Origin of the sequence: Thermocrispum municipale DSM 44069 (assembly GCF_000427825.1) — a bacterium.
Taxonomy (GTDB): domain Bacteria; phylum Actinomycetota; class Actinomycetes; order Mycobacteriales; family Pseudonocardiaceae; genus Thermocrispum; species Thermocrispum municipale.
In genome coordinates this window covers 57,672-115,342 of record NZ_ATYT01000007.1, presented here as the reverse complement: position 1 = coordinate 115,342, position 57,671 = coordinate 57,672, and the positions used below count along the sequence as shown (strand labels likewise).

Below are 57,671 nucleotides of genomic sequence, written 5' to 3'. Positions count from 1 at the left end.
GCAGGCGAGCATCTTGTCGCCCACCTCGGCGGGGGGCACATGCAGCTTCACGTGGTACGAGCGGGTCTCGCTGCCCCACGCGCCCGTCGGGTACTCGACGCTGCGCGCGTCGGTCGGCGTGCCCATCGCGGTCAGGTCGGCCAGGGTCGGTTCGACCTGCTTGACGAAGTCGATCCGGGCGCCTTGCGGTGTCCACAGCCGCAGGCCGACGTCGGCCACCGCCTTGCCCATCGCGGCCTCGGTCATCGCGGCGAAGTCCGCGGCCAGATCGGCGGGCTCGGCGACGATGTCCACGCTGCCGAGCAGGGCGTGTGCGATCTGCCGCAGCTCGGCGACCTCCCAGTCGGTGCCGACACCTCGGCAGTCGCACACGAAGTTGCCCGCGACGCTCTCCAGCGTGGCGGTCAGTTCCTTGGGCGCCTGGCTGTCGTTGCGCCCGTCGGTGAGCAGGATGGCGTGCCGGATCTCCGCGGTGCTGGTGGCGAACAGCTGATCGGCCAGCCACAACCAGCGTCCCATCGCGGTGCCACCGCTGGGTACCAGCCGGGCCACCGCGTCCCTGGCCGCCGCCTTCGTCTCCTCGTCGGCCCTCGCCAGGGTCAGCCCCTCGTGTTTGGGCGGGTAGACCACCTTGGCCGACTCGTTGCCGGCGATCACCGCGAACTCCACCCCGTCGCGGATGCCGTCGATCGCGGCGATGGTGGCCTGCTTGGCCGCGTTCAGCTTGCTCGGGCGGTACATCGACGCCGAGCAGTCCACGATGACGATCTCCGCAGCCGACGTGGTGAACTGGCCTTCCTCCGGCGCGTCCGCCGTGACGGTCAGGACGGCGTTGACCTCTGTGGCCCCCGGCGCCAGGTATTGGTTCTGCGCGACCTCGAGCTGAAACTCCGGGTAGCTGGTCATGGGCTGTCACTCCTCGCCATTCCCGGTTCTTGCCCCGCACACACCGGAAACGGAATCGCGGCCACGGTGATGTTGTCCCTGCCGCCGCGTTCGTTGGCGGCCTCGGTGAGGTCCATCGCGGTGCCGAGCGGGTCGCGGCCGCCGACGGGCAGGTGGGCGGCCAGCACGCTCGGTCCGCTCAGATAGCCCCACAGGCCGTCGGTGCACAGCAGCACGGTGCCCGGGCCGTTGGGCCGGAAGCGCTGCACCTGCGGGCGGGGGTCGTCCGCGTCCGCACCGAGCCAGCGCGCCAGGGCGTTGGCGTCCTCCGCCGCGCCCGCGGCGACCGCGCTCACGCCGGAGGCCACCAGCTCGTTGGCTCTGGTGTGGTCGACGGTCAGGCACCGCGACCGGGTGCCGTTCGACCCGGTGGCCAGCCAGTACGCCCGGGAGTCACCGATCCAGCCGATGGTCACCTCGGACTCGTTGACGATGGCCGAGACGTAGGTGGTGGCGGGCGGGCCCTCCTCGTGATCGCCTTCGTCGGCAAGTCGGTTGACCGCGGCCGACGCGGCCGCGGCCGCCGCGCGGGTGGCCGCCGTGGGGTCGGCCGTCCCCGACATCGCCGACAACAGGATGTCCACCGCGGCATCAGCGGCGCCCTGGGACGCCTCGCTCGCCCGGGAGGAGAACGCCACGCCGTCGCAGACGACGGCAACCACGCACTTGGGGGAGTCGCGGCGACCGATCCAGCCGAGCGCCAGCGCGTCCTCGTTCCTCTCGCGCCGCCTGCCGCGATCGCTGACCCCCGCGACCACGCCGAGGTCGTAGACCACGCGATCCCGGCCGAGCGGCTGCGACCGGCCACAGCGCAGGCAGAAGCCCTCGGAGTCGATCTCGGCGAAGTCGCACGAGATACAGGTCGCCACCTGCATCGCCGGGTCGGGCCCACCGACCGGCGTGCGGTGCAACAGCAGGTTGCGGCCGCACACCTCGCAGAACCGGTCACGCTTGCCCACCGGGGACGAGCAGTCCGGGCACACGTGCCGTGGCCGCACCGGCTCGGTGTCGGCCAGCGAGAAGTCGGTGCTCGGCGAATTGGTCACAGCCACGTCCTCGGGCGCACTTGGTTCGCGCGGTCGACCAGGGCCACGCGCTCTTCTTCGTCGGAGGCCTGGCGGGCCAACGCGCGGTAGGACGTCTCCAGGCCGCTGCGCAGGTCGTATTCGGTGAGCCGATGGCCGAGCACGCTGCGATCGGCCGCGTTGAGTTCACGGCCACCGGACTTCGTCCAGGCCAGTGCGGCTTCCAGCAGGTCGACCGACATGCGGGCTTCCCGGACCGGGTCGAGCTCGAGCGCTTCCAACTGCCGGCCCGCGCGTTCCAGCTCGTCGGGTGTCAGCGACGCCGGGTCGGCCGCCACGGTGGTCGCCTGGATGGCCAACAACCGGGCCGTGATGTAGTGGCTGGACGTCTCCGGTACCGAGTTGAGCACGTCGGTCGCCTCGTCGTTGGCGCCGGTGGCCAGCAGCGCGCGAGCCAGGCCGAACGCGGCGCTGACGTACGTGCGGTCGGTGCGCCACACCGTGCGGTAGTAGTAGTCGGCCCAGTCCCAGTCCTCCTCGGCCTCGGCGCACGCGGCCAGCGCCAGCTTGGGCGCCAGCTCGCCGGGGACCGTGTCGAGCACCGAGTCGAACGCCGTGCTGGCCTCGGTGTGCCTGCCCGCGGCGAGCAACGCGAGGCCGCGGTGCCACTCGGCACGCCACTGCGTACGCGCCGTGTGCAGGTCCTTGTCGGCCAGCAGCTCGTCGACCGCGTGCAGCGCCTCGTCGATCTGGTCGAGCTCGATGTAGGCCCGGATCATCCGGAACCGGATCTCCTCGGTCGGCTTCTCCGCGCCGAGGATCTCCAGCAGCTCGGCCGGGTCCGACGTGCTGACCGAGGCCAGGAACGCCGCCGCCGGGTCGTTGCTGTCCACCCGGGTGACCGGCAGCGCGTTGGCCACCTGCCGCGGGTCGACCGCCAGCCGCGCCCCCTGTCCGTGGTACGAGTCCAGCTGCGGCCGCACGCCGAAGCTGCGGCGCTCCGGGGTGAACTCGGTCGACGGCCCCGGCCGCGGCTGACCGTCCTTGGCGGCCAGCACTTCACGCAGCACACCGGTCAGCTGTTCGGCCATCTCGGCGGCGGAGGTGAAGCGCCGCTCCGGCTCCAGAGCGGTCGCCCGCCGCAGCAAGCGGTCGAACGAGTCGAACTCGGCGAGCAGTGGCACGTCCTGCTGCGCGGGCAGGTGGTCGCGGTAGCGCTTCTGGAAGTCGAACGGGAAGCTCATCACCGCGAGCGAGCGACCGACCGCGTACAAATCGGACGCCACCGACGGCCCCGCCGACTCCACCTCGGGCGCCTGGTAGCCGATGGTGCCGAACACCGCGGACGTGTCGTCGTCGGCGTGCCGCACCGCGCCCAGGTCGATCAGTTTCAGCTGTTCCTGGGTCTGGATGACGTTGTCCGGTTTGAAGTCGCAGAACAGCAGCCCGATGCTGTGCAGGTAGCCGAGCGGCCGCAGCGTCTCGATGGTGTAGGCGATGGCCTGTTCCAGCGGCAGGCATTCGTTCGGGCCGATCTCCGCCCGCCGCTGCTTGATCATGTCCTTCAGCGACTGGCCGCCGACGTACTCCATCACGATGTAGCCGACGTTGTCGCCGTGCTGGTCGCGGTGCTGGACGAAGTTGTGGATCTTGACGATGTTCGGGTGCTCGACCTTGGCCAGGAAGTGACGCTCGGCGAGCGCGGCGGCCATCGCGTCCGAGTCACCGGTGTCCAGCAGGCCCTTGAGCACCACCCAGCGGTCGGCGACCGCGCGGTCCTTGGCCAGGTAGATCCAGCCGAGGCCGCCGTGTGCCAGGCAGCCGAGCACCTCGTACTGGCCGTGCACCAGCTGGCCGGGGAACAGCTTCGGGGTGAACGAGAACCGCTGACCGCACTGCGGGCAGAACCCTTCGGACCGGCCGGGACGGTCGGCCGTGCTGCGCCCGACCTTGGCGCCGCAGCGGCTGCAGAACCGCCGGTGCTCGGGCACCATCGGGTTCTTCAGCACCACTTCCGTGGGGTCCCGGTACGGCACGTGCGGCATCTCCACCAAGCCCGCGCCGAGCATGCCGCGGTTGGACGCGCGCGACGGGCCGCTGCCCCTGGTGCCGGTGGTGGCCGACATCGACGAGGCGGCCCAGCCACCGCTGGGCGAGGTGACGCCGGAGCCGGTGCGGTGGGACACCGTCCGCACCGAGCCACGCCGCCCGGTGCGTTCGGAATGCTCCTCGCCGTCGCCGCCGTGCTCGCCGTCCGCGTCGGCCGAATCGCCGTCCTTCGCGGTCTTGGCATCCCCGGCAACAGCGTCCGACGGCGCTTCCAAACCACAGACGTCACAGAACCGGTCCTCGTCGAGCGTGCCGTCGCACGACTCACGCGGGCACGGGATGGCGTCGGTCACCTGCTGCGTCGGCGCCTGTTCGGCTCCGCCGTTCTGCGCCGCCGCGTCCGCCTCGAACGCGTCGAAACTGTCCTCGGGGAGTGACCGGTCCTTCACGTCCGTCTGCGTGTCGCCCCCGGCCTCGGGGGCGCGATCCGCCTGCTTCGCGGTCGACTTGTTGGTGCGTCGCCACCTCATCGGTACTCCCTCAATCGCTGCCACACGCCGAACGCCCCTCCGGCGGCGGCCAGCAAAGCCAGGCTGATCACACCGATCAGCACTCCGGTCAACGCGGCGCGTGCCTCGTCGGCGGCGGATTCGAAACGCAGCCGTACATCGTCCACGATGCCGGCCAGCGCGTCGTCAAATGATTCGAACGCCGCTGCCCCTTGCGACGCGACCAGTGCCCGAACCGCCTTCTTCTGGTCGCCGCTCGCTGCGGCCTGCTGCACCGCGGCATGGGTGTTGTTCCATGATCGTGCCGCCGCCAGCGCGTCGTCGACGGCCGCCCGCGCCGAGCCGTCCGTGCTCACCGCCTTGGCTGCGGCGAGACGCCCGTCGTCGCCGGTCAGCTGCTGCATCATGTGCTGGAAGCTGCTCTCGTACTCGGCGAACGAGTGGTCGTCCCGGGTGGCGACCGGGATGAGCGCCTCGTTCGCCCGCGCGGCCAGCCCGGTGTTGCGGGCTTGCGTCACGGTGTTGATCACTTCCGTCCCCTCACTGTGACTGCGCTCTGCCCGGCTGCTGGCGGTGAAGTGGGACAAGGCGATCCAGCCGACCATGCTCACCGCCGCGACCGTGGCCACCAGCAGGCCGATATTGAACACCCGGCGCGAGCGCCGCCACACGTAAACCTGCGCGCCGATCAGCGCCACCAGCAACACACCGCCGAGCGTCAACTCCACCCACGGCGGTTCGGTGGCCGCCCGTTGGTTGTCGGTCAGCCGCTCGATGACCGAGTCGTACAGCTTCTGTCCCGCGGGCAGCAGGTTCGCCGCCATCGCGTCGGCGGCCAGCAGCTGGTACGTGGAGGCCACCGGCTCGTGCAACCGGTTGTACGCGCGCGCCTGCTCGACCAGCACGGTGTACTCGGACAGCCTGCCGGGCAACGTCCCCAGCAGGTCGCGCTGGCGGCTGTCGGTGTCCTCGTCGGAGGCGGCGACCAGCCGGGCCAGCGCCGACTGGGCCTCGCCCGCGGCAGCTTCGTACTCCGTCTCGTAGCGGACGCGATCGGTGGCCATACCGACGTCCCTGGCGAGGAACGCCGCGCTGGCGGCCACGTCGGCGGTCGACAACGACCGGTAGAACTGCTCGGCGGCCGCGTGCAGCTCGCCGTCGGTGGTGGCCAGCTGGTCCAGCCGCTGCTCGCGCTTGAGCACCAACAGAGTGCACACCGCCCCGACAACCAGGCTCAGCGTCACCAGCCCGATCAGCATCGACCGCAGCACCCGGGGGGTGCTGCGCTTGCGTCGATGTGGGGTCCGGGTCGGGGTCTTCTCTTGGCGCTGTGCGTGCGGTCGCTGGTCGACCGCACCGGTTGCTCGCGGTGGGGCGGCCACGGTCATGCGCGCATCTCATTCCTGCTGGGTGTGTCTGTTTCTCCGGTTGGTCACCGTCCGCTGCCGTCACCGTATCCGTGCAGGTCACGAAAGCGAAGTCCCGCTCACTGCCCGCGTCGGAACGGTTACGGGGCGCAGAGTTTTTTCGTGGTGATCTCCGGTCCGGGTTGGTGTTGCTCGGTGAAACCGAACGGACGGACGATCTCGAGCCACTCGCCGCTCTTCTTCAGCGCGGCCAGCTCGGCGTTGAACGCCTTGACGAATTCGGTGTCGTGTTTGCGGAACGCGAACCCGCCGACGCCCGCACTACCCCCAGGTGGCACGAACGGCTTGGTCTTGCTCAGCCCGGCTTCCGGGTGCTGCTTGAGCAGATAGCCGACCGTGGTGTCCAGCGTCGCGGCGCCGTACACCCGGCCGTCGGCGACCGCGCGGAACAGGCTGTCCTGGTCGCCCAACGTGACCAGCTGTTCCTCGGCCGCACCCGCTTCGATGGCCAGTTCCAGTTCGACGCCGCCGGTGAGCACGCCGATGAGGACGTCCTTGCCCTTGATGTCGGCGAACGTCTCGATGCCTTCCGGATTGCCCTTCTGCACCAGGAACGCGTTCTTGACCTCGAAGTCGGGGAGGGAGAACGCGGCGTCGGCACACCGCTCCGGCAGGATCGACATGCCCGCCGCGACCAGCGAGTACTTCTGGGCTTGCAGCCCGGGGATGAGCTGGCGGAAGTCGACCAGCACGCCCTGCAGCTCGGTGATGCCGAGCCGCTTCAACACGGCCCGAGCAACTTCCGGGCCTTCACCGGTGACCCGGCCGTCCTCGTCGATGTAGCCGTACGGTTTCTCGCCCGCCACCCCGATGAGGATCTTCCCGCTCTCCTTGACGTCGGCGAAGCTCGTGCCGCCGGCTGTCGCCGTGCACGCACTCACGGCCGTCGTCGCGGTGGCTGCCGCTGCGCCGACGGCGGCCGCTTGTGCCGCCGTGCGCAGGAATGAGCGCCTGCTGAGCGGCTTGCTGCCAGTGGGCCGTTGGTGTCCGGCCGCAGAACCCATGGCCTTCGTTCCCCTCGCCTCCAGCTCGCTGTGTCTGCTTGCTCGCCGGCTTGTCCAAGCCCGCGGTGATGCGCGCCAACCTAGCGGGATTCGCTTTCGGACAACACCGCAAGATCGGCAAATTCCGACGGAGGTAGCGAAAGTTCTTGTCCTTCGGGTGGGTTAAGCCTCGTCGCGCTCCGTCAGAAGTACGGTGGATCGCTTGGGCGTGATCACCCTGGCGAGGTAGGTGCGGCGCTGCGCACCGTCAACGTCCGTAGAGCGCCGTCGGCAGCCCTCGAAGGCCCGTCCGGACCCTGTGTCGGCGGTCTCAGCGGGCACTCCCGAACCGGCCGTGAGCGCGGTCACGACCGCAGAATTTCCTCGTTCGCGAAGACGGTCCGGGGAGGGAAAGTGCACGGCAAGGTCGTCAAGCTCTTCCAGGCGGTCGCGGTGGCGGAAGCGCTGTCGTGGGCCGGCCTGCTCGCGGGCATGTTCGCCCGCTCCGTGCTGGGGCTGGGCGACGGCGGAGTGCCCGTGTTGGGCCTTGCCCACGGGGTGATGTTCGTCTGCTACGGGATCACCGCGCTGGTGATCGCCCGGTTGTGCCGGTGGAACGCGGCGACGCTGCTGTTGTCCGGCCTGGCCGCGGTGGTGCCGCTGGGCAGCTGGCCGTTCGAGCGGTGGGCGCTGCGCACCGGCAAGCTGGACGACCGCGAGGTCCGGAGCAGAGCGGGCGTCGGGCTGTTCGTCCAGACGGCGTGATCGTCGGCTCGTTCGTGCGGACGGCGTGATCGTCGGCTCGTTCGTGCGGACGGCGTGATCGTCGGCTCGTTCGTGCAGACGGCCTGACCGTCGGCCTGTCGGTCGAGACAGCCTGATCAGGAGCCGACGGGGCCGATCCGCGGGTCGAGCGCTGGGTCAGTCCTCGAAATCGCCGCTGGCCCTGCGCACTCTGGTGAGCAGTTCGATCAGCTGCTGGGTTTGCCGCTCGGTCAGACCCTTCAGCCCGAAGTCGATCGAGGTCACCGCCCCGGTGGCGGCCTGCAGCCGCTGCCTGCCCGGTTCGGTGATCTCCACCAGGGTGGCCCGCCGGTCGCTGGGGTGCGGTACCCGCTTGACCAGCCCGTCGGCCTCCAACCGGTCGACGATGTTGGTCACCGACGTCGGATGCAGCTGCAGCCGTTCGCCCATCACCCGCATCGGCAGCGCCGACCGGCGGGAGAACGACAGCAGCACGAGCGCTTCGAAGCGGGCGAACGTCAGCCCGTGCGGCTTGAGCGCACCGTCCACCGCTGACTGGATGATCTGCTGTACCCGCATCACGCCGGTCACCGCCGCCATGGTGTCCGCAGGGCCGATTCGTTCGGTCCACAGCTGCGCTGCCCGCTCGATCGGGTCGAATGGCAACGGCTTGCGGCGATCCATGGCTGGCAAGGTAGCAGTGCGGTGTCCCGGCACGGCGCACCGCTGCCCCGGCCGAGGGCGTCGCTAGGTAGATTGGGGACCGTGACAGCACCACGTGGGATTTCCGGCGCGGTGGATCTGACCGCGCTCAAGCAACGCGCCGAGGCGCAATCGGCTACTCAGGGCCAGCCCGCCGCGCAGGACGGCTCCGCAAGCGGTGCTGGCGCCTCGGTCATCGATGTCGCCGAGGCCTCGTTCCAGGCAGACGTCGTCGAGCGCTCGATGCAGCAGCTCGTGGTGGTCGACCTGTGGGCCGACTGGTGCGGGCCGTGCAAGCAGCTCAGCCCGGTGCTCGAGCGGCTGGCGGGCGAGTCCAACGGGGCGTGGGTTCTGGCCAAGGTGGACGTGGACGCCAACCCGCGCATCGCGCAGCTGTTCGGGGCGCAGTCGATCCCGACGGTGGTCGCCATCGCGGGCGGTCAGCCGGTCGACGCGTTCACCGGCGCGCTGCCCGAGCCGCAGATCCGGCAGTGGCTGGATCGGCTGCTGACCGCGCTGAAGGACAAGCTGCCCGGCGTGCAGGCCGCCGCCCAGCAGGCCGCCCAGGACGCACCGCCGGACCCGCGGTTCACCGAGGCCGAGCAGGCCGTCGAGCGGGGCGACTTCGAGGCCGCGGCCGCCGCCTACGAGCGGATCCTGGCCGACGAACCGGCGAACGAGCAGGCCAAGGCGGCGCTGACCCAGGTCAAGTTCCTGTCCCGGTCGACGAAGCTGGACCCGACGGCCGTGCAGCGCGCCGACGCCGACCCGAAGGACGTGGCCGCCGCGATCGAGGCCGCGGACTACGAGGTCGCCAACAATCAGGTGGAGGCCGCGTTCGCCCGGCTGATCAACGGCATCCGTAGCAGCGCGGGGGAGGACAGGGACAAGCTGCGGGCGCACCTGGTCGAGCTGTTCGAGCTGTTCGACACCGCAGACCCGCGGGTGGCCAAGGCGCGGCGGGACCTGGCTTCCGCGCTGTACTGACGACTCTTCGCGCCGCACCGCAGCCATCGACGCCGAGCGGTGGCCGGCCGAGCAGGCAGGAGGCCGCCGTGGTGCGCCCCGGCGTGGTCCGATCGGGCCCGCGTGTTCCGCGCGGCTGCGACTGACCGTCCTGCGGAAGGCTGAGCGCCGGAGGACGACCGGTCGGCGCGGGCCGAGATCTGGCTGCTTCGGCGGCTCGGGCGCCACGGCGGACGCCCCAGCCGCCGCGATCAGCAGGCCGTGGCGCCCTCCAGGTAACCCTTCCCGAACGCCTCCACGCGCAGGAAGCCGCTCGGCACCTGGTCGCCGCGCACGTTCGAGCCGATCAGGCTCTCCGGCTGCAGCATCTCCAGGATCGCTTCGTCGACGTCGCCGGGCGAGAGCCGGATGACCGATCCGCTGGTCTGCTCCGGGTTCTGCACGCCGCGCGCCCACGCGCCGGTCAGGCAGGCCGTACGCAGCGCCGCGTCCATGTCGTCGATCGACTTCCCCTCGGCCTTCTGCACCGCCAGCGTGTAGCGCGAGGCCACCGACGCATACGCGGCGAAGTCGCCCTTACCCGTGGAACCCTCGCCGCTCATCTCCAGCTGCCGGTCGATGGGCGAACCGATCTGCGCCAACGCCGCCAGGTCCGCGGTGACCACGTTCTCCTTCGGGCAGTACGACGTCGGCGGCGTGCCGCTGCCGTCCGGGCACGTGCCGCCGGTGGTCTGCAGGTCCGGCTTGCCCTTGCCGTCGAACACCCGGTCCAGGCTTTCCTTGATCAGCCGGACGGAATCCTCGGTGACCGGCATGTCGCCGCGGTCCGGGTCGTTCTGGCTGAACGAGAACTGGGTGGTGCGTTCCTTGATCAACTGCTCGTTGTAGGAGGCACACCGTTTCGGGCCGTCGGTGAAGCCCTCCCGGAACGCCAGCGTGCGGTCGAACGCGGTGCCGTGCGCGCCGACCTCACCGGACAGCTTGCCCGGTGCGTCACGCACCAGGTACATGGTGCTCAGCGCCGCGTTCAGGCCCTCGGCGGTGGACACCTTGAAGTACTTCGACTTGCCTTCCACGATCCACCGGAAGTACGAGCCGGTGAAGCAGTCCGCCTGCGACTCGAGCACGATCGTCTTCGGCTCCGGACCTTCCGCCGGGATGCCCGCCTTGTCGCCCAGCCGGTGCTGCACCGCGTGCCCGTACTCGTGCGCCAGCACCGTGATCGGCGCGACGTCGCCGTACAGCTTGATCAGCCGAGGGAGCAGCACGCCGCGGTCCCACGCCACCGCGTCATCCGGCGGGCAGTAGAACGCGTTCATCTCGCCCTGCACGTTGCGGCCGCACAGCTGCATGCTGTCGCTGTCCGAGTCGTACGACAGCAGCCGCTTGACCTGGTCGAACTCCATGCCGAACTCCTTCGGCATGACTTCCGACCAGTACTCGCTGACGTCCGCGATGGTCGCGATGGCGATCTTGTCCGCCTGGTCGTCGGTGGCGTTCTCCACCGCGATGTCCGGCTGGGGCGCGTCGGGTTTGAGTCCGCTCTCGAAGTGCGTGACCGGCATCCCGCCGACCTTGTTGACGTCCGGCCCCACCGGCGTCCCCGCGGTCGTCGACCCGCACGCGGCGGCCCCCAGTGCCCCGATCAGCAGGCACGCAGCCAGCGCTTTACCCCGGTATGTCATCTCATCTCGCTTTGCAGTCCAGACCACGACGGAACGTCGTAGCGCACCTTATCGAGCGAGATCACCGTGGGTGGGGGGTTTGGGTGATCTGACACGCATGAGGGATCGCCGGTCGCCGTCGACGGGTGGTGGTGCACGCTATGTTCGGTACGCATGAAGGCAGTGCGACGGTTCACCGTCCGGGCGGGCATCCCGGAGCCGTTGGCCGGGCTCACCGAGCTGGCCACCAATCTGCGGTGGACGTGGCACCCGCCGACCAGGGATCTGTTCGCCTCGATCGACCCGGCGCTGGCGGCCGACGTCGGCGGTGATCCGCTGCGCATCCTGGTCGAGGTCGATCCGAGGCGGCTCGACGCACTGGCCACCGATCAGGAGTTCCTCGCGCGCGTCCAGCAGGCGGCCGACGATCTGCGCGAGTATCTGACCAAGCCGCGCTGGTACCAGCGGGAGATCGACGGCAGGCGGCCGCAGGGGATCGCGTACTTCTCCATGGAGTTCGGGGTCACCGAGGCGCTGCCGAACTACTCCGGCGGTCTCGGCGTGCTGGCCGCCGATCACCTCAAGGCGGCCTCCGACCTCGGTGTCCCGATGATCGGTGTCGGGCTGCTCTATCGCGCGGGCTACTTCCGGCAAGCGCTGTCGCTGGACGGGTGGCAGGTCGAGCACTACCCGGTGATCGACCCGAACGGTCTGCCCTTGGAGCTGCTCAGCGACGCCGACGGAGCGCCGATGCTGGTCGACATCGCCCTGCCCGCGGACCGCACGCTGTACGCGCGTATCTGGAAGGCGCAGGTCGGCCGGGTGCCGTTGTTGCTGCTGGACGCGGACGTGCCGGAGAACGACGACGACGCGCGCACGGTGACCGACCGGCTCTACGGCGGCGACACCGACCATCGTTTCCAGCAGGAGGTGCTGGCAGGCATCGGCGGCGTGCGTGCCGTCCGTCGCTACTGCGAGCTGACCGGCCATCCCGAGCCGGAGGTGTTCCACACCAACGAGGGACACGCGGGCTTTCTCGGCCTGGAACGGGTGCGTGAACTGGTCGGCCAGCACGGGTTGTCGTTCGACGAAGCCGTCGCCGCGGTGCGGGCGGGGACGGTGTTCACCACGCACACCCCGGTGCCCGCCGGGATCGACCGGTTCCCGGTGGAGAAGGTGCGGCGCTACTTCGGCGACGGCCGCCTGTTGCCGGGGCTGGACCTCGACCGGATCGTCAGCCTCGGTGCCGAGGACAACCCGGGGCTGTTCAACATGGCGCACATGGGCCTGCGGCTGACGCAGCGCGCCAACGGCGTGTCCCGGCTGCACGGTGAGGTCTCCCGCGCCATGTTCAACCGGCTCTGGCCCGGGTTTCCCGCCGACGAAGTTCCGATCACCTCGGTCACCAACGGCGTGCACGGCCCTACGTGGACCGCCCGGCAGATGACCGAGCTGCGCGAACGGCAACCGGAGTGCACCGACCAGCAGCTCTGGCGGCTGCGCTGCCGGTTGCGCGGCATCCTCGTCGAGGAGGTCCGTCGCCGGCTGCGGAATGCCTGGCTGCAGCGCGGTGCGTCGCCGCTCGAGCTGGGGTGGACCGAGCGCGCGTTCGACCCGGACGTGCTGACCGTGGGCTTCGCGCGGCGCGTCCCGACCTACAAGCGACTCACGCTGATGCTGCGCGATCCGGACCGGCTGCGGGCGCTGCTGTTGGACGAGCGCCGGCCGATCCAGTTCGTCGTCGCGGGCAAGTCACATCCGGCCGACGAGGGCGGCAAGGCCCTCATCCAGCAGATCGTGCGTTTCGTCGACGACCCCGCCGTGCGGCATCGCATCGCGTTCCTCCCGGACTACGACATGGCCATGGCGCGCTACCTGTACTGGGGCTGCGACGTGTGGCTGAACAACCCGACCAGGCCGCTGGAGGCGTGCGGTACGTCCGGCATGAAGTCCGCGCTCAACGGCGGGCTGAACCTGTCCATCAAGGACGGCTGGTGGGACGAGGGCTACGACGGCCGCAACGGCTGGGCGATCCCGACCGCCGACGGCGTCACCGACCCGCTGCGGCGCGACGAGCTGGAAGCGGCCGCGCTGTACGAGCTGCTCGGTCAGCAGGTGGCGCCGCTGTTCTACGAGCGGGACGAGACCGGCGTGCCGACCCGGTGGATCGCGATGGTCCGGCACACGTTGCAGACCCTCGGCCCGTGGGTGCAGGCCTCCCGCATGGTGCGCGAATACGTGCAGCGGTGCTACCTGCCCGCGGCGGAGACCGTGGCGCGGCTGGCCGAGGACTCGTTCGCGGGCGCCAAGGACCTGGCGGCCTACCGTGCGCGGGTGGAGGAGTCGTGGCCCGGCGTGCGGGTGGTCGATTCCGAGCTGGAAGCCGACGGTCGCGACCTGGTGGTCGGCGCCGACGTCAAGGTGCGCGCCACCGTGGAACTCGCCGGTCTGGGCCCGGACGAAGTCGAAGTGCAGGCGGTGCTCGGCAGGCTGGGGGACACCGACCAGATGCACGACATCGTGACCTACACCATGCAGCCCGACGGTGGCCCGCACACCTTCTCCGCGACCGTGCCGCTGCCGCGTGCCGGTGCGATCGGATACACCGTGCGGGTGCTGCCCAAGCACGAGCTGCTGGCGGTACCCGCCGAGCTGGGCAAGGTGGCGGTCCAGTGACCGAAGCGCCTGTAGGGTGATGGCCATGTCCGCGGTTTCGTCCCAGCACCACGTCGTGACCAGCAGGCGGGCGCGCTCGGCAAGCCACGCGTCGCGCCGACGTGCCCAGGCCGGCGTGCTGCCGGCGCCGAAGTGAGACGTATGCGTACCGGATTGTTCGCCAGGAAGTTGCTCCGTCGGTTCGGCATCGAACCGGTCGAACAGGAAGTGGGTCGGCACCACCTGCCGGAGCCGCCACGCCAGAATGAGAACGTGGCCCCACAATCAGCGTCCCCCCAGCCCACCGACAAGTCCGAGGAGCCTCGTGTGGCGCAACAGCCCGTGCTGCCGGAAGACCCCAACGACCTGGTCGTGCACCTGTCCGGGGTCGGGGTGCGGCGCGGCAGGTCGATGCTGCTCGACGACGTGAACTGGGCGGTGGAACTCGACGAGCGCTGGGTGGTGCTCGGCCCGAACGGGGCGGGCAAGACGACCTTGCTGCGCATCGCCGCCGCCGAACTGCACCCGTCGGCCGGTACCGCGCACATCCTGGGCGAGCGGCTCGGCGGCACGGACGTGTTCGAGCTGCGCCCCCGCATCGGGTTCGCCTCGGCCGCGCTGGCCGCCCGCGTTCCCGGGGACGAGAAGGTGCGCGATGTCGTGCTTTCGGCCGGGTACGCGGTGCTGGGCCGCTGGCGGGAGTCCTACGACGAGGTGGACACCGAGCGGGCCGAGGAGCTGATGAAGGCGCTGGGCGTTGCGCACCTGGCCGACCGCGCCTTCGGCACGCTGTCCGAGGGTGAGCGCAAGCGCACACTGATCGCCCGGTCGCTGATGACCGACCCCGAGCTGCTGCTCATGGACGAGCCGGCCGCCGGTCTCGACCTGGGTGGCCGGGAGGATCTGGTCGGCCGCCTGTCGATGCTCGCCAAGGACCCGGATGCGCCGGCGATCGTGCTGGTCACCCACCATGTGGAGGAGATCCCGCCGGGCTTCACCAACGCGTTGCTGCTGCGTGACGGCAAGCCGGTCGCGGCCGGGTTGATCGACGACGTGCTGACCGCGGAGAACCTCTCGCTCACCTTCGGCGAGGATCTGCTGCTGGAAAGGTGGGGCGAGCGCTTCTTCGCCCGCAGGCGGTAGCCTACCGGCGAGTAGACCGCCGTCAGGCCCGAAGGAGCTTCGCGTGGCAGAGTTCGTACGTCTTGAGGTCGAGGCAAACGTCGGCACGATTCGACTGGACCGCCCTCCGGTGAACGCCCTGAACCGTCAGGTGCAGGAGGAGATCAGGCAGGCCGCGCGTGAGGCGACCGAGCGGGACGACGTGCGGGCCGTGGTGATCTACGGCGGCGAGAAGACGTTCGCCGGCGGCGCGGACGTCAAGGAGATGGCCGGCATGTCCTACGCCGAGATGGCCGCCGCGGCACCCCAGTTGACCTCGGCGATCACCGCGGTGGCCGAGATCCCCAAGCCGACCGTCGCCGCGATCACCGGCTATGCCCTGGGCGGCGGGCTGGAGCTGGCGTTGGCCGCCGACCGCAGAGTGGCAGGCGACAACGTCAAGGTCGGCCAGCCGGAGATCCTGCTCGGCATCATCCCCGGCATGGGTGGCACGCAGCGGCTGGCGCGGCTGATCGGACCGAGCAAGGCCAAGGACCTGATCTACACCGGCCGCTTCGTGCCCGCCGACGAGGCGCTGTCGCTGGGCATCGTGGACGAGGTCGTGGCGCCGGACGACGTCTACTCGGCGGCGCACAAGTGGGCGGCGCAGTTCGCCAACGGCCCGATGCGCGCACTGGCGGCGGCGAAGGCGGCCATCGACGGTGGCCTGGACACCGACCTGAACAGCGGCCTGCGGCTGGAGAGCCACGTGTTCTCCGCGCTGTGGGCGACCGACGATCAGCGCGCGGGCATGACGTCCTTCATCGAGAATGGTCCGGGGAAAGCCACCTTCACCGGACGGTGACGCCGGCGGCGTGGGTGAGCCAGCAACCAATGCACGGAAGTGAGAACGGCACGTGACCGACGTCATCGACCCCACGGCGAGCCCGTCCGGAGGATCGCCCGACCCTGCCGACCCGGCTCCGAAGCCGCACCCCTCGGCCGAGGAGGTGCAGGCGGCGTATGCGGACCCGAAGCTGGCCAACGTGCTGTACCACGACTGGGAGGCGGGCACCTACGACGAGAAGTGGTCGATCTCCTACGACGAGCGCTGCATCTCGTACGCGGTCGAGGTCTTCCGTGCGGTGGCGGGGGAGGAGCCGGAGCCGTACGAGACGGCGATGGAGCTGGGCAGCGGCACGGGCTTCTTCCTGCTCAACCTGATGCAGGGCGGGGTGATCAAGAAGGGCTCGGTCACCGACCTGTCGCCGGGCATGGTGCAGGCCGCGCTGCGCAACGCCGCCCATCTCGGCCTGGACGTCGACGGGCGCGTGGCCGACGCGGAGCGGATTCCGTACGACGACGACACGTTCGACCTGGTCGTCGGGCATGCCGTACTGCACCACATCCCGGACGTCCGCAAGGCGTTCGCCGAGGTCCTGCGGGTGCTGAAGCCGGGTGGCCGGTTCGTGTTCTGCGGCGAGCCGACCAAGATCGGCGACTGGTACGCACGCAGGCTGGGCAGGCTCACGTGGTTCGTCACCACGAACGTCACGCGGCTGGGGCCGCTGCGGCAATGGCGTAAGCCTCAGCGTGAGCTGGACGAGTCGTCGCGGGCGGCGGCCCTGGAGGCCGTGGTCGACCTGCACACGTTCGATCCGTCGGAGCTGGAACGCTGGGCGCGGGAGGCCGGGGCGCAGGGCGTGCGCGCGGTGACCGACGAGTTCTCGGCGGCGTTGCTCGGCTGGCCGATCCGTACGTTCGAGGCCGCGGTGCCGCCGGAGAAGCTGACGCCGGGGTGGCGGTGGTTCGCCTACCGGTCCTGGCAGCGGCTGATCGCGCTGGACCGCACGGTGCTGTCGAAGGTGCTGCCGCGATCGGTCTTCTACAACGTGATGATCACCGGGACCAAACCCGTGGGCTAGTGGGCTACGCGTTCACGCTCGACGACGTCGCATTCCTCCGTTCCGCCGACGGTGTTGCCGCGCTGCGCGCCTGTGCGGGCCTCGAGTTGTCCGAGCGCAGCAGGCTGCGAGACGTGGCCACGGCGCGGGAGATCGTGGGCGTTCGCGCGCCCGCGGTGTTGGAGACACTGCTGCTGCGGCGGCGCGCCAGGGACAAGTTGGCCGGCGCGGAGGACTGGCTGCTCACGGATGACGCTCTACAGCAAGCCACGCCGACCGTCGTGGCACGTCATCGCGCCGAGCGGCTCGCCGGTCGCGACGTGCACGACGTGACGTGCTCGATCGGTGCGGATCTCGTCGAGCTTCGCCGCACCGCGAACCGCTGCCTCGGGTCGGACCTCGATCCGGTACGGGTTGCGATGGCGCGGCACAACGTGCCGGACGCCGTGGTCGTGCGGGCCGATGCGCTCCGGCCGGTCAGCCGGCACACCGTGATCGTGGCCGATCCGGCTCGCCGGGACGCCCGGGGCAGGCGCCGGTGGAACCCCGCGGATTTCGTGCCGGCGCTCGACGAGCTGAGGCAGGCCTACGCGCAGCGCGATCTCGTGGTGAAGTGCGCGCCCGGTATCGACCCGGATGCCGTGCCGTGGGCTAACGAGCGCGAGCTGGTGTCGTTGGACGGGCAGGTGCGGGAAGCGTGCCTGTGGCGCGGCTCGGTCGCCACCGCGAAGCGTCGCGCCACCGTCCTGCGCAGCGACGGAACGTCGTGGTCGGTGACCGAGGACGAACCGGACGAGTGCCCGGTCGGTGAGCCGGGCGAGTGGATCATCGACCCGGACGGTGCGGTGGTGCGCGCCGGCCTGGTGCGGCACTACGCCGCCCGCCACGGGTTGTGGCAGCTCGACGAACACATCGCCTACTTGACCGGGGACAGGCCGCCGCCGGGAACCCGCGCGTTCGAGATCCGGGAGTTCGGGCGGTATCGCGAGAAGGACCTGCGGGCCACGCTGCGGCGGCTGGGGATCGGCCGGGTGGAGATCCTGGTGCGTGGGCTCGACATCGACCCGAACACGTTGCGGCCGCGGCTCAAGCTCAGCGGGGACGACGACGCCACGGTGGTACTGACCCGGATCGGCCGGAGTCCGACGGCGTTCGTCTGCCGGGCGCACCGGATCCCGTGATGCGCGGGACTGCGGCCAGCCCGGTTGCCGGCCGTGGTGCGGGTCTGCGGGCCGGCGTGGCGGGTGCCCGGGCGCAGCGGATACGGCGACGCGGGCCTGCGGGCTGGCCCTGCGGGTTCCCGGTGTAGCGGGTTCCGTGATGTGGGTCTGCGGGTGCCCGGGCGCAGCGGATACCGCGACGCGGGACCGCGGGCTAGCCTGGCGAGTTCTTGATCGTCTTGTTGATGGAGTCGATCAACAACCTGCCGTTGTGCGGCACGACAGCCAGCTCGGCGCGCTGGAACGAGGGTCGGCCTTCGTGTTCGACGACGATGCCGATGCTGACCGTGTCGCCGTCGACCTTCGCGGGTTGGACGACGGTCACGGCGTCGATGGAGTTCCAGTACGCGTCGAACTCCGCCCGCCCGGTGGCCCGCGCACGGGGAGTGAGCAGCGTCCATGCGGCGTCCTTGTCGTTCGGCAACGCCTGGTAGAAGCGCATCACCACGGCGGTGCGATCGTCCGGTGCCGGCGTCGCTCTGTTCCGGGACTCCCGTGGGTCGGGGCCGAAACCGACCGTGAAGATCGCCGCGATCGCGACCAGGGCCACTGCGGCGGCGGAGCCGGATATGAGCAGGCGCATCCCCGAGCGGCCGCGGAGGGACCGGCGACGAGGGCGTTCGGCAGGCGGCAGGGTCGGTGCGAATGCTTGGCTCACCGCCTGGGCGACGATCCCCCGCAGTCGGTGGTGGACCTCACGCATGGTGGGTCGTTGCGCCGGGTCCTCGGCCAGCATGGCGCGCAGCAAGGGCGCCAACGGGCCTGCGCGTTCCGGCGGGACGATCTGGTGCGCCGCGGCCGCGTGCAGCACCGCGGTCCGGTTGTCGAGTTCGCCGTAGATCAGGTGCCCTTCTACGGCGCGATACAGCGTGGCGCCGAGGGAGAACACGTCCGCGGCGGGTGTCGGATCTTGGCCGCTGAGGGTTTCCGGCGCCAGGTAGGCGGGAGACCCGATCAACGGTCCGGTGCCGTCGGCGTCCCCCGACGAGTAGGCGATGCCGAAGTCGGTGAGCTTCACCTGCCGGTCCGGGCCGTCGGAGAGCAGGATGTTCGCGGGTTTGACGTCCCGGTGGACGACGCCTTTCGCGTGCGCGGCGGCCAGCGCGGCCGCGACGGCTGCTCCGATCCTGGCCACTTCGGCCACCGGAAGCGTGTGCTGCTCGGCGAGCTTGTGCGCCAACGTGCTGCACGACAGGTACTCCATGATCAGCACGGGTTCGCCGAAGTCGTCCGCGACGTCGAAGATCGTCACCGTGTTGGCGTGACTGATCCGCGCGGCGATCCTGGCTTCGTGCAGCGCGCGCTGCCGTGCCCGTTCCGCCTCGTCGTCGGCGAGTCCGGGCGGCAGCAGGAGTTGTTTGGCGGCGATGGTCCGGTTGAGCACCTCGTCGTGCGCCAGCCAGACGGCGCCCATCGCGCCGCTGGCGAGCTTGCGGGTGAGCCGATAGCGACCGGCGATCACCCGGCCGTTCGGCTGTCCCACCCCCGCCTCCTCCTGACGCCGTGAGCAAACCGGGTCGTCCGGTTTGTCGGCTGTCGTCGGCGATCGTTACCGGGACTGGGCCAAACCGCCTAGCAGCCGTCGTCGCAGGCCGTCGAAACCCGATTCCGACGCGATGTCGAGCGCGACGGCGACCGGTTCGGTGTCGGTCGGCGCGGTCTCGGCGATCAGCTCGCGGCGGCGGCGATCGGTGATCAACGCGCCGCGGGCCGGGCCGAAACCACACTCGATGTCAAGCGGGAAGGCCTCGGTGCGCAGCGTGCCCGGCCAGATGGCCTCGGCGACCGCGATCGCGTCGTGCATGACCACCGCGGGGCGGCCGAGTGTCTTCGTGTAGTGGTCCAGGTAGTCGGTCGTGAGCTCGCGCAGGGCGGCGCCGATCGGGCCGGACGCGGCGAGTTCGTCCAGCCACGGGACGTCGACCGCACACTGGTAGGTGAGGTCCATCGGCACCAGTACGCAACGCACGCCCGGTTCGGTGAGCACGCGGCGGGCAGCCTCCGGATCGCTCCACAGGTTGAACTCCGCACGAGCGGTGACATTGCCGCCGTCCACCGCGCCGCCCATGATCACGATGCGGTCGATCTGCGGCTTGATCTCGGGGTAGGCGGCCAGTAGGAGGGCGATGTTGGTCAGCGGGCCGATCGGGGCGAGCACCACGGGCTCGTCGGCTTGCCGCAGCAGCGAGACCATCAGCTCGACGGCACCGATACCGGCGATGGGGGACAACGGCTCGGGCAGCACGTCCGAGCGCCCGGAGAGGCCGTCGGTGCCGTGGGCGTAGCGCGCTCGGTGCGGGTGTGGGTGCACCAGCGGGCGCTCGGCGCCCTTGGCGACCGGTACGCCGCCGGCGCCGCACAGCGCGAGGATTCGTTGCGCATTGCGGGTGGTGGCCTCGACCGGCACGTTGCCGTACACCGTGGTCACGCCGAGCAGTTCGACGTGGGGGTCCAGAGCGGCGAGCGCGATGGCGAAGGCGTCGTCCACGCCGGGGTCGGTGTCGATGATGAGCGCTGGCATGTGCCCATCAAACCGGATGTGGCCGGGCAAGCAGACGGCGGCGGCGGTCGCGGCAGCGCTGCGGGCACTGACCAGCCAGATCGTGCGGCGGCCGGCTGAGGAGCCGCCCGGCCGTCGAGCTAGCCGCGTGGCGTTGCGGTGTCGACCAGGCGGCCCTTGCCGGGTGCTGCGTCGGACCACGCGCCGCGCCAGGCCACGACGGCGATACCGGTGGTGGACAGCTCGATCCGTTCGCCGGTGAGCAGACCGGCGAGCTGGGACATCCCCGGGTTGTGGCCGACAAGCACGACGTGCTGCTCGCTGTCGGGCAGGTGGTGCACCACGTCGAGCAGCTCACCGGCGGAGGCGGCGTAGACCCGCTCCTCGACGCGCACGGGGATCTCGGGCAGCTCGGCCATGGCGAGCTCGCAGGTCCGCCGGGCCCTGGTGGCGGGGGAGCACACCACCAGCGAAGGTTGCGGCCTGTCGGCCAGCCAGCGACCGGCGGCTGACGCGTCACGCTCGCCACGCTCGGCCAGCGGGCGGTCGATGTCGTCCACCTCGTCCGGCCAGGCGGCCTTCGCGTGCCGGAGAAGCGTGATCCTGCGATCGGCCATACCCGATTCCTACCACGGCGGGTCCGGGGGAGAGGTGTCTCGAGTTGCGTGAGCGCACGGGTGTGCCCATTCGCGTCGGTTTCCGGCGCAGGGCCGCGTGTGCGGCGCCAACCGCGCCGCCCGGCCAGACCCGCCAGTAGGGTGTCGGGCATGACGTCGATGTGGGGTTCGCCGATGCTGGATCGGCTGTCCGCCTGGCGCAAGATGCGCAAGGACCCGCAGCAAGCCCGCTTCCTCACCATGGACTCGCTGCGCTGGATCATCCGCAACCGCGCCTACACCCCGTGGTACCTGGTCCGCTACTTCCGGCTGCTCAAGTTCCGCCTGGCCAACCCGCACGTGGTGCTGCGCGGCATGGTGTTCCTCGGCAAGAACGTCGAGCTGCACTGCAGGCCCGGCTACGGGCGGCTGGAGATCGGCAAGTGGGTGCACATCGGCGACGGCAACGCCATCCGCTGCCACGAGGGTTCGCTGCGCATCGGCGACAAAGCGGTGTTCGGCAGGCAGAACGTGGTCAACTGCTACCTGGACATCGAGATCGGTGACGCCACGCTGGTGGCCGACTGGGTGTACATCTGCGACTTCGACCACGTCACCAGCGACATCACCGTGCCGATCAAGGATCAGGGCATCGTGAAGGCGCCGGTGCGCATCGGTCCTGACACCTGGCTGGGCACCAAGGTGACGATCACCAAGGGCAGCCGGATCGGCCGCGGCTGCGTCATCGGCGCGCACGCGGTGGTGCGCGGCGACATTCCCGAGTACGGCATCGCGGTGGGCATCCCGGCCCGCACGGTCAAGGACCGCCGCGAGCAGTACGAGATCGACCGCCAGCGCCGCGAGGCCGTCGCGGACATGGCGCGTAAGGCCAACGCCGCCCTGCGGAAGATCTTGAAGTAGCCACTTTCCGTGCGCGCGCGGACACGCTGCAGTGATCTTGCGCCATTGGGTGCAACGCATTCGACCTGACCGGCGAACGGTCCTGGCGAGGGGCCTGGTGCTGGGCAGGTAGGAATGCGCGTGCAGGGTTTGTCGGGCAGAAGCGGCGCGGTGGTGTCTGCGCTGGTCGTCACCGGGGTCTTGCTGGCGCCCAGCGCGCTGGCAGCCACGCAGAGCGGGTTCACCGATGAGCTGGTCGTCGGCGGTCTCGTCAGTCCCACTGTCGTCGCTTTTGCGCCGGACGGCCGCATGTTCGTCGCGGAGAAGCGGGGAGTGATCCGCACCTACGACGCCGTCGGGGACACGACGCCGACCACGACGATCGATCTGCGCGCCCGCGTCCACGACTACTGGGATCGTGGCCTGCTCGGCCTGACCGTCCACCCGAACTATCCGCAGAACCCGTCGATCTACGCGCTCTACAGCCACGACAGCAAGCCGTGGGGAGACGACTGTCCGACACCGCCGGGCGCCACCGACGACGGTTGCGTGATCGACGGTGAGCTGGCGCGCATCACCGTCGACCCGGCAACCGGCCAGGCCATCGGCAGCCCGCACGTCCTGCTGACCGGCTGGTGCCAGCAGTTCCCCAGCCATTCGGTGGGCACGGTGACCTTCGGACCGGACGGAGCCCTCTACGTCGGTGGTGGGGACGGCGCGAGCTTCAACTTCGCCGACTGGGGCCAACGCAAGAACCCGTGCGGCGATCCGCCGCAAGCCGCCGGGACGAACCTCGCACCGCCGAGCGCCCGGGGCGGTGCCCTGCGATCACAATCCGTCCGGCGGCCGGCAGGCGAGCCGGTCACGCTCAACGGCACGATCGTCCGCGTCGATCCGAGCACCGGCCAGGCGATGCCCGGCAATCCGTACGCGAGCAGCACGGACCAGGTCAAACGCCGCGTGATCGCCTACGGCATGCGCAACCAGTTCCGCTTCGCCTTCCGGCCCGGCACCCGTGAACTGTGGGTGGGCGACGTCGGCTGGAACCAGTGGGAGGAGATCAACCGCATCCCGGACGCCACCGACGGCACCGTGGAGAACTTCGGCTGGCCGTGCTACGAGGGGGCCCAGCGGCAAGCCGGATACGACGGGGCGGACCTGAACCTGTGCGAGTCGCTGTACTCCACCGGCCAACAGGCGCCCTACTACGCCTACGACCACGACGACCACGTCGTGCCCGGCGACAGCTGCCCGACCGGCAACTCGTCGGTCAGCGGCATCGCGTTCGAATCCGACAGCAACTACCCGTCCGCCTACGCCGGTGCGCTGTTCTTCGCCGACAGCACCCGCGGATGCATCTGGGCCATGCAGCGCGACACCAACGGGTTGCCGAGCCCCAGCAAGATCGTCCCGTTCGTCACCGGAGCGAATGTTCCGGTCCACCTGGCGACCGGACCCGACGGCAACCTCTACTACGTCGCGCTGGGCGCCGGTCAGGTACGCAGAGTGACCTACAGCAGCGGGAACCGTGCCCCGGCCGCGGTCGCCACCGCCAACCCGACGAGCGGACAAGCGCCGCTGACCGTGCAGTTCGACGGCTCGCAGTCGTCCGACCCCGATCCCGGCGACACCCTGACCTACGCGTGGGACCTCGACGGCGACGGTCAGTTCGACGACTCCACGGCGGTGCGACCGCGGAGGACCTACCTGGAGAGCGAGCGGGTCACGGCTCGCCTGCGCGTCACCGACCGGGCGGGCGCCTCCGACGTCGACACCGTGACGCTGACCATCGGTCAACCGCAGTCGCAAGACCCGATCGTGGCGATCGACCAGCCGACGACCGACCTGCGTTGGCGCGTCGGCCAAACCATTCAGTTCTCCGGGCGCGCCAGTGACCCGCAAGACGGCACCTTGCCTGCCGACGCGATGGACTGGAAGCTGACGCTGCAGCACTGCTCGTCCCCGACGAATTGCCACGCGCACGACGTCCGCACCTGGTCGGGAACAGCGAGCGGTTCGTTCGTCGCACCGGATCACGCCTACCCGTCGTATCTGGACTTGCGCTTGACCGCGCGCGACTCCACCGGCAACACCGGCAGCTCGTCCCTGCGCCTCGAGCCCCAGACCGTCGACCTGACCTTCACCTCGGACCCCAGCGGTCTGCGCCTCACCGTGGGCGGCGAGAGTGACACCACGCCGTTCACCCGCACGGTCATCGTCGGCTCGGCCAACGCGGTGTCGGCGCCCAGCCCGCAAGGCGACGACTATCGGTTCGTCTCCTGGTCCAACGGCCGGGCGCGCACCCACGAGTTCGTCGCGCCCTCGACACCGACGACTTACCACGCCCAGTTCGTCGACTGTGGTGGGATCAGCGGCTGCGTGGGCGTGCAGCCTACGGCCGTCCGCGACTTCACCGTGCGCGGCACCGGCAGTAAAGCCACCGTCACCTGGCAGCCGTCCGCATGGCCGGGCCTGGGCGGAATCACCAAGTACCGTGTCTCGGCATCGCCGGGCACCGCCCGCGACCTGCCGGCGAACGCACGCAGCTACACCTTCAGCGGCCTCGGCAAGCGGACCTACACGTTCGCGGTCACCCCGTACAGCGAGGCAGGCGCGGGCCCGACGAAGAAGGCGAAACTCACCACCACCGCGCTGTCCGCCTCGCTGGCGCCGAGCACGATCAGGTACGGAGGAAAGGCCAAGCTGACCGCCACCCTCGAACGGACCGACACCGGTCGTGGTCTGCCGAACAAGAAGGTCCAGCTGCAGGCACGGCCGGCAGGCAGTACCACGTGGACGACGTTGACCACCGGCACGACCTCGTCCACCGGCAAGATCAGCTTCTCCCGTGGGCCGGCCCGCAACTACGAGTACCGCCTGGTGTTCGGCGAAGGCTCGGTGTACTTCGGCGCGACCAGCCGAGCGCTGAAGGTGACGGTCCGGCAGGCGATCACCGGGTCGTTCGCCGCCGCCAAGGTCAAACCCCACCGGCAGGTGCGCTTCACCGGCCAGGTCAAGCCCGGCCACCCCGGCCAGACGGTCCACCTGCAATACCGGTCCGGTGGGCGCTGGATCACGTCACGATCGACGACGCTGGACGAGAACAGCCGCTACACCTTCGTCTTCAGCAAACCCGCAGGCACATACACGTATCGGGCCATGAAGTACGGACACGGCGACCACGCCGCCGGGTACAGCCCAGCCCGCAAGCTCACCGTCCGGTGAGTCAGGTCTGGAACGCGTTACCGGTGGCGATCTTCGGGCGGCCCAGCGCCTGCGGCCCGGCGGCGCGGGCGTTGCGATAGACCTCCGTGGTGGCTTCGGCGATGGTCGGCCAGTCGAAGTCGTCCGCCAAGCGGGCCTTGGCCGCTTCCGCACGCCGCTTGGCCGCCGCACGATCGGACAGCACACCGTGCACGGCCGCGACCAGCCCGTCGACGTCGCTGGGTTCGAACGCCAAACCGGTGACGCCGTCCTGCACCACTTCGCCCAACCCGCCCGCGGTCGAGGCGACCAGCGGGGCGTTGGCCGCGGCGGCCTCCAGCGCCACGATCCCGAACGGCTCGTACCGGCTGGGCAACACCACGGTGTCCGCACCGGCCAGCACCGCGCGCAGCTCGCGATCCGGCAAGTGCCCGACGAAGTCCACCGCGCGGCGAATCCGCAGCTTGCGTGCCTGTTCGACGAGCGGGTCCAGATGCCTGCCCTTCCCGGCGACGACCAACCGGGTGCCCGGATGCAGCCGGCGGATCCGCGGCAGCGCGGTGAGCAGGTCCTGCACGCCCTTCTCGTACTCCAGCCGTCCGAAGAACAGCAGCAGCGGGCCACCGTTGCTGTGTCGCGCCCGTGCCGCCTCCACCTCGGCCTTCGACACCTGCCACGACCGCTGCTCGATGCCGTTGTGGATGACGTGAATGTTCTCCGGCGGGATCTCGAACAGGTGCGCCACCTCGGCCCGCATCGCCCGCGAGCAGGTGATCAGTTCGTCCGCGCGGTTGGCCAGCCACCACTCGACCGAGTGGATCTGCTGGTTGATCGGGTGCGACAGCCAGCCCGAGTGCCGCCCGGCCTCGGTCGCGTGGATCGTGCCGATCAGGGGCACCCGGGCGGCCTCGGCGAGCGTGATGGCCGGGTGGGTCACCAGCCAGTCGTGGGCGTGCACGACGTCCGGTCGCCAGGACCGCAGCAGCTCGTAGCCTGCGCGGATCATGGCGTGCCCCATGGCCAGCGTCCACGCGGCCAGATCGCGTTCGAACGTCACGTGCATCGGGTCCTCGGCGACCCGGATGATCCGCACGCCCTCGACGACGCTGTCGGTCGTCGGATGGGTTTCCGCGTCCGTGCCGGACGGCTGGCGGCACACCACCGCGACCTCGTGCCCGGCCTCGGCCAGATGACGCGCCAACGCGTGCACGTGCCTGGCCAGCCCGCCGACCACCACAGGCGGGTACTCCCACGACAGCATCAGGACGCGCATCAAGTCTCCGATCGTTGCAGGCGGCGGGCATCGAGCTGGCCGAACAGGTGGTCCGCGGCGCGCTGCTGGTCGGCCAGCGCAGCGGCCTGGGCCGTCCGCCCGGCGTCGAGGGCGTCGGCGAGCAGAAAGAACCGGTCGGTGTGCTCGGCGGCGCGCCGACGGGCGTAGTCGGCGGCCGAGTTCTTGGTGACCATGAAGGCCCAGTCGCTGGACAGCGCCAGCAGCGCTTCGCGCACCAACTGGTCGGCCGCCGGGTCGCGGGTGGTGCTGCCGATCTTCGCCACGGTCCGCAGCAACCGCTGCTGGAGCTCGTCGTTGCTCTGCACCATGTCGGCGACCTGCTCGCCGTCCCACACCCGCCAGTCCTTGCCCGAACCCCACGACGAAGCGGGCAGCTCGACCGGATCACCGACGTGGCCCGCTTCCGCCGCTCCGCGCAACGTCGTGACGCGCACCCCCGCTTCCGGCAGCGCGCGCAGCACACCCTCCAGCCACATCGGGCCCTCGTGCCACCAGTGACCGAACAGCTCGGTGTCGTAGGCGGCGATCACCAACGCGGGCCGTCCGTGCTGCTCGCGCAGGTCCCGCAGGCGTTGCACGACGGTGTCGACGAAGTCCTTGACGTGCGCATGGACGGTCTGGGCGGCGCGCGCGGCGTCGTAAGGCGCCTTCTCCGGCGGCGGCACCTGCTTGCCGGTGACCCGTGACGGCTTGATGCCGACGGCGTGGTCCCAGGTGTGGAAGTCCCGGTAGGCCGCATGCCCGGGATAACCGGCCTTCGGCGACCACACGCGGTAGGTCACCTCGAGATCGCGGCCGAAACACAGCACGTCGGTCTCGCCGACCGGCCGCGCGACATGGGTCCGGCCACGCAGCGCGGGTCCGTCGACCAGGAACCGGCGGACCCCGGCGGCCGCGTAGTCGTGTTCCAACCCGGGCGTGTACCCGCACTCCGGGGCCCAGATGCCCTCGGGCCGGTGACCGATCCGCAGCCGGGTGTCGGCCAGCCCCTCGGCCAGCGCGAACGCCCGGACGTCCTCGGCCAGCAAAGGTTGGAACGGATGCGTCAGCGGCCCGCCGAGCAGTTCAACAACCTCGGCGTCCACCAGCGGACGAAGCATCGGGGACAGCCCGTGCCGCCAGTCGGTCTGCAGCTGCTCGGCGGCGGCCACGGCGGTCCGGTGCTCCTCGGCGGCCAGTTCCCGTAACAAGGCGTCACCACGCCACCGCTGGGCGGCCTGCTGCGCCCGCAACTGCCAGTGGCCGATCCATTCGTGCACCCCACGCAGCGCGTACGGGTCGTCGAGCTGAGCGGCCAGCACCGGCGTGACGCCCAGCGTCAGCACATCCTGTTTGCCCTCGTCGGCGAACCGGTGCAGGAGGTCGAAAACCCGCAGGTAGGAATGCGTCCACGCCTGGTAGAGCCATTCTTCGCCGACCGGCCAGCTGCCGTGGTGCAGCAGCCACGGCAGGTGACTGTGCAGCACCAGGCAGAAAGTTCCCTCGTCCGTGTTCACTGCCGCACCGCCACGGCGATGAGGTCCAGGCTCGCGTCGATGTCCTCGGTCTGCACCGTGAAATCGTCGGCGGTCAGCGACGCCACGTCCATCAGCAGGCGCTCGGGCCACGGGGCGGTGCCGGGCAGGTGGCCCATCACCACGTCCAGCTGCGCCTCGATCACCGAACCGCCGTACCGCTCGTCCAACGCCTGCACCCCGGGCCCGTGATGCAGGCCGCGCATGCTCTGTACCGCAAAGCCGGCACCGTGCAACAGCTCGGCGAGCTCGTCGGCGGTGAGTTCCCGCGTGTGGTACGGGTTCAGCGGGGTGTCGGAGTCCGGGGTGAACGTCAGCCGGTTCGGCGTGGTGCACAGCAGCGGCCCACCGGGACGCAGCACTCGGCGACACTCCGTCAGGAACCCGTGCTGATCCCACAGATGCTCGATGACCTGCAGATTCGCCACCACGTCGACGCTCTGGTCGGACAGCGGAAGCACGGCGAGGTTGCCGCGCACCGGACGCACGGAGGCATAGGTCTCCGCCACGTGCCGGACGCAGTCCTCGTCGTAGTCGACCGCGACGACCCGCTCGGCGACCTCGGCGATCATGTTCGCGCCGTACCCCTCACCACAGCCGGCTTCCAGCACCACGGCGTCCCGACACAGCGGCAGCAGCGCCCGGTAGGCGGCTTCGTGCCGACGGAACCAGTAATTCTCTTCCTGCACGCCGGGCACCGTCCGCTCACCGCTGAGGTGGAGCTGGACAGACCGGGCGGCGGACACGTCGGTCACCGGCCGGCCTCCGGCACCGGGACGAGCCATCGCGCACCCTGTGGAACGACTGCCATGGACACGAACCTACCCGTGAGTATCTCGCGCTGCCCGACCGGAGCCGACTCTCCGGCGATCACCGAGCGTGCGGTTGTGGGGCGATCGGGGGACACCGCGGCGCCACGCACTCGGAAATACTCGTTTGCGGGGTCGGCACGGCCGGCGGGGGATGCGGCGGTGCGATGAGCGCGGGGCGCGCGGACCCAGGTTGACGGGGGGAGACAACCGGGGATCGACGACCGTCGGCACGCAGGTGTCTGGTCGTCGAGACCACAGTCGCGAGCGGTGCAAAAGCTGCCGCGGAACAGCCCGCGTTCATCGCACTCGCTGTGCTGCCACGAGCGAGCGCAGGCGGCGGAGGTGGGGGTGTGCGCCGCCTGCGCAGCCAGCCCGGTCAGGACTCCGACGGCTCCAGCTCGGACGTGGCCTTCGGCTTCTCCTCGCCGCGCTTGACCGCTTCCAGCAGCAACTGCGCGACGTCCTTCACGCCGACATTGGTGCCGATGTCCTCGCTGCCCCGCTGGGTCAACCCGTCGGCGACCATCACCTTGCAGAACGGGCAGCCGGTGACGACCGTGCCCTCGGCGTCCTTCGCGCCGTTGCCGTTGCCCAGCGTGTCCAGCGCCTCGTCGACCCGCTCGAGGTTGATGCGCTTGCCGATGTGCTCTTCCATCCACATCCGCGCACCACCGGCGCCACAGCACAGCGCCCGGTCGGCATGCCGCGGCATCTCCGCCAGCTCGGCGCCCGCGGCGTCGATCAGCTCACGCGGCGGCGAGTACACCTTGTTGTGCCTGCCCAGGTAGCACGGGTCGTGGTAGGTCACCGTGCGCCGCTCCATCGGGCCGACCCCGTCGACCGTGGTGCCCTCCGGCGGCGTGATCGGCACCAGCTTCTTCTCCCGCACCAGCTTGTTCAGCAACTGGGTGTGGTGGATGACCTCGTAGTGGCCGTCCAGCTGCGGGTACTCCCTGCCGAGCGTGTTCATGCAGTGCGGGCAGGTGGTGACGATCTTGCGCTTGACCGGCTCGCGGCCCTCGAACACCGAGTTGAGCACCTCGACGGTCTGCTGCGCCATCATCTGGAACAGGAACTCGTTGCCCGCGCGGCGAGCCGAGTCGCCGGTGCAGGTCTCCTCGGTGCCCAGCACCACGTACTTGACGTCCGCGCGGTGCAGCAGCTCCGCGGTGGCCTGCACGGTCTTGCGCGCGTTGTCGTCGAACGCGCCCGCGCAACCGACCCAGAACAGGTACTCCACGTCGTCGGCCAGCTCACCGTCGTAGACCGGCACCTCGAAGTCCAGCTCCTTGGCCCAGTCCAGCCGCTCGGAGTTGTTCTGCCCCCACGGGTTGCCCTTGTTCTCCAGGTTGCGGAACAGCGTGCCGAGCTCGCCGGGGAACTCCGACTCGATCATCACCTGGTGGCGACGCATGTCGACGATGTGGTCGATGTGCTCGATGTCCACCGGGCACTGCTCGACGCACGCCCCGCACGTGGTGCACGACCACAGCACGTCCGGGTCGATGACCCCGAGCTGCTCGGCGGTGCCCACCAGCGGACGGGTGGCCTGTCGCGGGTCGTCCAGCGCCATCCGGGACGAGCCGGACTCCGGCACGCCATGGCCCTTGGTCTCCACCGAGTCCACCGCGTCCGGCGCTTCCTTGCCGCCGATCAGGTACGGAGCCTTCGCGAACAGGTGGTCGCGCAGGTCCATGATCACCAGCTTCGGCGACAGCGGCTTGCCGGTGTTCCACGCCGGGCACTGGCTCTGGCACCGCCCGCACTCGGTGCAGGTGGCGAAGTCCAGGTAGCCCTTCCAGGTGAAGTCCTCGATGGCGCCCCGGCCGAACGAGGCGTCCTCGTCCGGGTCCTCGAAGTCGACCGGCTTGCCCTTGTGCTCGATCGGCAGCAGCGGCCCGAGGCCGTCCGGCAGGCGCTTGGCCGACACGTTCAGCGGCGCCAGGCCGATGTGCAGGTGCTTGGAGTGCAGCACGATCAGCAGGAACACCAGCATGACGCCGATGTGCAGCAGCAGACCGAGCCGGTCCAGCACGAAGATGGTGTCGGAGTCCAGCCCGCCGAGCATCCAGCCGACGGCGTCCGAGGCGAACGCCCCGCCGTCCTTGTACGGCAGGTGGCCGCCCGCCGAAGCCGCGCCGCGGAACAGGAACATCGTCCACAGCACGTTGAAGATCATGAACAGGATCAGCCACGCGCCGCCGGTGTGCGAGCCGTAGAACCGGGAAGCGCGCTGCTTGCGCTCCGGCGCCTGCTTGATGCGCAGGACGGAGAACACGACCAGCCCGATGAGCGCGGCCAGCGCGATGAAGTCCTGCAGCGCGCCGAGCAGATCCCACTTGCCGATGATCGGGATGGCGAAGTCCTCGTCGAACAGCGCACCGTAGGCCTCGAGGTAGACCGTGGCCAGGATGAAGAACGCCCACATGGTGAAGAAGTGGGCGAGGCCGGGCACGGACCACTTGAGCAGCTTGCGCTGACCGAACACCTCGACGAACTGCAGCCACACCCGCTTGGCCAGGTTGTCGCCGCGGTCGGTGGGTTGACCCGACCGGATGAGCTTGGTCAGCCACATGATGCGCCGGGCGGCGAGCGCCGCCACGACGACCGTGGCCAGCAAGCCGATGATCAAGGTGGGAATCACGGGTCCTCCGGTGGTGGTGCGTCAGGGGGAACGCGGCCGATGGCGGACAACTTAACTGTTGAGTAGCCGACGCGAAAGTCGGGTACCGGGTGGTGTGACGAAGTATCTGGACGATCGTCCAGGTAAATTGCGATTCCGCGTGAATGATGTCACGCGAAGCGCTGGACGCTGGGATTTCGCCTTAAGCTACCGGCCGGTAGGGCTATAAGGTCGCGCCCAAGTTCTGCCACACAAGCACGAATCCATCAGCTGTCCCACAGCCGACCGACAGCCGAGCGGCTGCCATCAGGAGGTCGAAGTAGGCCCATGACCAACATTGTCGTTCTGGTCAAGCAGGTGCCGGACACCTACTCGGAGCGCAAGCTTTCCGACGCCGACTACACGCTTGACCGCGAGTCCGCCGACGCGGTGCTCGACGAGATCAACGAGCGTGCCGTCGAAGAAGCCCTGAAGATCGTCGAGGCAGGCGAGGGCGAGGTCACCGTCCTGGCCGTGGGTCCGGACCGCGCGACCGATGCCATCCGCAAAGCCCTGTCGATGGGTGCGCACAAGGCCATCCACGTGTCCGACGAGGCGCTGCACGGTTCCGACGTGATCGCCACCGCGAAGGTGATCGCGGCCGCGATCGGCAGGCTGGACGGCGTGGACCTCATCATCGCCGGCAACGTCTCGTCCGACGGCGGCGCCGGTGGTGTTCCGGCCATCCTCGCCGAGCTGCTCGGCCTCCCGCAGCTGACCCACGCGCGGGCCGTGACCGTCGAGGGCAGCACCATCAAGGTCGACCGGGAGACCGCCGACGAGGGCGTGACGCACCTGGAGGCGCAGCTGCCCGCCCTGGTCAGCGTGACGGAGAAGATCAACGAGCCGCGCTACCCGTCGTTCAAGGGCATCATGGCCGCCAAGAAGAAGCCGGTCGAGACGCTCACCGTCGCCGACCTTGGCATCGACGCGAGCGAGGTGGGCTTGGCCAACGCGTGGTCGAAGGTGCTGGAAGCGGCACCGAAGCCGCCGCGTGAGGCGGGCCAGAAGGTCGAGGACTCCGGCGACGGCGGCGTGAAGATCGCCGAGTACCTCGCGGGCCAGAAGCTCATCTGAAGACCCCTGTCGATACCCAAGGAGACGCAAACCAATGGCTGAAGTTCTGGTTCTCGTCGACCACGTCGACGGTGAGGTCAAGAAGTCCACGTTCGAGCTGCTGACCGCCGCGCGTGCGCTCGGCGAGCCGTCCGCCGTCGTGGTCGGTGCGCCCGGCAGTGCCGCCAAGGCGAAGGAGTCGCTGGCCGCCTACGGCGCGGCGAAGGTCTACGTCGCCGAGTCCGACGACGCGGCGAACTACCTGGTGACGCCCAAGGTCGACGCGCTGCAGGCCGCGGCGGGCAAGGCGTCCCCCGCGGCGGTGCTGGTACCGGCGACCGCCGAGGGCAAGGAGGTCTCCGCGCGGCTGGCGGTCCGGCTGGACGGGGGTCTGCTGGTCGACGCCGTCGGGGTGAACGAGGACGGTAGCGTGCAGCACAGCATCTTCGGTGGCGCGTTCACCGTGAAGGCGCAGGCCACCAAGGGCATTCCGGTCATCTCGGTGCGGCCGGGTTCGGTCGAGCCGGAGGAGGCCTCGGGTGCGGCCGCCGAGGAAGCGCTCGAGCTGCCCGCGGTCGACCCGGCCAAGGCGACCAAGATCACCGGCCGGGAGCCGCTGGTCGGCGGTGACCGTCCGGAGCTGACCGAGGCGTCCGTCGTGGTCGCCGGTGGTCGTGGTGTCGGGTCCGCCGAGCAGTTCTCGGTGGTCGAGGCGCTGGCCGACTCGCTGGGTGCCGCGGTCGGCGCGTCCCGTGCGGCCGTCGACTCCGGTTACTACCCGGCCCAGTTCCAGATCGGGCAGACCGGGAAGACCGTTTCGCCGCAGCTGTACATCGCGCTGGGCATCTCGGGTGCGATCCAGCACCGCGCCGGCATGCAGACGTCCAAGACGATCGTCGCGGTGAACAAGGACCCGGAGGCCCCGATCTTCGAGATCGCCGACTTCGGTGTGGTCGGTGACCTGTTCCAGGTCGCGCCGCAGCTGCAGGAGGAGATCACCAAGCGCAAGGGCTGACGTCCGGACAGGACGAATGTCGCAGAATGGCCTCTCGCCGCTCGGCGGGAGGCCATTCTGTCGTGCGGCCGGTGTGCGCTGGGGCTTCGGGCGGGGATACGCCGACAGGGTGCACCGGGCGGCAACCGGCTTGCGCGGGCTGGAATCATCAACGACATGACGTCATCGCAGTTGCTGGCCAGCATCCACAAAGGAGCGGGCAAGACCGGGGGGAAGGGCTCGGAGACCGGCGGCTACTCGCTGCTGGTCGCCAAGACCGAGGAGGAGGTCGTCGCCGCCCAGCGGCTGCGGCACCAAGTGTTCGGCGTCGAGATGGGCGCCACGTTGCACTCGCTGGTGGAGGGGCTGGACGTCGACGAGTTCGACCAGTTCTGCGACCACCTGGTGGTCCGGGAGGACGCCACCGGCGAGATCGTCGGAACGTATCGGATGCTGCCGCCCGACCGGGCGGCCGAGGCGGGCAAGCTCTACTCCGACACCGAGTTCGACCTGACCAATCTCGCCGACCTGCGGCCGAACTTGGTGGAGACCGGTCGCTCGTGCGTGCACGCCGATCACCGCACCGGCGCGGTGGTGAGCCTGGTGTGGACCGGGATCGCCCGCTACATGGTGCTGTCCGGCCACCGGTATCTGGCCGGCTGCGCGTCGGTTCCGCTTGCCGACGGTGGGGCCTATGCCGCGTCGGTGTGGGACATGCTGCAGGAGAAGTACTACGCGGACGAGGACCTGCGGGTCCATCCGCACCATCCGTGGCAGACCGAGGGTGTGCCGCGGGTGGACAAGCTTGTGCTGCCGCCGCTGGTGAAGGGGTACCTGCGGCTGGGCGCGCGGGTGTGCGGGCCGCCCGCGCACGACCCGGACTTCAACGTCGCGGATTTCTTCGTGCTCCTCGACATCCAGGCCGTCGACGAGCGGTATGTGCGGTTCTTCCTCGGTGACAAGTAGAGTTCGTGGTGGTCCCCAGGGGGAGCGGCTGAGGGTAGGGGAGCATGCCGAGACAACGACCGGTTCCGACGAGCTCATTGCCACAGGCGCATCGGTGGATGCCGACGTCGCCGTGTGGCCCGGATTGCGTCGAGGGGGAGAATCCGCCGTCGGTCGGCCGGATCCGCGTGGTGCTGCGGCTGGCCATGGCGCTGCTGGTTCTGCTGGCCGCGGGCATCGCCAGCCCGCTGCTGGTGCTGACTCCACGCCGCGGTAGGCAGGCGCTGGTCCGCGCGCTGTTCAACTCGCTGCTGCGGGCGTTCGGCGTGCGGATGGTGGTGCACGGGCGGTCGCGGCTGGTTCGCCGGCCGGGTGACCAGCAGGGCGTGATGATGGTGAACAACCACATCTCGTGGCTGGACATCGTCGCGCTCAACGCGGTGCAGCCGATGCGGGCGTTGGCCAAGTCCGAGCTGCGCAGCTGGCCGGTGCTCGGCGGGCTCATTCGCCGCGCGGGCACGGTGTTCGTGGACCGGGAGAACCTGCGTTCGCTTCCCGGCACGGTGGCCGAGCTGGCCGAGGCGTTCCGCAGCGGCTCGATGGTCAACGTGGCCGGTGAGGGCACCACGTGGTGCGGTAAGGCGTCCGGCCGGTATGTGCCTGCGCCGTTCCAGGCGGCGATCGACGGCGGGGCCGCGGTGTTGCCGGTCGCGTTGCGCTACCGGTTGGCCAACGGGCGGCAGACCACCGCGCCGGCGTTCATCGGCACCGAGTCGCTGATCGCGTCGCTGATGCGGGTGGCGCGGGTGCGCGGGTTGACCGTCGAGATGTTCGTGTGCCCGCCGATCCCGCCCGGCAAGACCGATAACCGCCGCGAACTGGCCGACCTGACCGAGAGCGCGGTGCTGTCCGCGCTGGGGATCACCGCGGCGATGGGGTCCCGGCCGTGGCAGCCGCGCATCCTCGAGCCGGATGCCGAGCAGGTGCACATCGACCGAGCGCGTCGCGCCGATTCGGCGGCCTGACGGCCCCGGCAGCGGCGGGCGATACCCTGGAGGGGTCATGACCTCCATGCAGCGCCCAGCCCGCTCGGCTTATCTCGACCATGCGGCGACCACGCCGATGGTCCCCGCGGCGATCGCGGCGATGACCGAGGCGATGTCCGAGGTGGGCAACGCCTCGTCGCTGCATTCGTCGGGCCGGCGAGCGCGCCGCATGGTGGAGGAGTCCCGCGAGTCGATCGCCGACGCCGTGGGCGCGCGTCCGTCCGAAGTGATCTTCACCGGCGGCGGCACGGAAGCGAACAACCTCGCGGTCAAGGGCTTGTACTGGGCCAGGCACAAGGCGGATCCGGCGCGCACCAGGGTGCTGGTGTCGGCGGTGGAGCATCACGCGGTGCTCGACGCCGTACAGTGGCTGGCCGACGACGCCGGGGCTCAGCTGACCGTGCTGCCGGTCGACGCCGAGGGCCGGGTGGTGCCCGAGGCGGTGCGGTCCGCGCTGCAGGCCAACCCCGCTGACGTCGCACTGGTCACGGTGATGTGGGCGAACAACGAGGTCGGCACGATCAACCCGATCGCCCAGATCGCGCAGGTCTGCGCCGAGTACGGTGTGCCGCTGCACACCGATGCGGTGCAGGCGGTCGGGTCGGTTCCGGTCGACTTCGCCGCGTGCGGTGCCACGTCGCTGGCGTTCAGCGGCCACAAACTGGGCGGACCGTACGGCATCGGGGGGTTGCTGTTGTCCCGCGATGCGGAGTGCACACCGTTGCTGCACGGTGGCGGTCAGGAGCGCGATGTGCGCTCCGGCACGCTGGACGTCCCGGCGATCCGGGCGCTGGCGGAAGCCGTGCGGTACGCGGTCAAGGAGTTGCCGGAGACCACCGAGCGGCTCACCGGGCTGCGCGACGAGCTGGTGCACGGCGTGCTGGATCGCGTCCCGGACGCGGTGGTCAACGGGCCGAGGTTGAACGGCGACCGGCTGCCGGGCAATGCACACTTCAGCTTCCCCGGGTGCGAAGGGGACAGCCTGCTCATGCTGTTGGATGCCCGCGGGATCGAATGCTCCACCGGGTCGGCGTGCACCGCGGGGATCGCCGAGCCCAGTCACGTGTTGCTGGCGATGGGGGTGGATCCGCGGGACGCGCGCGGGTCGTTGCGCTTCTCGCTGGGGCACACGTCAACCAAGTCGGACGTCGAGGCGCTGCTCGCGGAGATCGAAGGCGTCGTCGAGCGCGCGCGCAAGGCGGGACTGACCACGAGGCGCGCGGGAAGGGTACGGACATGAAGGTGCTGGCCGCCATGAGCGGCGGTGTGGACTCCGCGGTGGCGGCGGCGCGGGCGGTGGACGCCGGGCACGAGGTCGTCGGCGTGCATCTGGCGCTGTCGGCCAAGCCGGGCACGTTGCGCAACGGAGCCCGTGGCTGCTGCACGATCGAGGACGCTCGGGACGCGCGTCGGGTGGCCGACCTGCTCGGCATCCCGTTCTACGTCTGGGATTTCGCCGAGCGGTTCAGCGAGGACGTGATCGAGACCTTCGTCGGCGAGTACGCCGCGGGCCGTACGCCGAACCCGTGTGTGACGTGCAACGAGAAGATCAAGTTCGAGGCGCTGCTGGAGAAGGCGATCGCGCTGGGGTTCGACGCGGTGGCCACCGGCCACTACGCGCGGTTGCGGATCGTCGACGGCGTGCCGCAGTTGCGGCGCAGTGCCGACGCGGGCAAGGACCAGTCGTACGTGCTGGCGTCGCTGACCGCCGAGCAGCTGCGGCATTCGATGTTCCCGCTGGGTGACTCGGTGAAGTCCGAGGTGCGCGCCGAGGCGGCCGAGCGCGGGCTGATGGTCGCCGACAAGCCGGACAGCCACGACATCTGCTTCATTCCGGACGGTGACACCAAGGCGTTCCTGGAGTCCCGGCTGGGGCGCAAGCCGGGCAAGCTGGTCGACGCGAAAACCGGGGCGGTGCTCGGCGAGCACACCGGCGTGCACGGGTTCACCGTCGGGCAGCGTAAGGGCCTGGGGATCGACGCGCCTGCGCCGGACGGGCGGCCGAGGTACGTGCTGGCGCTGGAGCCGGTGTCCGGCACCGTCAAGGTCGGCTCGGCCGAGGATCTGGGCGTGACGGTGATCGAGGCCGACAGGGCCAACTGGCCGGCGAAGCCGCTGGACGGGCCGACCGAGTGTCAGGTGCAGGTGCGCGCGCACGGCGGCGTGGCGCCCGCGGTCGCGGTGCCCGACGGCGATCGGGTGCGCGTCGAGCTGCGGGAGGCGCTGCGCGGCGTCGCGCCGGGTCAGACGCTGGTGCTCTACCGGCCGGACGAATCGGCCGGTGACCTGGTGCTGGGCGCGGCGAAGATCACCGGCTCACACCGCTGACGGGCCATCGCCGGACGACACCGCCGGCGGCCGGGCGTCATCGTGCCTCTGCAGCTGCCAAGCCAGCGATGCGGATCGTCCGGCCGTATCCGGTGCGCTCCTGCCGGTTCGAAGTCAGGTGGTCGGGTGGAAGGCGTGATCCACCGCGAACGGCGCCAGCAGCACGAGTGTGCCGAGGGGCTCGCTCACCCTGTGCGGCCTGTGCAACCAGTAGCTGTCGCCGTCGGCCGGAATGTCGGGCAGCGGATTGTTGCCGAACTCCCGCTTGACGATCTCGGCGATCTCCCGCTTGTCACCATCGGTCACCTTGTGCGTGGAGGACAGCCAGCTGGTCTCGGACAGCCCGCCCACCCGGTTGTCGCCGACGTAGAAGCTCGACCGGTTACGCCCAAGACCCCAGGTGTCGGCTCTGATCGCGCCGACCGGCCGCCGGTTGGCGTCGGTGATGGTGATCAGGGGCTTGAAGATCGCCCCCATCGAGTTGTTCGCCTGCTCGATGCACGCCAGCACCGCACCGGTGGCATCGAAGAACCGGAAGTGCGCGGTGGCCTGCTCCTGCTTGGGCGGCAGCGTCACCCCGACACGCCCGTGCTCGTCGGTCTGATGCACCGAGCCGAGTTGGTGACCATCGGCGTCGACGTAGACGTACGACGCGGCATTGCCCTTCGGCGGCTGCTCGATGACAAGCAGTTCCTGCACCTCGTACAGCGGCCCGCGACCAAGAACGCTGCGTGCCGGTTCGGTCGACTCGGTCGACGACCCTGGGTGTGGACGCGTGTGTCGGGTCCATGCCGAGCCGTCCCACCAGCGCACCGAGGACGGATCGTTGCTGTCGGTATACCAGCCAGGGGGTGGAGTGGTACCAGTCATCAGTCCCGTTCGAAAAACACCTGGTCCAACGCGCACGCCGAGATCAACACCAGGCTGCCCAGCGGTTCGGGGATCGGGTTCGGGCGCAGCAGCACGTAGCTGTCGTCCTGGGTGAAGACCTCTTTGAACGACTTCTGTCCGACGCCCCGCTTGACGATCTCACCGACCTGGTTGCGGTTGGCGTCACGGCAGACGAAGCGCATGCTCGCGCTCGACCGCATGCCCTTGACGTGCTCGAAGTGGCCGATTTCGGTGCCATTGACGGTGAAGACGAAGCCGAGCTTGGCGAACACCTTCTTGCGTTCGACCATGCCGATCACCTGGTCCTGCGGGTTGAGGACCTCGAATTTCGGCTTGAGCGCGGCGCCGAGGCCCTGCGGGTGGCGCACCTTGAGCACCACCGCGTCCTGGGCGTCGGTCAGCGCGAACTCCTTCGCGCGCAGACCGGACAACGGGTTCATCATGTCCAGTGCCTTGCGGCCGAGTCCGTCGGCTTCCTTGAAGACACCGATCTGGGTGTTGCTGGTGTCGAAGATCTGGTAAGCGCCTGCGTTACTGGAGACGCCGAAGACCTTCACCTTCTGCGCGATGAGCAGCTCCGGTGCGGTGTACAGCGGGTGTTGAACGGTCGGTCCGCCCTGGAAGCCCTGCTGGGCCGGCTGCGGCGCGAACCCTTGCTGAGGCTGCGGTGCGAAGCCCTGCTGAGGCTGCGGTGCGAAGCCCTGCTGCGCAGCGGCGTACTGCTGCGGGGCCTGCTGGGGCGCGTACTGCTGCTGTGGCGCCTGCTGCGGAGCGTACTGCTGTTGAGGTGCCTGCTGCGGAGCAGACTGCTGCTGTTGAGGCGCCTGCTGGGGCGGGTACTGCCGCGGCTGTGGCGCCTGCTGCTGCGGCGCGGGAGGCGGCTGCTGAGCGGGCTGGGCGTGCGGGTTCGGCTGCGTGTGCTGGGTCCACGTCGAGCCGTCCCACCAGCGCAGCACCTGTGGATTGCCTGGGTCTTGATACCACCCCGGCGCAGGACTCGTCATGGGCCGGATCCTAACTGCACGTGTTGTCAGTTCGTGTTCAAACGGGCGAAGTCCATGTGCGTCGATTGAAATCGAGGACCAGTGTCCCGGCGAGCACCAGCGCGTCGACATGGGGTCCTGCGCTGCGATGCCGCACCACGACGTAGTAGCTGCGTCGCCACAATCGATGCCGGAGCGCGGTGTCGATCGGCAACCGGTCGTTGTACTCGGCGACGAGTTGGCCGTGGTGATCGAGGACCTGCTGTGGCCGTTTGCGGAACAGCCCGCGTTGCGGGGCGATCCCGCCTGCCGGAGCTCCGTTCACGGTGAACGTGTAGCCGGCGGTGCCGTTGAATGCGCCCATCGCGACCTGCCCGACGGGTGTGCCGTCCGGGCCGGTCACGGTGAGTTCCCGTCGTACAGGCGGCGAGAGCTGCATGTCGTGCGCCACGCGCAGCACGACGGTGCCCGCGGCATCGCGGATCTCGTAGTCGGACGATCTCGCCAACGGGCCACTCGGTGGATTCGCCCTGGGCGCCGTTTCCACCGTGACCACTCCGCCGAGCGGGCGCCCGGAAACATCCAGGTAGCTGAGCGCTTCCGCCGAGTCGGGCAGGTTGCCGCAGACGAGCTGGGGCGTGGTGAACAGTGGGTGCGGTTGCATGGCTGCGCACCCTACCGACGCGCCCGGTGCCCGTCGGCCGATGGGGAACGGGGACACTGGACACATGCTGCCTGTGGGGGTTTCCACCGGAATCGGATCCATGCCAGGTACCGATGCCGCCGAGGCATGCGCCGTGGTGCTGGGCGAGCTGCCCCAGCTGCCGTACCTGCCCGAGCTGCCCGACCGTGGGCTCGGCGCGGACATGATCGGGCGTTCCGCCGCCATGCTGGTCGACATCGCCGTGGAGTACGTGCCCACCGGCTACCGGGTGACCGCCAAGCCGGGTGCCGACCACCGGCGCGGCGTGGACCTGCTGCGCTGGGACATGGACGCGGTTCAGGAAGCGGTCGAGAAGGCAGGCGAGGCGCCGCAGGTCATCAAGACCCAGGTCGCCGGCCCGTGGACGTTGTCCGCCGGGGTCGAGCTGCCGCGCGGGCACCGGGTGCTCACCGACCGCGGCGCGGTTCGCGACGTCACCGAGTCGATGGTCGAGGGCGTCCGCGAACACATCGCCGAACTGCACAAGCGAACCGGCGCCCAGGTGATCGTGCAGCTCGACGAACCGACGCTGCCCGCCGTGCTCGCCGGCTCGCTGCCTACCGCCAGCGGCTACGGCACGGTCCCGTCGGTCCCGACGGCGGACGCCCGGGAGGTGCTCGCGTCGGTGATCGAACCGCTGAGTGCTGTCACGGGAGCGCCGGTGATCGTGCACTGCTGTGACACCCGGCCGCCGATCGCGCTGCTGCGGGCGGCCGGCGCCGGCGCGATCGCGTTCGACGCCACCACCGTCGACGGGGCCCCGGGAGCGCTGCTCGACGAACTCGGCGAGGCGTGGGACGACGGCACGGTGTTGCTGCTCGGACTGGTACCCACGCGACAGCCCGAGCAGCCGGTCACGCTGAAGGAGCTGGTGCAGCCGGCGTTCAACCTGGCCGACCGGCTCGGGTTCGCCCGCAGCACGCTGGCCGAGCGCGCGATCGCCACGCCGTCGTGCGGGCTGGCCGGGGCGTCCGAGGCGTGGCTGCGTCGTGCCATCACGTTGGCCCAGGACGCGGCCAAGGCGTTCGTGGAGCCGCCGGAGAGCTGGTGAGTCCGGGCGAACGCCGCACGCGCCGGCGGTAAGACGGTTACGGTGGGCGTCATGCGTTGGTTTCGCCGCCGGCTCGGCCGAGATGCGTCCGTTGAAGAACCGCCGCAGGAGCGGACCGACCCGGAATTGGCGGCCGAGGAGTTCTGGCGCGGCTGGTACGAGCTGCTGCCGAGGATCAGCGCGGCGCTGGGTGAGCGCGAGCCGCATCGCATCGAGTACGAATTGACCGAGTTGGTCGCCCGGATTCACCCGGACCTGCAGTTCTCCGTCGATCGCGGGGAGCGGGCGGTGTATTCGCTGGTCATCACCGGCCAGGAAGATCCGGCGTTGCGGCCGTACACCGATGCGTGGATCGCCGCCGCCCCGCCGGACGATCCGATCTGGGAGTTCCACGACTCGGTCCCGCCGGTGCCCGACCCCACCGGGGTGACGGTCAACCTCGGCGAACACCGCTTCGCGCTGGCCGACGTACGCGTGGTGGCGCAGGTGGACGAGGAGGCCGAGCAGGTCGACGTCGCCGTCCACCATCCGCTGCTGTCCGAGTTGGACGGCGCGGCACGGGATGCGATGACGTTTCTGCCGCTGGACGCCACGCTGGGGGAGCGGCTCGCCGGACGCTGGCTGCGGCGGGTGGAGTCGGCGGACAACGAGCCGGAGAACGCGATCACGCTGCTCGAGCTGCGGGACCTGATCCGCAAGCTGGACGGTCGGACCGAGGACGACGAGCCCGCCGACAGCGCGCAGGACGAGCCGGAAGAAAAGCCGGACGACGCCAACGGCGCATAAGCTGCACGGGAAGTCCGAGAGCGTCGGCCCGAGGCACTAATCTGCCAACGTGAGCGATCGAGTTGAACAACCGGACGCCGAGGTCGAGGTCGCCGAGGTGCCCGCGGAGATCCGGCAGCGGCATGCGGAGCTGGCCGAGGAGATCCGCGGCCACCAGTTCCGCTACTACCTGGAGACGCCGACCATCTCCGATGCGCAGTTCGACGAGCTGATGCACGAGCTGGAGCGCATCGAGGCCGACTATCCCGCGCTGGTCACGCCGGAGTCTCCCACCCAGCAGGTCGGCGGCACGTTCTCCACCGAGTTCGGCACGGCCGATCACCTCGAGCGCATGCTCAGCCTGGACAACACGTTCTCGGCCGAGGAGCTGTCCGCGTGGCTGGACCGGGTGGAGCGCGAGACGGCCACCCACTCGCACTTCTTGTGCGAGCTCAAGATCGACGGGCTCGCGGTGAACCTGCTGTACGAGAACGGCAAGCTGACCAGGGCGCTGACCCGCGGCGACGGCCGCACGGGCGAGGACGTCACGCTCAACGTCCGCACCATGAAGGACGTCCCGGAGCGGCTGCGGAGCAGCGACGAGTACCCGGTGCCGGAGCTGATCGAGGTGCGCGGCGAGGTGTTCTTCCGGGTGGAGGACTTCGTCGAGCTGAACGCCAAGATGGTCGAGCAGGGCAAGCCGCCGTACGCCAACCCGCGCAACACGGCGGCGGGCTCGCTGCGCCAGAAGGATCCGCGGATCACCGCCCAGCGTCCGCTGCGGCTGATCTGCCACGGCTTGGGCAGGCGAGAGGGCTTCGAGCCGAAGCGGCAGTCCGAGGCGTACGAGGCGCTCGCGGCGTGGGGGCTGCCGGTCTCCCCGCACACGAAGGTGCTGGCCACCCGCAAAGAGGTGATGGCGCACGTCGAGTACTGGGGCGAGCACCGGCACGATGCCGAGCACGAGATCGACGGCATCGTCATCAAGGTCGACGAGGTGGCGCTGCAGCGCAGGCTCGGCACCACGTCCCGGGCACCCCGGTGGGCTATCGCGTACAAGTACCCGCCGGAGGAGGCCACCACCACGTTGAAGGACATCCGGGTCAACGTCGGCCGCACGGGCAGGGTGACGCCGTACGCGGTGATGGAGCCGGTGAAGGTGGCCGGGTCCACGGTGGCGATGGCGACGCTGCACAACGCGAGCGAGGTCAAACGCAAGGGCGTGCTGATCGGCGACCGGGTGGTCATCCGTAAGGCCGGTGACGTCATCCCCGAGGTACTCGGACCGCTGGTCGACGTACGCACCGGTGACGAACGCGAGTTCGTGATGCCGACGCACTGCCCGGAGTGCGGTAGCGAGCTGCGCCCGGAGAAGGAGGGCGACGCGGACATCCGCTGCCCGAACTCCCGGGCGTGCCCGGCGCAGCTCCGGGAACGCCTGTTCCACCTGGGCAGTCGCGGCGCCTTCGACATCGAGGTCCTCGGCTACGAGGCCGCGACCGCGCTGCTGAACTCCGGGGTGGTGCGCGACGAAGGCGACATCTTCGATCTCGACGAGGAGAAGCTGCGTCAGGTCGACCTGTTCCGGCTGAAGTCGGGCGAGCTGTCCGCCAACGGCAAGCGGCTGCTGGCGAATCTGCAATCGGCCAAGGACAGGCCGCTGTGGAAGGTGCTGGTGGCGCTGTCGATCCGGCACGTCGGCCCGACCGCGGCGCAAGCGCTGGCCAGGGAGTTCGGCTCGCTGCAGCGGATCCAGGAGGCGACCGAGGAGGAGCTGGCGTCGGTGGACGGCGCGGGCCCCACGATCGCCCGGTCGGTGCGTGAGTGGTTCGCCGTCGACTGGCACCGCGAAGTGGTCCGCAAATGGGCGGCCGCCGGGGTGCGGATGGAGGATGAGCGCGACGACTCCTTCCCACGCAACCTCGAGGGCCTGTCCATCGTGGTGACCGGAACCCTGCAGCGGTACTCGCGGGACGAGGCGAAGGAAGCCATCATGGCGCGCGGTGGCAAGGCGGCTGGTTCGGTGTCGAAGAAGACCGCGTTCGTCGTGGTGGGTGATTCACCGGGCTCGAAGTACGACAAGGCGCTGCAGCTCAAGGTTCCGGTGCTGGACGACGACGGGTTCACCGTGCTGCTGGAAGAGGGGCCGGAGGCCGCACGCAAGGTCGCCGAGGTCGGTGGGGAGTCGGCCTGATGAGTGATCTGGTCGTCCGTCCGGCCCGTCCGGACGAGTTCGAGCTGCTCGGCGAGATGCGGGTCCGTGCCTACCTCGAGGGCGGCGTCATCAAGCCCGATCTGCCTTATGTCAACGAGCTGCGCGCGGTGGCCGAGCAGGCGGAGACGGCCGAGCTGCTCGTCGCCGTGGACGGTCACGACAACGTGCTCGGGACGGTCGTGGTGGCGGAGCCACCGTCGCCCGCTGCGGAGGTTGCCCGGCCCGGGGAGATCGAGTTCCGCATGCTGGCGACGGATCCGGCCGCGCGCGGCCGTGGCGTGGGGGAGACGCTGGTCAACGCGGTGATCGAGCAGGGCAGGGCGCGCAGTCTGAAGCGGGTCGTCCTGTCGGTCGTGGAGCACAACAAGCGGGCCATCAAGCTGTACGAGCGGCTCGGTTTCCGTCGGCTGCCCGAGCGGGACTGGGACCCGCTGCCAGGCGTGCACCTGATCGGCTTCGGGCTCGACGTGGGCGTGGGCGCGGTGACCGTGCGCGTGGCTCGGCCTCAGGAGTATCCCCGCGTCGGCGAGCTGGTCTACCAGGCCTACGACGCCGACGGTCATGTCGAGGCCGACCCGGATCCCGAGTTCGGCAACGAGCTGCGCAACGTCTCCGGGGAGGACGGCGAGCTGCTGGTCGCCGTCGATGTGGACGGCGAGTTGCTCGGCACGATCACCGTGGTGCAGGCAGGTAGCCCGCTCTCGGAGATCGCGCAACCCGGCGAGGCGGAGCTGCGCCATCTGGCCACGGCCCCGGCCGCCCGTGGCCGCGGGGTCGGAAAAGCCCTGGTGGAAGCCGCGATCGAGGCTGCTCGCGCGGCCGGTGCCCGCCGCATCGTGCTGTCCACGCTGCCCACCATGACCGTCGCGCATCGGCTGTACGAAGCGCGCGGGTTCGTGCGGGTGCCGGAGCGTGACTGGGAGCCTGCGCCGAACTATCCGCTGCTGGTGTTCCAACTGGAGCTCTAGCCGGCCGCTGTCGGCGTTCCAGCTGGAGCTTCAGTCGGCCGCTGTCGGTGTTGCAGCCGGAGCTTCAGTCGGCCGCTGTCGGTGTTGCAGTGGAGCTTCAGTCGGCCGCTGTTGGTGTTCCAGCCGGAGCTTCAGTCGGCCGCTGTTGGTGTTGCAGCCGAAGCTCTGGCCCGGCAGGCGGCGGGTCACGCTGCCCTGCGGCCCGCGGAGAGCCGGCCCGCCAGGGTGTGAACCTCCCGGCTCGTTCCGCATCGGCACGCCGACCTGGGCAAGACCGTTGCCTGGCGGGGTGTCCCGATCGGCCACCCGACACGCCGGCCGCGATGCAGCTGCGCAGCGGTGATGCCGGCGAACTTTCCCGCTCAGCCGGGCACAGATCTACCTCGGCTGTGCCAAGGGCCCGCTCAGCCGTCCAGCACGACGGCCACGATGCCCGCCAGGTGGGCCAGCCGCGCGACCTCGGCGGCGCGGAACATCGGTCCACCGGGGCGCCCGACCAACAGCGCCCGGTCCGGCTTGCCCAGCGGGGTCGCGGCCAGCTCGGTGCCCAGCTCCTGCCACGGTTCCGGGATCCACTCCGCCTCCGCGTCCAGGATCGTCGCCCGGTGCAGCGGCAGCCACGGCAGCGAGTCGATCTCGCTCTCCGGCGCAGCGGTCGACGCGGCCAGTCGCTGCACGCCCTCCGGGCCGCCGGCGACCACCAGTGCCCAGCCTGCCCGCACGATGCGCGGCACTCCGTCGGCCAGCATCGCCAGGCCCTGCCGCGGGTCGCTGGCGATCTCCTCGACCAGCTCGAGCTCGCGGTGGGTGTTCAGCACACCGGCGTACGGCCGGACGGCGTCCACCTCGACCCCGTCGACGCTTTCCGCGGCGGTGATCAGCGCGTCCGGCAGGCTGCCGTTGGGCAGCTCGACCACCAGGTCGTCGACCGCAACCCCGTCGGCGCGTTCGACCACGTCAACGCTCAGGATGTCGGCATTGATCGCCCCCAGTGCGGACGCCACCGCGCCGAGGGAACCGGGATTGTCCGGTAGTTGCACTCGAATCAGGAATGACACGGGTACCTCTTGCTATCGTGGCGGCCATCGCATCGCTACCGGCGCGCGCCGCCGTGGCTCGCGGGCAAACGCGAGCGCGCGAAGGCGTCGTCTCGGCGTCCGTGTTCTGACGGTAGCGAATCCGCGCAACCGCGGTTAAGCCGGTACCGACAGCTGGACCACACACTCGTCCGACATGCCCACTCACCCGGCGAAACCCGGCCGAGCCCCGAGCCATAGACTCGAGCGCAACCATCCGCCCGAGGACCATCAACCGGGGGTTGACGCGCGTGTCCACCATTTCCCGCGACGAAGTCGCACACCTGGCCAAACTGGCCCGGTTGGCCGTCACCGAGGACGAACTGGACCTGTTCGCCGGACAGCTGGACGTCATCCTGGACGCGGTCGCCAAGGTCAGTGAGGTCGCCACCGACGACGTGCCACCCACGTCGCATGCCGTGCCGCTGACCAACGTGTTCCGCGAGGACGAGGTCCGGCCCGGACTGACACAGGAGCAGGCGCTCTCCGGTGCCCCGGCCGCCGAGGAAGGTCGCTTCCGGGTGCCGCGGATCCTGGGGGAGGAACAGTGACCGACGTGATCCGGATGACCGCGGCCGAGGTGGCCGCGAAGATCCACGCGGGCGAGCTGAGCGCGGTGGAGGTGACGCAGGCGCACCTGGACCGCATCGCGAAGGTGGACGACCAGATCAAGGCCTTCCTGCACGTCGACGCCGAAGGCGCGCTGGAGACCGCGCGCAAGGTGGACGCGGACATCGCCGCGGGCAAGGCCCCCGCTTCGCCCCTCGCCGGTGTCCCGCTGGCGCTGAAGGACGTGCTCACCACCGAGGGCGTGCCGACCACCTGTGGCTCGAAGACGCTCGAGGGCTGGATCCCACCGTACGACTCCACGGTCCGCCGCAGGCTGCGCGAGGCCGACGTGGTGGTGCTGGGCAAGACCAACATGGACGAGTTCGCCATGGGCTCGTCCACGGAGAACTCGGCGTTCGGTCCGACCCACAACCCGTGGGACACCACGCGGGTACCGGGTGGATCCGGCGGTGGCTCGTCGGCGTCGCTCGCGGCGTTCGAGGCACCGCTGGCCATCGGGACCGACACCGGTGGCTCGATCCGCCAGCCGGCCGCGGTGACCGGCACCGTCGGTGTCAAGCCGACCTACGGTTCGGTGTCCCGCTACGGCCTGGTCGCCTTCTCCTCGAGCCTCGACCAGGCCGGGCCGTGTGCCCGTACGGTGCTGGACGCCGCGCTGCTGCACGAGATCATCGCGGGCCACGACCCGCTCGACTCCACGTCGATCAACCAGCCGGTGCCGCCGGTGGTCGAGGCCGCCAAGCAGGGCATGTCCGGGGACCTGTCCGGCGTCCGGGTCGGTGTGGTGACCGAGTTCCAGGGCGAGGGCTACCAACCGGGTGTGCTGCGTTCGTTCGAAGCGGCCGTACAGCAGTTGCGCGACCTCGGCGCGGAGATCGTCGAGGTGTCCTGCCCGAACTTCCGCTACGCGTTGCCCGCGTACTACCTGATCAACCCGAGTGAGTGCTCGTCCAACCTGGCCCGCTTCGACGCCATGCGTTACGGCCTGCGGGTCGGCGACGACGGCACGCGCAGCGCCGAGGAGGTCATGTCGCTGTCCCGCGAGGCGGGCTTCGGCGCCGAGGTGAAGCGCCGCATCATGATCGGCACCTACGCACTGTCCGCGGGCTACTACGACGCCTACTACGGGTCGGCGCAGAAGGTGCGCACCTTGATCATCCGTGACTTCGAGGCCGCCTACCAGCAGGTCGACGTCCTGGTCTCGCCGACGACCCCGACCACCGCGTTCAAGATCGGCGAGCGGATCGACGACCCGATGGCCATGTACGTCGCCGACCTGTGCACCATCCCGGCCAACCTCGCGGGCAATGCCGCGCTGAGCGTGCCGAGCGGCTTGTCCGACGACGACGGTCTGCCGGTCGGCCTGCAGGTGATGGCGCCTGCGCTGGCCGACGACCGCATGTACCGGGTGGCCGCCGCCTACGAGCAGGCCCGCGACGCCGCCGCAGGCCGTACCGTTCTCGACCAGATTCCGGAGCTGTGATGACCGCTGCGACTCTGCTGCCCTACGACGAGGTGCTGGCGCGGTTCGACCCGGTGCTCGGGCTCGAGGTGCACGTCGAACTGAACACCAAGACCAAGATGTTCTGCGGCTGCGTCAACGAGTTCGGGGGCGAGCCGAACACCCACGTGTGCCCGACCTGCCTCGGCCTGCCGGGTTCGCTGCCGGTGGTCAACGGCAAAGGCGTGGAGTCGGCGATCCGCATCGGCCTGGCGCTGAACTGCCAGATCGCCGAGTGGTGCCGGTTCGCGCGGAAGAACTACTTCTACCCGGACATGCCGAAGAACTTCCAGACGTCGCAGTACGACGAGCCGATCGCGTTCGACGGCTACTTGGACGTCATGCTCGACGACGGCGAAGTGTTCCGGGTGGGCATCGAGCGTGCCCACATGGAGGAGGACACCGGTAAGTCGCTGCACGTCGGCGGTGCTACCGGCCGCATCCACGGCGCCGAGCACTCGCTGCTGGACTACAACCGCGCGGGTGTGCCGCTGATCGAGATCGTCACCAAGCCGATCGAGGGCGCGGGCGAGCGGGCGCCGGAAGTGGCGCGTGCCTACGTGACCGCGTTGCGGGAGCTGATGCTGGCGCTGGGCGTCTCGGACGTGCGCATGGACCAGGGCTCGATGCGCTGCGACGCGAACGTGTCGCTGCGGCCGAAGGGGCAGCAGGAGTTCGGCACCCGCACCGAGACGAAGAACGTCAACTCGCTGCGCAGCGTCGAGCGCGCGGTGCGGTACGAGATGCAGCGACAGGCCGCGGTGCTGGCCGACGGCGGCACGATCGTGCAGGAGACCAGGCACTTCCAGGAAGCCGACGGCTCCACGTCGCCCGGTCGCCCGAAGGAGACGTCCGAGGACTACCGCTACTTCCCGGAGCCGGACCTGGTGCCGATCGCGCCGAGCCGGGAGTGGGTCGAGGAACTGCGCAAGACGCTGCCGGAGCCGCCGTGGAAGCGCCGCAAGCGCATCCAGGAAGAGTGGCAGCTCACCGACGAGGAGCTGCGCGACCTGTTCAACACCGGTGCGGTCGACCTGGTCGCGGCCACGGTCGACGCAGGTGCGCCGGTCGCCGAGGCGCGTAGTTGGTGGGTGCAGTTCCTGACCCAGCAGGCCAACGCGCGCGAGGTGGAGCTGGCCGAGCTGGCCATCACGCCGAAGCAGGTGGCCAGGGTGATCGAGCTGATCGCCGAGGGCAAGCTGACCAACAAGCTGGCTCGTCAGGTGGTCGAGGCCGTGCTGGACGGCGAGGGCGGGCCGGACGAGGTGATCGAGGCCCGCGGGCTGCAGGTGGTGTCGGACGACTCGGCGCTGCTGGCCGCGGTGGACGAGGCGCTCGCCGCGCAGCCGGACGTGGTGGAGAAGATCCGCGGCGGCAAGGTGCAGGCCGCGGGCGCCATCGTCGGCGCGGTCATGAAGGCCACGCGTGGGCAGGCCGATGCGAAACGCGTGCGGGAACTGGTGCTGGAGCGCTGCAAGTAATCAGCTGACTCGGACATTGTGGCGTCGTGGGTGCATCGCCCGCGGCGCCACAGTGTGTTTGGTGTGTTTGGTGAGTCGCTGCGTTCGTCAGTCCTTGTCGCTGCCGCCCGACGGGTTCAGCGGCAGCAACACGACCCGGTCGTCGCTGGACACCGGCTTGCCGCCGTCCTTGTTCACCGTGCTGGCCACCGCGAGGCCCGGGGTGTAGACGTCCAGCCCGGACAGCCGCCCGTACCCGGACTCCCCGTCGAAGCTCACGTCGGGTTTGCCGGTCACCGACCCGTTCTCGTCGACCGCCAGCCCGTGCAGACCCGCGTCCTTCGACATCGCCACCGACACGCCCTCGTCCGCGTCCGCGCAGCCGGCGACGCCGGGCTTGTCCTTCCACTTCCACACCGGTGTGCTCAGCGGCTTACCGCTTTCCACCAGGTGGATCGTGTCCGCCTCCGGGGCTCGGTCGGTCACCCAGACCTCGGAGCCGTCGGACGAGGCGCAAATGCCGCCCGGGGTGTGCAGCCCGCTGGACACCACCCGCGAGCCTGCCTTCGGGTTGCCCTCGGCCGCCTTGCCGCTGGTGTCGATGCGCAGCACCTTGCCGGCCAGCGAGTTCGGATTCTTCGCCGCTTTGGTGTCCCCGGCATTGCCGGTGGCGACCAGCAGCGCCCCAGAGCCGTCCACGGCCAGCGCCCCACGATTGCCGCTCGTGCCCTTCGGGATGCCGGTCAGGATCGCGCGCGGCTTCTGCCCGTCGGAGAACCGCACCACGCGGTTGTCCGTGCCGGTGGTGATGTAGGCGAAGACCAGGCCGTCCTCTTGATACGTCGGTGACAACGCCAGCCCGGTCAGGCCACCGTCACCGGAGGCGGTGACCTTGAGCTTGGCGAACGTCGTCGGCTTGCGCCCCTTCACCACGCGCATCACGCGGCCGGTGTCGCGTTCCGCGGCCAATGCCGCGGGCTGTCCGTTCACCGGCGGGAGGGCGGTCACCGCCACCAGCGTGTCCATGCACGTGCCGATCACCGCTGGGTCGTGATCGGTGCAGCCGTCCGGTGGCGGGATCTCCTCGTTGCCGGAATTGCCGTCCCGGCCGCCCGGTCCGCCCGGCTCCTCGGAGCTGCCGGGTGCCTCGGGCAACTCGGGCTGGGGGCCGCGCTGCGGGGTCAGTTCCGGCGCGGGCGCGAAGTTGGCGTCGGCCGCCGTGTCGTCGAACTGGGCGCAGGCGCTCAGCAGCAGACCGCTCGCCGCGACGGCGGCGAGTAAACGCATCGGGCGGCGGGTCACCACGCACACCACGGTAGGTCGCGGGTCGTGAATGTGCGGTGAGTACTCCGCTGGAGTGGGGCGGGGCGACCGATGGTGAACGTTTCCCCGAACACGTCGCCAACCCGGATACCCGTTAGGAGTAATTCCCGCTACTCTGCCCCGCCATGAGCGCAAACGACGAGTTCTACTCCAGCGAAGCGACGCAGCACTTCCGGGCGCCGGGGGGAGCGGAGTCGGAACCGCCGCCGGTCCGCACCGACGGCATCGACCCGTCCGGCGACTTCGACGACGAGTACGAAGCGGACCGTGTCGGCACGCGCTGGCACGCCGGGCTGGACCTCGGGTTGCTGATCCTGCGGATCGCCGTCGGCGGGGCCATGCTGCTCAAAGGGCTGTACAAGTTCGGCGTGTTCGAGGGCGGCAGTATCGACGCGGTCGCCACGATGCTGGGTGAGAAGTACGCCTTCTCCAACGAGTCGACGCTGGCGTGGGTGCTGGCCGGGGTGGAAGTCGGTGCCGGTGGCGCGCTGATCCTCGGCTTGTTCACGCCGCTGGCCGCGGCCGCGATCCTCGCGGTGACCTCGTGCGTGGTGTACCTGGACCGAACTGTCGGCTACTTCCCGGACATGACCGACACCGGGCAGACTCCCGGCTACGCCTATCCGCTGCTGATCGGTGCCGGTGCCCTGGTGCTGTTGTTCACCGGACCGGGACGGGCAGCGATCGACGCGGGCTTCCCGTGGCGCAAGCGGCCGGTCGGCTGGGGCATCTTCGGCATCGTGCTCGCGGCCGTCGCCGTGGTGGGCGTGCTAGCCCTGTTCCGCTGAGCCCGGTTCGTCCGGGCGCGGGCCGGAGTCGGACGGGCGCGAGCCGGAGTCGGACGGGCGCGGGCCGGAGTCGGACGGGCGCGAGCCGGGTTCGGAGGAGGCCGCCTCTGCTTCAGAAGCGCCCGAGCCGGACTCGGAGGAGTCTGTCTCCGGTTGCGAGGGGCCCGGGCCGGGTTCGGAGGAGGCCGTCTCCGCTTCGGAGGCGCCCGAGTCGTCCACGGACTTCGGCGGGTGGTGTGCCTCCTGGTTCCCCAGGCCGAACGCCGGAATGCGGCCGCTGCTGAACGCGGCGAGCACCGGCAGATGACGCGGTTGCACCCCGGGCAGAACGACCTTCTCCTCGCTGGTCAGCTCTGCCCCGACTTTCCGCTTGTGGTCGACATTCAGCTTGGTGAGCTCGTCCCAGGACAGCACCCGCGTGCGAAACGTCGTGCGCAGCGTCAGTGTCTCGGTGTTCACGGTGGTCTGGGTACGGAGCACCCAGACGATGAACCAGATCGGGACCAAGTAGATCGGCGTCAGCCACCACGCCGACCACGCGAACGGGGTGGCACCGACCATCGCCAGGAAGGCCGCGACCACGGCGATGCGCGGCATCCGGAACGTCGCCTCCTTCACCGGCGGCGTTTCGGCTGGACGACCCTGCGGACTGGACTGCTCGCTCACGGGAGCAATTGTTTCCGGCCAGGCTGTGGGATCACTGGGCGGGGTAGCGGTGCCCGGTTTCTGGTCCGACCGAGCGGCCACCGGGTGGTGTGGCGGTGGCCCATTTTCGGCCCGCCCGACCGATTCCCGAGCAGGGTGGCGACGCTCACCCTGCTCCCACGATCCGGGAACACTGTCTCGCAGAATTGACACTGCGTAGGGTGGCCGGATAGTTTTGCGGCGTGCAGAACGTGACCAGCCTCGTACTTCGCCCGCGCGTCGACGCGTAGCGGGAGAAGCGAAGCTGCGTCGACGCGCGGACCCTCGTACGACCACTGGTCGGCGGGGGTTTTTTCATGCGAAGACCACCTCCGCACAGTCCGGAAGACCCCAGAGACACTGCATAGGAACCGTGAACACCACACCGTGTATGAACGAGGCAGCACGATGACCAGCGCGACATCGCGAGCGCGTGCCCGTAGCGGCGGCAGCCCCGCCGGCGGGAGCGCCAAGCCAGCAGCACCTCCGAAGCCCGCTCCGCCCGCGGGGACCCCGGTCCGGCTCACCGGCGCCCAGTCGCTGGTGCGCTCGCTCGAGGCGGTAGGCGTCGAGGTCGTCTTCGGTATCCCCGGCGGCACCATCCTGCCCGCCTACGACCCGCTGCTGGACTCCACGAAGCTTCGCCACGTGCTGGTCCGCCACGAGCAGGGTGCAGGCCACGCGGCCACCGGTTACGCACAGGCGACCGGCAAGGTGGGTGTGTGCATGGCCACGTCCGGCCCGGGCGCGACCAATCTGGTCACGCCGCTGGCCGACGCGCACATGGACTCGGTGCCGGTCGTGGCGATCACCGGCCAGCAGAGCCGCTCGCTGATCGGCACCGACGCGTTCCAGGAAGCCGACATCTGCGGGATCACCCTGCCGATCACCAAACACAACTTCCTGGTGACCGATCCGGCGGAGATTCCGCGGACGATCGCGGAGGCCTTCCACCTGGCCTCCACCGGGCGTCCCGGACCTGTGCTGGTGGACATCCCGAAGGACGTGCTGCAGGAGCAGACGTCGTTCGCCTGGCCGCCGGAGATGCACCTGCCCGGCTACCGGCCGACGTTGCGCCCGCACGGCAAGCAGGTCCGGGAGGCCGCGCGGTTGATGACCACGGCGCGTCGTCCGGTGCTCTACGTCGGCGGCGGGGTGATCAAGGCGCAGGCGTCCGAGGAGCTCAAGCAGCTGGCCGAGCTGACCGGCATCCCGGTGGTGACCACGTTGATGGCGCGCGGTGCGTTCCCGGACTCGCACGACCAGCATCTGGGCATGCCGGGCATGCACGGTTCGGTCGCGGCGGTGGCGGCGATGCAGCGCGCCGACCTGCTGGTCGCGCTGGGCGCCCGGTTCGACGACCGGGTCACCGGCAAGCTGGAGAGCTTCGCCCCGGACGCCACCGTGGTGCACGCCGACATCGACCCGGCGGAGATCTCCAAGAACCGCAAGGCCGACGTGCCGATCGTCGGCGACTGCAAAGAGATCATCTCCGAGCTGATCGCCGCGGTGCAGGCCGAGATCAGCGGGGGCCGCAAGGTCAAGCTGGACGACTGGTGGACGCAGATCAACGCGTGGCGCCAGACCTACCCGCAGGGCTACGACTGGCCCGCGGACGGCTCGCTGTCGCCGCAGTACGTCATCGAGCGCATCGGCCAGCTGGTCGGCCCGGATGCGCTGTACGTGGCGGGCGTCGGCCAGCACCAGATGTGGGCGGCGCAGTTCATCTCCTACGAGAAACCCGGCAGCTGGATCAACTCCGGCGGCCTCGGCACGATGGGCTACGCGGTGCCCGCGGCGATGGGCGCCAAGTTCGGCAAGCCGGATAAGCAGGTGTGGGCCATCGACGGCGACGGTTGCTTCCAGATGACCAACCAGGAGCTGGCCACGTGCGCCATCGAAGGCGCGCCGATCAAGGTGGCCGTGATCAACAACGGCAACCTGGGCATGGTCCGGCAGTGGCAGAACCTGTTCTACGAAGAGCGGTACTCCAACACCGACCTGGGCACGCACGCGCACCGCATCCCGGACTTCGCGCTGCTGGCCGAGGCGATGGGCTGCGTCGGGCTGCGGTGTGAGACGCGTGAAGAGGTCGACGAGGTCATCCAGAAGGCGATGGGCATCGACGACCGGCCGGTGGTGATCGACTTCGTGGTCGGCAAGGACGCCCAGGTGTGGCCGATGGTCGCGGCGGGCACCGGCAACGACGAGATCATGGCCGCGCGCGGGATCCGCCCGCTGTTCGACGAGGACGAGGTGTCGGAAAGGGAGATCTCATGAGCGTCCACACCCTGAGCGTCCTGGTCGAGAACAAGCCGGGTGTGCTGGCGCGCGTGTCCGGCCTGTTCTCCCGCCGGGGCTTCAACATCGAGTCGTTGGCCGTCGGCCCGACGGAGAATCCCGAGATCTCCCGGATGACGATCGTCGTCGCGGTGGAGGACCTGCCGCTCGAGCAGGTCACCAAGCAGCTGAACAAGCTGGTGAACGTCATCAAGATCGTGGAGCTGGAACCCTCCACCGCCGTTCAGCGCGAATTGTTGCTGGTCAAGGTGCGTGCCGACGCCACGGTGCGTAGCCAGGTGCTGGAGACCGTGCAGCTGTTCCGCGCCAAGGTCGTGGACGTCTCGCCGGAAGCGCTCACCATCGAGGCGACCGGCACGGCGGACAAGACCTCCGCGTTGCTGCGCATGCTCGAGCCGTACGGCATTCGCGAGATCGTGCAGTCCGGGATGGTGGCCATTGGCCGCGGGGCCAAGTCCATCACCGCGTCGGCCATTCGCTGAACGCGCAGACCCAAGGAAATACACCCGCACCGGAAGGAAGCAGTACCCCTCATGGCAGTAGAGATTTTCTATGACGACGACGCCGACCTCGGTCTGATCCAGGGCCGCAAGGTGGCCGTGATCGGCTACGGCAGCCAGGGTCACGCGCACGCGCTGAGCCTGCGCGACTCGGGCGTCGACGTGCGGGTGGGCTTGCCCGAGACGTCGAAGTCGCGGGCCAAGGCCGAGGAGGAGGAGGGCCTGCGAGTCGTCACGCCCGCCCAGGCCGCCGAGGAAGCGGATCTGATCATGATCCTGGCGCCGGACACCGCCCAGCGGAAGATCTACGCCGAGGACATCGCGCCGCACCTGAAGTCCGGCGATGCGATTTACTTCGGCCACGGCTTCAACATCCGCTACGGCCTGATCCAGGCACCTTCGGACGTCGACGTGGCGATGGTCGCGCCGAAGGGCCCCGGCCACCTGGTCCGCAGGCAGTTCGTCGACGGCAAGGGCGTGCCGTGCCTGATCGCGGTCGAGCAGGACGCGTCCGGGAACGCGCAGGCGCTGGCGCTGTCCTACGCCAAGGCGATCGGCGGCACCCGCGCGGGTGTCATCAAGACCACGTTCGCCGAGGAGACCGAGACCGACCTGTTCGGTGAGCAGACCGTGCTCTGCGGTGGCGTGAGCGCCTTGATCCAGTCCGGTTTCGAGGTGCTGACCGAGGCCGGCTACGCCCCGGAGATCGCCTACTTCGAGGTGCTGCACGAGCTGAAGCTGATCGTCGACCTCATCTACGAGGGCGGCATCGCCGGGCAGCGCTACTCGGTGTCCGACACCGCGGAGTACGGCGACCTCACCCGTGGCCCGCGGGTCATCGGACCGCAGGTCAAGGAGGAGATGCGCAAGGTGCTCGCGGAGATCCAGGACGGCACGTTCGCCCGCGAGTGGGTCGCCGAGGACGAAGCGGGCCGCCCGAACTTCACCAAGCTGCAGCAGGAAGGGGCCGCCCACCCGATCGAGGAGGTCGGCGCCAAGCTGCGCAAGATGATGGCCTGGGTCAAGCCCTCCTGACGACCGTCGTTCGGCTCGGGGTGTCGGATGATTTTCCGGCGCCCCGAGCCGACGTGTGTATTGGTCTTTTAGGGTGGTGGTGGGCGCGCCGGGCGGTCTACGACTGTCCACATCGCCGGTTACCCCGTAGGCTGTTGCCAAGGGCCGCTGTGAAATACCCGTCGAGGTGCGCCTCACGGTCGCTCGTTCCAGCCGGTGTCATGCCGGGTCGTCAATGCAACAAGGATTTCCGTGACCGCACCCCCGCTGGCGGCTGACAAGCCGCGCAATCGTTCTGACTTCGCTCAACTTTCCCGCCGCATCCGGGCCGCAGGCCTGTTCGATCGCCGGCCGCTCTACTACACGTTCAAGATCGCGTTCAACATGCTGATGCTGGGCGCAGCCTGCGTCGGCTTCGCGCTGCTCGGGGACTCCTGGTGGCAGTTGTTCATCGCGGCGGGCCTCGCGGTGGTGTTCGCGCAGCTGGCCTTCGTCGGTCACGACGCGGGGCACAAGCAGATCTTCCGCAGCAGCAGGGCCAACGACATCGTCGGTTACCTGCACGGCGGCTTGATCGGTATGAGTTACGGCAGTTGGCTGCGCAACCACAACGCGCACCACGCCAACCCCAACCACGAGGAGCACGACCCGGACCTGGACATCCCGGCGTTGGCGTTCACCGACAAGCAGGCGCGCGCCAAGCAGGGCGTCAAGCGCTGGATGGCCAAGAACCAGGCGTATCTGTTCTTCCCGCTGTTGCTGCTGGAAGGCATCGCGCTGCGGGTCACCGCGGTGCAGGCGATCCTCAAGGGCACCGTGAAGCTGCGCAAGTTGGAGGCCGCGCTGCTCGCACTGCACATCGGTGGCTACTTCACGGTGGTGTTCCTGGTGCTCTCACCACCCATCGCGGTGCTGTTCATCGTGGTGCACCAGTGCCTGTGGGGTGTCTACCTGGGTTGTTCGTTCGCGCCGAACCACAAGGGCATGCCGACGATGAAGCCGGGGGAGAAGGTCGACTTCCTGCGCAAGCAGGTGCTGACTTCCCGCAACGTGCGCGGCGGCCGCGTCGTCGACTGGGTGCTCGGTGGGCTGAACTACCAGATCGAGCACCACCTGTTCCCGACCATGCCGCG

At 69.8% G+C, this 57,671-nt stretch carries 47 protein-coding genes and 1 pseudogene (2 of these 48 cut by a window edge); 27 read left to right on the top strand and 21 right to left on the bottom strand.

Translation table 11 applies throughout. From position 1 onward, the window contains the following. The 5 genes from YWM_RS0108945 to ehuB all read right to left on the bottom strand — a co-directional run. A protein-coding gene (locus tag YWM_RS0108945) for a vWA domain-containing protein (protein ID WP_028850447.1) crosses the window boundary here: on the bottom strand, positions 1-906 show its 5' portion. 405 nt of this gene lie to the left of the window's left edge; only the first 906 of its 1,311 coding nucleotides appear in the window; it begins with the start codon at positions 904-906; its stop codon lies beyond the left edge, outside the window. Next, positions 903-1,991, bottom strand: coding sequence for a PP2C family protein-serine/threonine phosphatase (locus YWM_RS22790; protein WP_052344695.1), 1,089 nt, complete (start codon positions 1,989-1,991; stop codon positions 903-905). Before YWM_RS22790 ends, YWM_RS0108945 begins: the two co-directional genes overlap by 4 nt. Continuing rightward, positions 1,988-4,549, bottom strand: coding sequence for a serine/threonine-protein kinase (locus tag YWM_RS0108935; protein ID WP_084612278.1), 2,562 nt, complete (start codon positions 4,547-4,549; stop codon positions 1,988-1,990). The genes YWM_RS22790 and YWM_RS0108935 overlap by 4 nt, the downstream gene beginning before the upstream one ends. Next, entirely contained in the window at positions 4,546-5,916 is a 1,371-nt protein-coding gene (locus YWM_RS0108930) for a hypothetical protein (protein ID WP_156914714.1), read from the bottom strand. The genes YWM_RS0108935 and YWM_RS0108930 overlap by 4 nt, the downstream gene beginning before the upstream one ends. Before the next feature lie 119 nt (positions 5,917-6,035). Then, positions 6,036-6,959, bottom strand: coding sequence for an ectoine/hydroxyectoine ABC transporter substrate-binding protein EhuB (gene ehuB, locus YWM_RS0108925; RefSeq protein ID WP_084612277.1), 924 nt, complete (start codon positions 6,957-6,959; stop codon positions 6,036-6,038). Positions 6,960-7,352: 393 nt separating this feature from the next. Between ehuB and YWM_RS0108915 the strand changes: the two genes are divergently transcribed. After that, complete coding sequence (locus YWM_RS0108915; RefSeq protein WP_028850442.1) at positions 7,353-7,703, top strand: DUF3817 domain-containing protein; 351 nt, start codon at positions 7,353-7,355, stop codon at positions 7,701-7,703. Positions 7,704-7,859: 156 nt separating this feature from the next. Here YWM_RS0108915 and YWM_RS0108910 read toward each other — a convergent pair whose 3' ends face one another. After that, positions 7,860-8,366 carry a MarR family winged helix-turn-helix transcriptional regulator gene (locus YWM_RS0108910; RefSeq protein WP_043660269.1) on the bottom strand — a complete coding sequence of 169 codons (507 nt, stop codon included), beginning with the start codon at positions 8,364-8,366 and terminating at the stop codon, positions 7,860-7,862. 42 nt (positions 8,367-8,408) lie between these two features. On the opposite strand from YWM_RS0108910, the gene YWM_RS0108905 reads away from it, so the two are divergent. Further along, positions 8,409-9,371 (top strand): tetratricopeptide repeat protein, encoded by a 963-nt coding sequence (locus YWM_RS0108905; RefSeq protein ID WP_052344726.1) that lies wholly within the window; start codon positions 8,409-8,411, stop codon positions 9,369-9,371. 230 nt (positions 9,372-9,601) lie between these two features. On the opposite strand, the gene YWM_RS0108900 is transcribed toward YWM_RS0108905, so the two are convergent. Next, a complete protein-coding gene (locus tag YWM_RS0108900) occupies positions 9,602-11,035 on the bottom strand; it encodes a neutral zinc metallopeptidase (RefSeq protein WP_028850439.1) in 1,434 nt (477 codons plus the stop codon). Between the two features lie 153 nt (positions 11,036-11,188). On the opposite strand from YWM_RS0108900, the gene glgP reads away from it, so the two are divergent. The 5 genes from glgP (at position 11,189) to YWM_RS0108875 (ending at position 17,855) form a co-directional block, all read left to right on the top strand. Beyond that, positions 11,189-13,690, top strand: coding sequence for an alpha-glucan family phosphorylase (gene glgP, locus YWM_RS0108895; protein ID WP_028850438.1), 2,502 nt, complete (start codon positions 11,189-11,191; stop codon positions 13,688-13,690). 390 nt (positions 13,691-14,080) lie between these two features. Then, positions 14,081-14,812, top strand: a complete 732-nt coding sequence (locus tag YWM_RS0108890) for an ABC transporter ATP-binding protein (RefSeq protein ID WP_211232472.1) — start codon at positions 14,081-14,083, stop codon at positions 14,810-14,812. 43 nt (positions 14,813-14,855) lie between these two features. After that, the gene (locus YWM_RS0108885; protein ID WP_028850436.1) at positions 14,856-15,635 is read left to right on the top strand and encodes an enoyl-CoA hydratase/isomerase family protein; all 780 of its coding nucleotides are present in this window, start codon (positions 14,856-14,858) and stop codon (positions 15,633-15,635) included. Between the two features lie 52 nt (positions 15,636-15,687). Continuing rightward, positions 15,688-16,695, top strand: a complete 1,008-nt coding sequence (locus tag YWM_RS0108880; RefSeq protein WP_028850435.1) for a class I SAM-dependent methyltransferase — start codon at positions 15,688-15,690, stop codon at positions 16,693-16,695. Beyond that, entirely contained in the window at positions 16,695-17,855 is a 1,161-nt protein-coding gene (locus YWM_RS0108875; protein WP_028850434.1) for a class I SAM-dependent methyltransferase, read from the top strand. Before YWM_RS0108880 ends, YWM_RS0108875 begins: the two co-directional genes overlap by 1 nt. A 193-nt stretch (positions 17,856-18,048) precedes the next feature. Here the strand turns inward: YWM_RS0108875 and YWM_RS25155 are convergent, their stop codons facing one another. The 3 genes from YWM_RS25155 to YWM_RS0108860 all read right to left on the bottom strand — a co-directional run bounded on the left by YWM_RS25155 (position 18,049) and on the right by YWM_RS0108860 (position 21,011). After that, positions 18,049-19,377, bottom strand: a complete 1,329-nt coding sequence (locus YWM_RS25155; RefSeq protein ID WP_028850433.1) for a serine/threonine-protein kinase — start codon at positions 19,375-19,377, stop codon at positions 18,049-18,051. 66 nt (positions 19,378-19,443) lie between these two features. Further along, complete coding sequence (locus tag YWM_RS0108865; RefSeq protein WP_028850432.1) at positions 19,444-20,415, bottom strand: nucleoside hydrolase; 972 nt, start codon at positions 20,413-20,415, stop codon at positions 19,444-19,446. 119 nt (positions 20,416-20,534) lie between these two features. Beyond that, entirely contained in the window at positions 20,535-21,011 is a 477-nt protein-coding gene (locus YWM_RS0108860; RefSeq protein WP_028850431.1) for a SixA phosphatase family protein, read from the bottom strand. Positions 21,012-21,161: 150 nt separating this feature from the next. On the opposite strand from YWM_RS0108860, the gene YWM_RS0108855 reads away from it, so the two are divergent. After that, on the top strand, positions 21,162-21,911 hold the full coding sequence (locus YWM_RS0108855; protein WP_028850430.1) for an acyltransferase: 750 nt from the start codon (positions 21,162-21,164) through the stop codon (positions 21,909-21,911). A gap of 120 nt (positions 21,912-22,031) precedes the next feature. Continuing rightward, positions 22,032-25,115: a PQQ-dependent sugar dehydrogenase gene (locus YWM_RS22780; RefSeq protein ID WP_245565981.1), complete on the top strand. Its 3,084-nt coding sequence runs from the start codon at positions 22,032-22,034 to the stop codon at positions 25,113-25,115. 1 nt (position 25,116) lies between these two features. Here YWM_RS22780 and YWM_RS0108845 read toward each other — a convergent pair whose 3' ends face one another. The 4 genes from YWM_RS0108845 to YWM_RS0108830 form a co-directional block, all read right to left on the bottom strand. Continuing rightward, positions 25,117-26,367, bottom strand: coding sequence for a glycosyltransferase family 4 protein (locus YWM_RS0108845; RefSeq protein ID WP_028850429.1), 1,251 nt, complete (start codon positions 26,365-26,367; stop codon positions 25,117-25,119). After that, the gene (locus YWM_RS0108840) at positions 26,367-27,884 is read right to left on the bottom strand and encodes a 1,4-alpha-glucan branching protein domain-containing protein (protein WP_028850428.1); all 1,518 of its coding nucleotides are present in this window, start codon (positions 27,882-27,884) and stop codon (positions 26,367-26,369) included. The genes YWM_RS0108845 and YWM_RS0108840 overlap by 1 nt, the downstream gene beginning before the upstream one ends. After that, positions 27,881-28,687, bottom strand: coding sequence for a class I SAM-dependent methyltransferase (locus tag YWM_RS0108835; protein WP_052344694.1), 807 nt, complete (start codon positions 28,685-28,687; stop codon positions 27,881-27,883). The genes YWM_RS0108840 and YWM_RS0108835 overlap by 4 nt, the downstream gene beginning before the upstream one ends. A gap of 403 nt (positions 28,688-29,090) precedes the next feature. Continuing rightward, entirely contained in the window at positions 29,091-31,358 is a 2,268-nt protein-coding gene (locus YWM_RS0108830) for a (Fe-S)-binding protein (RefSeq protein WP_028850426.1), read from the bottom strand. A gap of 306 nt (positions 31,359-31,664) precedes the next feature. Between YWM_RS0108830 and YWM_RS0108825 the strand changes: the two genes are divergently transcribed. From YWM_RS0108825 to mnmA, 6 genes are all read left to right on the top strand, one after another. Continuing rightward, entirely contained in the window at positions 31,665-32,453 is a 789-nt protein-coding gene (locus tag YWM_RS0108825; RefSeq protein WP_028850425.1) for an electron transfer flavoprotein subunit beta/FixA family protein, read from the top strand. A 34-nt stretch (positions 32,454-32,487) separates the two neighbouring features. Then, the gene (locus YWM_RS0108820; protein ID WP_028850424.1) at positions 32,488-33,447 is read left to right on the top strand and encodes an electron transfer flavoprotein subunit alpha/FixB family protein; all 960 of its coding nucleotides are present in this window, start codon (positions 32,488-32,490) and stop codon (positions 33,445-33,447) included. A 156-nt stretch (positions 33,448-33,603) separates the two neighbouring features. Beyond that, complete coding sequence (locus tag YWM_RS0108815) at positions 33,604-34,392, top strand: GNAT family N-acetyltransferase (protein WP_028850423.1); 789 nt, start codon at positions 33,604-33,606, stop codon at positions 34,390-34,392. 98 nt (positions 34,393-34,490) lie between these two features. After that, a complete protein-coding gene (locus tag YWM_RS22775; RefSeq protein ID WP_245565980.1) occupies positions 34,491-35,396 on the top strand; it encodes a lysophospholipid acyltransferase family protein in 906 nt (301 codons plus the stop codon). A 37-nt stretch (positions 35,397-35,433) separates the two neighbouring features. Next, the gene (locus YWM_RS0108805) at positions 35,434-36,657 is read left to right on the top strand and encodes a cysteine desulfurase family protein (protein ID WP_028850422.1); all 1,224 of its coding nucleotides are present in this window, start codon (positions 35,434-35,436) and stop codon (positions 36,655-36,657) included. Continuing rightward, complete coding sequence (gene mnmA, locus YWM_RS0108800; protein WP_028850421.1) at positions 36,654-37,745, top strand: tRNA 2-thiouridine(34) synthase MnmA; 1,092 nt, start codon at positions 36,654-36,656, stop codon at positions 37,743-37,745. The genes YWM_RS0108805 and mnmA overlap by 4 nt, the downstream gene beginning before the upstream one ends. A gap of 114 nt (positions 37,746-37,859) precedes the next feature. Here mnmA and YWM_RS0108795 read toward each other — a convergent pair whose 3' ends face one another. From YWM_RS0108795 to YWM_RS0108785, 4 genes and pseudogenes are all read right to left on the bottom strand, one after another. After that, positions 37,860-38,444, bottom strand: a complete 585-nt coding sequence (locus YWM_RS0108795) for an LURP-one-related/scramblase family protein (protein WP_245565979.1) — start codon at positions 38,442-38,444, stop codon at positions 37,860-37,862. 72 nt (positions 38,445-38,516) lie between these two features. Beyond that, positions 38,517-38,615, bottom strand: a pseudogene (locus YWM_RS27165) (DUF2510 domain-containing protein); the annotation flags it as partial. Beyond that, entirely contained in the window at positions 38,615-39,640 is a 1,026-nt protein-coding gene (locus YWM_RS0108790; protein ID WP_043660264.1) for a phospholipid scramblase-related protein, read from the bottom strand. The pseudogene YWM_RS27165 and the gene YWM_RS0108790, both read right to left, overlap by 1 nt. A gap of 37 nt (positions 39,641-39,677) precedes the next feature. Next, positions 39,678-40,283 carry a hypothetical protein gene (locus YWM_RS0108785; RefSeq protein WP_028850418.1) on the bottom strand — a complete coding sequence of 202 codons (606 nt, stop codon included), beginning with the start codon at positions 40,281-40,283 and terminating at the stop codon, positions 39,678-39,680. Between the two features lie 40 nt (positions 40,284-40,323). On the opposite strand from YWM_RS0108785, the gene YWM_RS0108780 reads away from it, so the two are divergent. Genes YWM_RS0108780 through YWM_RS27105 form a run of 4 tightly spaced genes read left to right on the top strand, consistent with a single transcriptional unit; the run spans position 40,324 to position 45,321 of the window. Further along, entirely contained in the window at positions 40,324-41,373 is a 1,050-nt protein-coding gene (locus YWM_RS0108780) for a uroporphyrinogen decarboxylase/cobalamine-independent methonine synthase family protein (RefSeq protein WP_043660261.1), read from the top strand. 51 nt (positions 41,374-41,424) lie between these two features. After that, a complete protein-coding gene (locus YWM_RS22770; RefSeq protein WP_052344725.1) occupies positions 41,425-42,159 on the top strand; it encodes a hypothetical protein in 735 nt (244 codons plus the stop codon). Between the two features lie 49 nt (positions 42,160-42,208). Beyond that, positions 42,209-44,332: an NAD-dependent DNA ligase LigA gene (gene ligA, locus YWM_RS22765; RefSeq protein WP_043660258.1), complete on the top strand. Its 2,124-nt coding sequence runs from the start codon at positions 42,209-42,211 to the stop codon at positions 44,330-44,332. Then, positions 44,332-45,321 carry a GNAT family N-acetyltransferase gene (locus YWM_RS27105; protein ID WP_084612272.1) on the top strand — a complete coding sequence of 330 codons (990 nt, stop codon included), beginning with the start codon at positions 44,332-44,334 and terminating at the stop codon, positions 45,319-45,321. Before ligA ends, YWM_RS27105 begins: the two co-directional genes overlap by 1 nt. Positions 45,322-45,725: 404 nt before the next feature. On the opposite strand, the gene YWM_RS0108760 is transcribed toward YWM_RS27105, so the two are convergent. Next, complete coding sequence (locus YWM_RS0108760) at positions 45,726-46,379, bottom strand: ACT domain-containing protein (RefSeq protein WP_028850416.1); 654 nt, start codon at positions 46,377-46,379, stop codon at positions 45,726-45,728. Positions 46,380-46,648: 269 nt separating this feature from the next. Here YWM_RS0108760 and gatC point away from each other — a divergent pair, with 269 nt between their 5' ends. Genes gatC through gatB form a run of 3 tightly spaced genes read left to right on the top strand, consistent with a single transcriptional unit; the run spans position 46,649 to position 49,949 of the window. Then, on the top strand, positions 46,649-46,948 hold the full coding sequence (gene gatC, locus YWM_RS0108755) for an Asp-tRNA(Asn)/Glu-tRNA(Gln) amidotransferase subunit GatC (protein ID WP_028850415.1): 300 nt from the start codon (positions 46,649-46,651) through the stop codon (positions 46,946-46,948). Continuing rightward, entirely contained in the window at positions 46,945-48,450 is a 1,506-nt protein-coding gene (gatA, locus tag YWM_RS0108750) for an Asp-tRNA(Asn)/Glu-tRNA(Gln) amidotransferase subunit GatA (RefSeq protein ID WP_028850414.1), read from the top strand. The genes gatC and gatA overlap by 4 nt, the downstream gene beginning before the upstream one ends. Then, positions 48,450-49,949: an Asp-tRNA(Asn)/Glu-tRNA(Gln) amidotransferase subunit GatB gene (gene gatB, locus YWM_RS0108745; protein ID WP_028850413.1), complete on the top strand. Its 1,500-nt coding sequence runs from the start codon at positions 48,450-48,452 to the stop codon at positions 49,947-49,949. The genes gatA and gatB overlap by 1 nt, the downstream gene beginning before the upstream one ends. Positions 49,950-50,036: 87 nt before the next feature. Here gatB and YWM_RS0108740 read toward each other — a convergent pair whose 3' ends face one another. Then, positions 50,037-51,233, bottom strand: coding sequence for a PQQ-dependent sugar dehydrogenase (locus tag YWM_RS0108740; RefSeq protein WP_425426525.1), 1,197 nt, complete (start codon positions 51,231-51,233; stop codon positions 50,037-50,039). A 143-nt stretch (positions 51,234-51,376) separates the two neighbouring features. Here YWM_RS0108740 and YWM_RS22750 point away from each other — a divergent pair, with 143 nt between their 5' ends. Beyond that, positions 51,377-52,039, top strand: coding sequence for a DoxX family protein (locus tag YWM_RS22750; protein WP_028850411.1), 663 nt, complete (start codon positions 51,377-51,379; stop codon positions 52,037-52,039). Here YWM_RS22750 and YWM_RS25150 read toward each other — a convergent pair. After that, entirely contained in the window at positions 52,022-52,705 is a 684-nt protein-coding gene (locus YWM_RS25150; RefSeq protein WP_156914712.1) for a PH domain-containing protein, read from the bottom strand. The genes YWM_RS22750 and YWM_RS25150 overlap by 18 nt on opposite strands. Positions 52,706-53,131: 426 nt before the next feature. On the opposite strand from YWM_RS25150, the gene YWM_RS0108725 reads away from it, so the two are divergent. The 4 genes from YWM_RS0108725 to YWM_RS0108710 all read left to right on the top strand — a co-directional run. Continuing rightward, the gene (locus YWM_RS0108725; RefSeq protein ID WP_043660255.1) at positions 53,132-55,003 is read left to right on the top strand and encodes an acetolactate synthase large subunit; all 1,872 of its coding nucleotides are present in this window, start codon (positions 53,132-53,134) and stop codon (positions 55,001-55,003) included. Further along, positions 55,000-55,506 (top strand): acetolactate synthase small subunit, encoded by a 507-nt coding sequence (gene ilvN / locus YWM_RS0108720; protein WP_028850409.1) that lies wholly within the window; start codon positions 55,000-55,002, stop codon positions 55,504-55,506. Before YWM_RS0108725 ends, ilvN begins: the two co-directional genes overlap by 4 nt. Before the next feature lie 51 nt (positions 55,507-55,557). After that, complete coding sequence (gene ilvC, locus YWM_RS0108715; RefSeq protein ID WP_028850408.1) at positions 55,558-56,559, top strand: ketol-acid reductoisomerase; 1,002 nt, start codon at positions 55,558-55,560, stop codon at positions 56,557-56,559. 231 nt (positions 56,560-56,790) lie between these two features. Beyond that, positions 56,791-57,671: the 5' portion of a fatty acid desaturase family protein gene (locus YWM_RS0108710; RefSeq protein WP_245565978.1), read on the top strand. The gene runs 151 nt beyond the window's last position; 881 of the gene's 1,032 nt are visible here — the first part of the coding sequence; it begins with the start codon at positions 56,791-56,793; the stop codon falls past the right edge of the window.

What these genes read in the sequence shown, in the direction of transcription:
- YWM_RS0108935 (WP_084612278.1), bottom strand. Translation starts at nt 4,549, where the DNA reads ATGAGGTGGCGACGCACCAACAAGTCGACCGCGAAGCAGGCGGATCGC.
- YWM_RS0108930 (WP_156914714.1), bottom strand. Translation starts at nt 5,916, where the DNA reads ATGACCGTGGCCGCCCCACCGCGAGCAACCGGTGCGGTCGACCAGCGA.
- ehuB (WP_084612277.1), bottom strand. Translation starts at nt 6,959, where the DNA reads ATGGGTTCTGCGGCCGGACACCAACGGCCCACTGGCAGCAAGCCGCTC.
- YWM_RS0108910 (WP_043660269.1), bottom strand. Translation starts at nt 8,366, where the DNA reads ATGGATCGCCGCAAGCCGTTGCCATTCGACCCGATCGAGCGGGCAGCG.
- YWM_RS0108900 (WP_028850439.1), bottom strand. Translation starts at nt 11,035, where the DNA reads ATGACATACCGGGGTAAAGCGCTGGCTGCGTGCCTGCTGATCGGGGCA.
- glgP (WP_028850438.1), top strand. Translation starts at nt 11,189, where the DNA reads ATGAAGGCAGTGCGACGGTTCACCGTCCGGGCGGGCATCCCGGAGCCG.
- YWM_RS0108890 (WP_211232472.1), top strand. Translation starts at nt 14,081, where the DNA reads ATGCTGCTCGACGACGTGAACTGGGCGGTGGAACTCGACGAGCGCTGG.
- YWM_RS0108865 (WP_028850432.1), bottom strand. Translation starts at nt 20,415, where the DNA reads ATGCCAGCGCTCATCATCGACACCGACCCCGGCGTGGACGACGCCTTC.
- YWM_RS0108860 (WP_028850431.1), bottom strand. Translation starts at nt 21,011, where the DNA reads ATGGCCGATCGCAGGATCACGCTTCTCCGGCACGCGAAGGCCGCCTGG.
- YWM_RS0108855 (WP_028850430.1), top strand. Translation starts at nt 21,162, where the DNA reads ATGACGTCGATGTGGGGTTCGCCGATGCTGGATCGGCTGTCCGCCTGG.
- YWM_RS0108845 (WP_028850429.1), bottom strand. Translation starts at nt 26,367, where the DNA reads ATGCGCGTCCTGATGCTGTCGTGGGAGTACCCGCCTGTGGTGGTCGGC.
- YWM_RS0108835 (WP_052344694.1), bottom strand. Translation starts at nt 28,687, where the DNA reads ATGGCTCGTCCCGGTGCCGGAGGCCGGCCGGTGACCGACGTGTCCGCC.
- YWM_RS0108825 (WP_028850425.1), top strand. Translation starts at nt 31,665, where the DNA reads ATGACCAACATTGTCGTTCTGGTCAAGCAGGTGCCGGACACCTACTCG.
- YWM_RS0108820 (WP_028850424.1), top strand. Translation starts at nt 32,488, where the DNA reads ATGGCTGAAGTTCTGGTTCTCGTCGACCACGTCGACGGTGAGGTCAAG.
- YWM_RS0108815 (WP_028850423.1), top strand. Translation starts at nt 33,604, where the DNA reads ATGACGTCATCGCAGTTGCTGGCCAGCATCCACAAAGGAGCGGGCAAG.
- YWM_RS22775 (WP_245565980.1), top strand. Translation starts at nt 34,491, where the DNA reads ATGCCGACGTCGCCGTGTGGCCCGGATTGCGTCGAGGGGGAGAATCCG.
- YWM_RS0108805 (WP_028850422.1), top strand. Translation starts at nt 35,434, where the DNA reads ATGACCTCCATGCAGCGCCCAGCCCGCTCGGCTTATCTCGACCATGCG.
- mnmA (WP_028850421.1), top strand. Translation starts at nt 36,654, where the DNA reads ATGAAGGTGCTGGCCGCCATGAGCGGCGGTGTGGACTCCGCGGTGGCG.
- YWM_RS0108790 (WP_043660264.1), bottom strand. Translation starts at nt 39,640, where the DNA reads ATGACGAGTCCTGCGCCGGGGTGGTATCAAGACCCAGGCAATCCACAG.
- YWM_RS0108785 (WP_028850418.1), bottom strand. Translation starts at nt 40,283, where the DNA reads ATGCAACCGCACCCACTGTTCACCACGCCCCAGCTCGTCTGCGGCAAC.
- YWM_RS0108780 (WP_043660261.1), top strand. Translation starts at nt 40,324, where the DNA reads ATGGGGAACGGGGACACTGGACACATGCTGCCTGTGGGGGTTTCCACC.
- YWM_RS22770 (WP_052344725.1), top strand. Translation starts at nt 41,425, where the DNA reads ATGCGTTGGTTTCGCCGCCGGCTCGGCCGAGATGCGTCCGTTGAAGAA.
- YWM_RS27105 (WP_084612272.1), top strand. Translation starts at nt 44,332, where the DNA reads ATGAGTGATCTGGTCGTCCGTCCGGCCCGTCCGGACGAGTTCGAGCTG.
- gatB (WP_028850413.1), top strand. Translation starts at nt 48,450, where the DNA reads ATGACCGCTGCGACTCTGCTGCCCTACGACGAGGTGCTGGCGCGGTTC.
- YWM_RS22750 (WP_028850411.1), top strand. Translation starts at nt 51,377, where the DNA reads ATGAGCGCAAACGACGAGTTCTACTCCAGCGAAGCGACGCAGCACTTC.
- YWM_RS0108725 (WP_043660255.1), top strand. Translation starts at nt 53,132, where the DNA reads ATGACCAGCGCGACATCGCGAGCGCGTGCCCGTAGCGGCGGCAGCCCC.
- ilvN (WP_028850409.1), top strand. Translation starts at nt 55,000, where the DNA reads ATGAGCGTCCACACCCTGAGCGTCCTGGTCGAGAACAAGCCGGGTGTG.
- ilvC (WP_028850408.1), top strand. Translation starts at nt 55,558, where the DNA reads ATGGCAGTAGAGATTTTCTATGACGACGACGCCGACCTCGGTCTGATC.